At 37.0% G+C, this 57,671-nt stretch carries 58 protein-coding genes (2 of these 58 cut by a window edge); 19 read left to right on the top strand and 39 right to left on the bottom strand.

Annotated elements, in window-relative coordinates:
• The 32 genes from ACFSR6_RS16875 to ACFSR6_RS16720 form a co-directional block, all read right to left on the bottom strand.
• A protein-coding gene (locus tag ACFSR6_RS16875) for an acyltransferase family protein (RefSeq protein ID WP_379080935.1) crosses the window boundary here: on the bottom strand, positions 1-145 show its 5' end (the start). It extends 896 nt beyond the left edge of the window; 145 of the gene's 1,041 nt are visible here — the first part of the coding sequence; the start codon lies at positions 143-145; its stop codon lies off the left edge, out of view.
• Positions 142-666, bottom strand: a complete 525-nt coding sequence (locus ACFSR6_RS16870) for a serine O-acetyltransferase (RefSeq protein WP_379080934.1) — start codon at positions 664-666, stop codon at positions 142-144. The genes ACFSR6_RS16875 and ACFSR6_RS16870 overlap by 4 nt, the downstream gene beginning before the upstream one ends.
• Before the next feature lie 2 nt (positions 667-668).
• Complete coding sequence (locus ACFSR6_RS16865) at positions 669-1,742, bottom strand: glycosyltransferase family 4 protein (protein WP_379080931.1); 1,074 nt, start codon at positions 1,740-1,742, stop codon at positions 669-671.
• The gene (locus tag ACFSR6_RS16860; protein WP_379080929.1) at positions 1,739-3,151 is read right to left on the bottom strand and encodes a hypothetical protein; all 1,413 of its coding nucleotides are present in this window, start codon (positions 3,149-3,151) and stop codon (positions 1,739-1,741) included. The genes ACFSR6_RS16865 and ACFSR6_RS16860 overlap by 4 nt, the downstream gene beginning before the upstream one ends.
• An 8-nt stretch (positions 3,152-3,159) precedes the next feature.
• Positions 3,160-4,326 carry a glycosyltransferase family 4 protein gene (locus ACFSR6_RS16855; RefSeq protein ID WP_379080927.1) on the bottom strand — a complete coding sequence of 389 codons (1,167 nt, stop codon included), beginning with the start codon at positions 4,324-4,326 and terminating at the stop codon, positions 3,160-3,162.
• Positions 4,323-5,216, bottom strand: coding sequence for a hypothetical protein (locus ACFSR6_RS16850; RefSeq protein ID WP_379080925.1), 894 nt, complete (start codon positions 5,214-5,216; stop codon positions 4,323-4,325). Before ACFSR6_RS16850 ends, ACFSR6_RS16855 begins: the two co-directional genes overlap by 4 nt.
• Entirely contained in the window at positions 5,209-6,522 is a 1,314-nt protein-coding gene (locus ACFSR6_RS16845; RefSeq protein ID WP_379080923.1) for a lipopolysaccharide biosynthesis protein, read from the bottom strand. The genes ACFSR6_RS16850 and ACFSR6_RS16845 overlap by 8 nt, the downstream gene beginning before the upstream one ends.
• Before the next feature lie 31 nt (positions 6,523-6,553).
• Positions 6,554-7,282 (bottom strand): glycosyltransferase family 2 protein, encoded by a 729-nt coding sequence (locus ACFSR6_RS16840; RefSeq protein ID WP_379080921.1) that lies wholly within the window; start codon positions 7,280-7,282, stop codon positions 6,554-6,556.
• Positions 7,283-7,621, bottom strand: coding sequence for a cupin domain-containing protein (locus ACFSR6_RS16835; RefSeq protein ID WP_379080919.1), 339 nt, complete (start codon positions 7,619-7,621; stop codon positions 7,283-7,285).
• A complete protein-coding gene (locus ACFSR6_RS16830) occupies positions 7,618-8,352 on the bottom strand; it encodes a glycosyltransferase family 2 protein (RefSeq protein ID WP_379080917.1) in 735 nt (244 codons plus the stop codon). Before ACFSR6_RS16830 ends, ACFSR6_RS16835 begins: the two co-directional genes overlap by 4 nt.
• Positions 8,345-8,974, bottom strand: coding sequence for an HAD family hydrolase (locus ACFSR6_RS16825; protein ID WP_379080915.1), 630 nt, complete (start codon positions 8,972-8,974; stop codon positions 8,345-8,347). The genes ACFSR6_RS16830 and ACFSR6_RS16825 overlap by 8 nt, the downstream gene beginning before the upstream one ends.
• Positions 8,967-9,602 (bottom strand): PI-PLC domain-containing protein, encoded by a 636-nt coding sequence (locus tag ACFSR6_RS16820; protein ID WP_379080913.1) that lies wholly within the window; start codon positions 9,600-9,602, stop codon positions 8,967-8,969. The genes ACFSR6_RS16825 and ACFSR6_RS16820 overlap by 8 nt, the downstream gene beginning before the upstream one ends.
• A 1-nt stretch (position 9,603) precedes the next feature.
• The gene (locus ACFSR6_RS16815; RefSeq protein ID WP_379080911.1) at positions 9,604-11,973 is read right to left on the bottom strand and encodes a GumC family protein; all 2,370 of its coding nucleotides are present in this window, start codon (positions 11,971-11,973) and stop codon (positions 9,604-9,606) included.
• Between the two features lie 17 nt (positions 11,974-11,990).
• The gene (locus ACFSR6_RS16810) at positions 11,991-12,800 is read right to left on the bottom strand and encodes a polysaccharide biosynthesis/export family protein (protein WP_379080909.1); all 810 of its coding nucleotides are present in this window, start codon (positions 12,798-12,800) and stop codon (positions 11,991-11,993) included.
• 134 nt (positions 12,801-12,934) lie between these two features.
• Entirely contained in the window at positions 12,935-13,675 is a 741-nt protein-coding gene (locus ACFSR6_RS16805; RefSeq protein WP_379080907.1) for a tyrosine-protein phosphatase, read from the bottom strand.
• Positions 13,676-13,987: 312 nt separating this feature from the next.
• Positions 13,988-15,124: a GDP-mannose 4,6-dehydratase gene (gene gmd, locus ACFSR6_RS16800; RefSeq protein ID WP_379080905.1), complete on the bottom strand. Its 1,137-nt coding sequence runs from the start codon at positions 15,122-15,124 to the stop codon at positions 13,988-13,990.
• A gap of 323 nt (positions 15,125-15,447) precedes the next feature.
• The gene (locus ACFSR6_RS16795) at positions 15,448-16,731 is read right to left on the bottom strand and encodes a nucleotide sugar dehydrogenase (protein ID WP_379080902.1); all 1,284 of its coding nucleotides are present in this window, start codon (positions 16,729-16,731) and stop codon (positions 15,448-15,450) included.
• Between the two features lie 271 nt (positions 16,732-17,002).
• Positions 17,003-17,863, bottom strand: coding sequence for a glucose-1-phosphate thymidylyltransferase RfbA (rfbA, locus tag ACFSR6_RS16790; protein WP_379080900.1), 861 nt, complete (start codon positions 17,861-17,863; stop codon positions 17,003-17,005).
• 86 nt (positions 17,864-17,949) lie between these two features.
• Positions 17,950-18,810 carry a dTDP-4-dehydrorhamnose reductase gene (gene rfbD / locus ACFSR6_RS16785; protein WP_379080898.1) on the bottom strand — a complete coding sequence of 287 codons (861 nt, stop codon included), beginning with the start codon at positions 18,808-18,810 and terminating at the stop codon, positions 17,950-17,952.
• Positions 18,807-19,355 carry a dTDP-4-dehydrorhamnose 3,5-epimerase gene (gene rfbC, locus ACFSR6_RS16780; RefSeq protein WP_379080895.1) on the bottom strand — a complete coding sequence of 183 codons (549 nt, stop codon included), beginning with the start codon at positions 19,353-19,355 and terminating at the stop codon, positions 18,807-18,809. Before rfbC ends, rfbD begins: the two co-directional genes overlap by 4 nt.
• Positions 19,355-20,407: a dTDP-glucose 4,6-dehydratase gene (gene rfbB, locus ACFSR6_RS16775; RefSeq protein WP_379080892.1), complete on the bottom strand. Its 1,053-nt coding sequence runs from the start codon at positions 20,405-20,407 to the stop codon at positions 19,355-19,357. The genes rfbC and rfbB overlap by 1 nt, the downstream gene beginning before the upstream one ends.
• A 309-nt stretch (positions 20,408-20,716) precedes the next feature.
• A complete protein-coding gene (locus tag ACFSR6_RS16770) occupies positions 20,717-21,280 on the bottom strand; it encodes a DUF3109 family protein (RefSeq protein ID WP_379080972.1) in 564 nt (187 codons plus the stop codon).
• Between the two features lie 2 nt (positions 21,281-21,282).
• The gene (locus tag ACFSR6_RS16765) at positions 21,283-22,056 is read right to left on the bottom strand and encodes a DUF3108 domain-containing protein (protein WP_379080890.1); all 774 of its coding nucleotides are present in this window, start codon (positions 22,054-22,056) and stop codon (positions 21,283-21,285) included.
• 146 nt (positions 22,057-22,202) lie between these two features.
• The gene (locus ACFSR6_RS16760) at positions 22,203-22,718 is read right to left on the bottom strand and encodes a DUF2480 family protein (protein WP_379080888.1); all 516 of its coding nucleotides are present in this window, start codon (positions 22,716-22,718) and stop codon (positions 22,203-22,205) included.
• A gap of 65 nt (positions 22,719-22,783) precedes the next feature.
• Positions 22,784-24,868: a peptidylprolyl isomerase gene (locus ACFSR6_RS16755; RefSeq protein WP_379080886.1), complete on the bottom strand. Its 2,085-nt coding sequence runs from the start codon at positions 24,866-24,868 to the stop codon at positions 22,784-22,786.
• Between the two features lie 236 nt (positions 24,869-25,104).
• Positions 25,105-25,677 (bottom strand): hypothetical protein, encoded by a 573-nt coding sequence (locus tag ACFSR6_RS16750; protein ID WP_379080884.1) that lies wholly within the window; start codon positions 25,675-25,677, stop codon positions 25,105-25,107.
• Positions 25,677-26,990, bottom strand: coding sequence for an OmpP1/FadL family transporter (locus tag ACFSR6_RS16745; RefSeq protein WP_379080881.1), 1,314 nt, complete (start codon positions 26,988-26,990; stop codon positions 25,677-25,679). The genes ACFSR6_RS16750 and ACFSR6_RS16745 overlap by 1 nt, the downstream gene beginning before the upstream one ends.
• Positions 26,971-27,705: a type III pantothenate kinase gene (locus ACFSR6_RS16740; protein WP_379080879.1), complete on the bottom strand. Its 735-nt coding sequence runs from the start codon at positions 27,703-27,705 to the stop codon at positions 26,971-26,973. Before ACFSR6_RS16740 ends, ACFSR6_RS16745 begins: the two co-directional genes overlap by 20 nt.
• 155 nt (positions 27,706-27,860) lie before the next feature.
• A complete protein-coding gene (locus tag ACFSR6_RS16735; RefSeq protein ID WP_379080877.1) occupies positions 27,861-28,841 on the bottom strand; it encodes a DUF6427 family protein in 981 nt (326 codons plus the stop codon).
• 616 nt (positions 28,842-29,457) lie between these two features.
• Positions 29,458-30,459, bottom strand: a complete 1,002-nt coding sequence (locus tag ACFSR6_RS16730; RefSeq protein ID WP_379080875.1) for a glycosyltransferase family protein — start codon at positions 30,457-30,459, stop codon at positions 29,458-29,460.
• Positions 30,460-30,479: 20 nt separating this feature from the next.
• Complete coding sequence (locus ACFSR6_RS16725; RefSeq protein WP_379080873.1) at positions 30,480-31,334, bottom strand: UDP-2,3-diacylglucosamine diphosphatase; 855 nt, start codon at positions 31,332-31,334, stop codon at positions 30,480-30,482.
• A 551-nt stretch (positions 31,335-31,885) separates the two neighbouring features.
• Complete coding sequence (locus ACFSR6_RS16720; protein WP_379080871.1) at positions 31,886-34,381, bottom strand: YfhO family protein; 2,496 nt, start codon at positions 34,379-34,381, stop codon at positions 31,886-31,888.
• A 129-nt stretch (positions 34,382-34,510) separates the two neighbouring features.
• Here ACFSR6_RS16720 and ACFSR6_RS16715 point away from each other — a divergent pair, with 129 nt between their 5' ends.
• The 5 genes from ACFSR6_RS16715 to ACFSR6_RS16695 all read left to right on the top strand — a co-directional run bounded on the left by ACFSR6_RS16715 (position 34,511) and on the right by ACFSR6_RS16695 (position 38,555).
• Positions 34,511-35,593, top strand: a complete 1,083-nt coding sequence (locus ACFSR6_RS16715; protein ID WP_379080869.1) for an alginate lyase family protein — start codon at positions 34,511-34,513, stop codon at positions 35,591-35,593.
• A gap of 66 nt (positions 35,594-35,659) precedes the next feature.
• Positions 35,660-36,166, top strand: a complete 507-nt coding sequence (locus tag ACFSR6_RS16710; protein ID WP_379080867.1) for a GbsR/MarR family transcriptional regulator — start codon at positions 35,660-35,662, stop codon at positions 36,164-36,166.
• Positions 36,167-36,359: 193 nt separating this feature from the next.
• On the top strand, positions 36,360-37,175 hold the full coding sequence (locus ACFSR6_RS16705; RefSeq protein ID WP_379080865.1) for a DUF393 domain-containing protein: 816 nt from the start codon (positions 36,360-36,362) through the stop codon (positions 37,173-37,175).
• A 1-nt stretch (position 37,176) separates the two neighbouring features.
• Positions 37,177-38,097 carry a TIGR01777 family oxidoreductase gene (locus tag ACFSR6_RS16700; RefSeq protein WP_379080863.1) on the top strand — a complete coding sequence of 307 codons (921 nt, stop codon included), beginning with the start codon at positions 37,177-37,179 and terminating at the stop codon, positions 38,095-38,097.
• Between the two features lie 95 nt (positions 38,098-38,192).
• On the top strand, positions 38,193-38,555 hold the full coding sequence (locus tag ACFSR6_RS16695) for an SRPBCC family protein (protein ID WP_379080861.1): 363 nt from the start codon (positions 38,193-38,195) through the stop codon (positions 38,553-38,555).
• A 32-nt stretch (positions 38,556-38,587) separates the two neighbouring features.
• On the opposite strand, the gene ACFSR6_RS16690 is transcribed toward ACFSR6_RS16695, so the two are convergent.
• From ACFSR6_RS16690 to ACFSR6_RS16675, 4 genes are all read right to left on the bottom strand, one after another.
• Positions 38,588-38,836: a DUF4834 family protein gene (locus ACFSR6_RS16690; RefSeq protein WP_379080859.1), complete on the bottom strand. Its 249-nt coding sequence runs from the start codon at positions 38,834-38,836 to the stop codon at positions 38,588-38,590.
• Between the two features lie 105 nt (positions 38,837-38,941).
• Complete coding sequence (locus tag ACFSR6_RS16685; RefSeq protein ID WP_379080857.1) at positions 38,942-39,484, bottom strand: hypothetical protein; 543 nt, start codon at positions 39,482-39,484, stop codon at positions 38,942-38,944.
• Positions 39,484-39,681, bottom strand: a complete 198-nt coding sequence (locus ACFSR6_RS16680; RefSeq protein ID WP_379080854.1) for a YwbE family protein — start codon at positions 39,679-39,681, stop codon at positions 39,484-39,486. Before ACFSR6_RS16680 ends, ACFSR6_RS16685 begins: the two co-directional genes overlap by 1 nt.
• Before the next feature lie 56 nt (positions 39,682-39,737).
• Entirely contained in the window at positions 39,738-41,030 is a 1,293-nt protein-coding gene (locus tag ACFSR6_RS16675) for a DUF3472 domain-containing protein (RefSeq protein ID WP_379080852.1), read from the bottom strand.
• Positions 41,031-41,179: 149 nt separating this feature from the next.
• Here ACFSR6_RS16675 and ACFSR6_RS16670 point away from each other — a divergent pair, with 149 nt between their 5' ends.
• Positions 41,180-42,064, top strand: coding sequence for an RDD family protein (locus ACFSR6_RS16670; RefSeq protein WP_379080850.1), 885 nt, complete (start codon positions 41,180-41,182; stop codon positions 42,062-42,064).
• Positions 42,065-42,068: 4 nt separating this feature from the next.
• On the opposite strand, the gene uvrB is transcribed toward ACFSR6_RS16670, so the two are convergent.
• A complete protein-coding gene (uvrB, locus tag ACFSR6_RS16665) occupies positions 42,069-44,111 on the bottom strand; it encodes an excinuclease ABC subunit UvrB (RefSeq protein WP_379080848.1) in 2,043 nt (680 codons plus the stop codon).
• A 218-nt stretch (positions 44,112-44,329) separates the two neighbouring features.
• Here uvrB and ACFSR6_RS16660 point away from each other — a divergent pair, with 218 nt between their 5' ends.
• Entirely contained in the window at positions 44,330-45,490 is a 1,161-nt protein-coding gene (locus ACFSR6_RS16660) for an ATP-binding protein (RefSeq protein WP_379080844.1), read from the top strand.
• A gap of 32 nt (positions 45,491-45,522) precedes the next feature.
• On the opposite strand, the gene ACFSR6_RS16655 is transcribed toward ACFSR6_RS16660, so the two are convergent.
• Positions 45,523-47,895, bottom strand: coding sequence for a M1 family metallopeptidase (locus ACFSR6_RS16655; protein ID WP_379080842.1), 2,373 nt, complete (start codon positions 47,893-47,895; stop codon positions 45,523-45,525).
• A gap of 7 nt (positions 47,896-47,902) precedes the next feature.
• Entirely contained in the window at positions 47,903-48,490 is a 588-nt protein-coding gene (locus tag ACFSR6_RS16650; protein ID WP_379080840.1) for a HupE/UreJ family protein, read from the bottom strand.
• Positions 48,491-48,681: 191 nt separating this feature from the next.
• Here ACFSR6_RS16650 and ACFSR6_RS16645 point away from each other — a divergent pair, with 191 nt between their 5' ends.
• The 12 genes from ACFSR6_RS16645 to ACFSR6_RS16590 form a co-directional block, all read left to right on the top strand.
• Complete coding sequence (locus ACFSR6_RS16645; RefSeq protein ID WP_379080838.1) at positions 48,682-49,188, top strand: DUF6702 family protein; 507 nt, start codon at positions 48,682-48,684, stop codon at positions 49,186-49,188.
• Positions 49,189-49,320: 132 nt separating this feature from the next.
• Positions 49,321-50,589, top strand: coding sequence for a DUF7033 domain-containing protein (locus ACFSR6_RS16640; protein ID WP_379080836.1), 1,269 nt, complete (start codon positions 49,321-49,323; stop codon positions 50,587-50,589).
• 193 nt (positions 50,590-50,782) lie between these two features.
• Entirely contained in the window at positions 50,783-51,427 is a 645-nt protein-coding gene (gene upp, locus ACFSR6_RS16635) for a uracil phosphoribosyltransferase (RefSeq protein ID WP_379080970.1), read from the top strand.
• A 57-nt stretch (positions 51,428-51,484) separates the two neighbouring features.
• The gene (locus tag ACFSR6_RS16630) at positions 51,485-51,802 is read left to right on the top strand and encodes a low molecular weight protein tyrosine phosphatase family protein (RefSeq protein ID WP_379080834.1); all 318 of its coding nucleotides are present in this window, start codon (positions 51,485-51,487) and stop codon (positions 51,800-51,802) included.
• 111 nt (positions 51,803-51,913) lie between these two features.
• Positions 51,914-52,603 (top strand): YjjG family noncanonical pyrimidine nucleotidase, encoded by a 690-nt coding sequence (locus tag ACFSR6_RS16625; protein WP_379080832.1) that lies wholly within the window; start codon positions 51,914-51,916, stop codon positions 52,601-52,603.
• Positions 52,604-52,679: 76 nt separating this feature from the next.
• Complete coding sequence (locus tag ACFSR6_RS16620; protein ID WP_379080831.1) at positions 52,680-53,384, top strand: DUF4476 domain-containing protein; 705 nt, start codon at positions 52,680-52,682, stop codon at positions 53,382-53,384.
• A 19-nt stretch (positions 53,385-53,403) separates the two neighbouring features.
• Positions 53,404-53,919 carry a DinB family protein gene (locus ACFSR6_RS16615; RefSeq protein WP_379080829.1) on the top strand — a complete coding sequence of 172 codons (516 nt, stop codon included), beginning with the start codon at positions 53,404-53,406 and terminating at the stop codon, positions 53,917-53,919.
• 43 nt (positions 53,920-53,962) lie between these two features.
• Entirely contained in the window at positions 53,963-54,583 is a 621-nt protein-coding gene (locus tag ACFSR6_RS16610; protein WP_379080828.1) for a hypothetical protein, read from the top strand.
• A gap of 75 nt (positions 54,584-54,658) precedes the next feature.
• Positions 54,659-55,978, top strand: a complete 1,320-nt coding sequence (locus ACFSR6_RS16605) for a flippase (RefSeq protein ID WP_379080826.1) — start codon at positions 54,659-54,661, stop codon at positions 55,976-55,978.
• Positions 55,975-56,622 (top strand): class I SAM-dependent methyltransferase, encoded by a 648-nt coding sequence (locus ACFSR6_RS16600; protein ID WP_343522514.1) that lies wholly within the window; start codon positions 55,975-55,977, stop codon positions 56,620-56,622. Before ACFSR6_RS16605 ends, ACFSR6_RS16600 begins: the two co-directional genes overlap by 4 nt.
• A 13-nt stretch (positions 56,623-56,635) precedes the next feature.
• On the top strand, positions 56,636-57,397 hold the full coding sequence (locus ACFSR6_RS16595) for a class I SAM-dependent methyltransferase (protein ID WP_379080824.1): 762 nt from the start codon (positions 56,636-56,638) through the stop codon (positions 57,395-57,397).
• A 62-nt stretch (positions 57,398-57,459) separates the two neighbouring features.
• On the top strand, positions 57,460-57,671 hold the start of the coding sequence (locus tag ACFSR6_RS16590) for a glycosyltransferase family protein (RefSeq protein WP_379080968.1). Its footprint extends 706 nt past the window's final position; the window shows 212 of its 918 coding nt (coding positions 1-212); its start codon is at positions 57,460-57,462; its stop codon lies beyond the right edge, outside the window.

Below are 57,671 nucleotides of genomic sequence, written 5' to 3'. Positions count from 1 at the left end.
CAATTACCAGAAAATTTGTAATCTCTTTAAAAAACGGGTTGTATTGATCTGCATATTTTAAAACAATGATTTCCCAAATATGCATTATCATCACCAATACTGCAGCAATCCCCCTAAGGGAGTCTAACCATTGAACTCTTTTCATTTATATTTATTTAAGATTAATGGGTCAGGGCTTTTGACTAAACTATTTTCTGCAACACTCTTCATCAAAACAACATTTGGTCCTATGATTGAATTTGCGCCCACATTAATTGACCCAACTAGTTTTGCACCTGCTCCGAGTACACAGTTTTCACCAACTACAGGATACCCATCACCTGTGGTAACTTCAATAAGTTGTCTTTTTCGTCCTAAAGTTACGCCATGATAGATAATTGTACCTGTACCAATTTTTCCCCCTTGACCAATAACAATCCCCACACCGTGAATAATGATTATCCCACCTGCAATCTCTGCCTTGAAATCAATGTCGATTGCATAAAAAACTTGTATAATTCTCGTTAAAATTAATGGGATAATTGGAATTTTCCACCGATACAGTTTATTCGAAATTCTGTAAAAAAATAGTGCATGAAATCCCCTATTTGTCAAAATTGCCAAAATTGGATTAACATTAAACCTTGTTTTCAGGAATTTCAGATCCTGTAGTGATTCACTAACCATCGCTAAAAATTTATCTTTAAAATCTCATAAATTGAAACTGCCGAACGTTCCCAACTATACTTATTACTAAGGTTTTGATAAGTTTTTTTCCCTAAAAGAGCTAAATTTTGGGTTGAGTCGCTTGTTAATCTAGCAATAGTAAATCCTATATCATCAATATTTAGTGGATCAAAATAAACAGCAGAATCTCCAGCAATTTCTCTGAATGAAGGTATGTCAGACAGTGCTAAAATACATCCATTATTTGCAGCTTCTATGATCGGCACACCAAAACCTTCGTAAAGTGAACAGTTAATTAATATATCAGATTTTAAATAAATCTCCTTTAAGTCTTGATCTGTGCATGATTGTTCCCACGTAATTCTGGAATCATTTAACTCCTCCGTCCCTGCTGAATTAAATGTATTGGAATTTTTAGATCCTACTATTACTAATTTTATGTCAGGTGATAAGTTTTTTGAAAATGCCTTTAAAAGGCTTATTAAATTTTTTCTTGGTTCAATAGACCCTACAAAGACAATTGTTTTAGTTTGGTAGAGTTTATTAGAAGGAAAAGATTCATTACGAAAAATATCTGCACAGGCATTATAAACAACTTTTATTTTACATTCACTAATACCCAAATATTTAATAATTTCTGATTTTGAAAATTCGCTAACTGTCAAAATTCGCTTTGATGTTTTTGCAATAAGAGGGATTAGAAAGGCATAATAATTTCTAAATTCTTTTGAAAACCATTGGGGGTTTGCCCTATAAGACATGTCGTGAATACATGTTAATTTAGAGGCCCATAAAATAGGCGCAGAATTACAAAGATTCAGTAGAACAGACTTACTCTTTTTTGGATAAAATGGTAGTATTACCTGTTCCCAAATCAGCCCATTTCCTTTACCCCAAAAAATTAAATTAGATAAAAATTCCTGTTTAACTTGTGAAGATAGGGAGGTTGCAAACTCTTTTGGTACAATTATTCTAATTGAATTGTCAATTAGAATAAGTTTTTTCACAATTTCCAGAGCAAACCTCTGCACACCAGTTGTACGCTGCCCCAAAAACCTACCATTTATATATATCATAATGCGACTACGTTAGGTCTAGCCTTTTGTAAATAAATCTTAATATTAAATGTGAGAAAAAGATAAGCCATTCCATAATAAACAGCAACCTGTGGATCTGGATAAGATATTCCTTCGGAAGTTAAGCAGGTTATCGCAATTATAAACATTAAACAAGCTAGATACCAATGAATCTTTATCAACTTAAACCCCCTTCTCATTTGCATAATAAAAAATGCGATCGTTAGAATTCCTCCTATGATGCCAGCTTGCTTTATTTGAAAAAAGAAAGGAACCTGAAAAGCATACTGAAGGTTTGCGAACTTAGTATTTTCAATTTCAATAGCTTTAATTTCACCACCATCTTCAGTAAGGGTCTGCTTCTTAAACAAACCACCTGGTCCAATTCCTATTAATATATTCTGTGGGTTTTTATCAAAAGCTTCAAAAACCCCATCAAGCTGGCCAGCACGTGTTTGCAGGGCTACAGTGTTTGTTGTATTAGGAGCAAATAACTGCATCAAGAAAATTGAAAACCCTATAATAAACAACGGAAATACCAATGCGATTCTTCGAGGTAAAACTGAAAAACCAACAACTGCTGCAAAAACAAAAATAGCTATTGTTAAACCTAGCTGAAGGTATGTTATTTTATAAAAATCTAAAATGAGTAGAATTACAATTAATAAACCAGTAAACTTAAATAGTTTATTATTCCACTTAGAGTTCACAAACAATATAGCTCCATAAATCATTAATAAATATGTATTTACAGAATCAATCATAAAAATACTATGTCCGCCGCGCTCCCAAGTAATACCTCTTAATATCATTGCCGATATAATTTCAGATATAATATTGATAAGTGTTAACACACTTAAGGTATTTAAAAGTTTATACATATCGCTTTCGTCAGTAATATTTGTTATCACCTTTTGAACCGAATATAATACAACCAAACCAGTTAACATTCCCCTGAGCTGTCGGTTAATAACGCTCCACTCCACTTCTCCTCCATATTTTTGATATAATATTGATCCAAGAATTCCAATAATGAAGATTATAATGTCTCTTAGATAAAGCAATGATAAAAAATCATTTTTACGAAACGGATTCCTTTTTTGCTTTAAATATTTGAATAAAATAAATAGAAACGCTCCAAAAATGTAGATATCGTATAAGGATGCGCTTGAAATAATTTTTAAGTAATAAATTACTGTTCTAGGAATAGGAATATTAAAATCTTGTACAGGTTTTATAAAAATATTAAATCCAGAAAAAGTAATAATTAGAAAAAATATTAAATAATATCTTAAATATGATCTATATCTCTTAAAAATTAATATTAGTCCTATTGTAACACCAATAATGTAAATAATGGAATCAATGTATATTTTTGATAAAACCTCATCTTCAAGTCCTTCGAACATATTCTACGTTATTTAATACAGAGACCAGCAATAAAGTTATTATATTTATTCTTCATTGTTAAAATATTAAATTTTTGAGATACTTTAACTTTTGCCTGTTGCTTAATATTTCCTAACTCAGAAAAATTAACAATAATCTGTTCTAGTTGGTTAAATAAAGATTCTTCATTTTCAGGTTCGAATATAAATCCATCCTCACAGTGACTAACAATTTCTTCAGTACCACCCGTACGCGATGCAACGACAACCTTTCCACAAGCCATCGCCTCATAAATACTCGTGCCAAGAGGTTCACTACCTTCTATATTGCTGTTATTTAGAATAATATCACATCCATTATAAAGTTTATTCATTTCATCAACCATACCTATATATCGAATATAATTTACATCTACCAGTTCGTCCCTAACTTTTTGATTGTAATCATGGTCGTCTTCGCCAAATCTTCCAGCAATGAACAGTATAATATTAGAATATTTTACATATAACTTTTTAAAAACGTTTATAAGCAAGAGCTGTCCTTTCCGAGGCCCAATAGCACCTGCTATTAAGAAAACAAGCTGCGAGTTAATAATCGAATGTTCCATCCTAAATATTTCTCTAAGAGGTAAACTTTCTGAAAATGAATTTTCCTCCAATCCATTATAAAGAATTTCAATCTTTCCCGATTTTTTATATTTACTTTTAACAGCATTAGAAACGACAAATGTTATACTATAAAATTTTGCACAAAGTTTTGATAGCTTGTTATCAAGCGCAGAATAATACTTTAAATCGTGATCTGTCCAGATCCAAGTGATCTTTTTACTAAAAATTTTTGAAAAAAAAATTGCAGGCAGTAGGTATGAAGCGGGCACTATCGTATTAGCATGTACAACTTTAATTTTATACCTCATGATATATTTATATACCATATAAGAAATCACAAAATAATTACTGAGCGCCTTTAGATAGAAGCTTAACGCCCCGCTTGAACTCCTATTTAGCTTTTTTAATTGGTCAACTATTGTTATCCTGTAAGGCTTGTTTAACTGCTGTAGATTATGTGCAAAATTACCTGGTGCTATAAAAAGATGGGACTCAACCTCATCTTGATTATTTTTCATCAGCCTTTCAATTACAATTTCAGCACCAGAAGCTTTTTCTCCTCCAAAAACATAAAGCACCCTCTTCATAATAGAATTATATTTTTATTAAGCATCTTATAAATAAAGTACTCTAAATACACCAATGGATTGTACCTGAGAAGCATAAGAAAATAATCAGAAAACGAATTGGCCGATTTGTAAGCAAAACGAATTTCCAAAATCTTCACCTTTAATCCAAGTACATATTTTAGCCTATTTAGCATTTGCTTGCTATACCCAATTTTCTCCAGTTTGGAAATAGCATCCCATTTAACTAGGTTTTCCTCGTAAAGCGACTGTATATCGTATTTGAATTTTTTAAAATATAATCTGCTTTTAGCATCAAACTTTCCTATAGTAAGTGGGCTATAAAAAATTTTCACATTCGCTGATAAATCAACAAACATTTTATAATCTGCCGCCCAGCCCAATTCGCTAAATCTATAAGGACCAAAAAATGCCTTTTTATTTATAAAGTTGCCTAGCACACCACCGTACCAGTTTGCTTGCTCAACAGCAAGAACAAGAGACTCATGGGGTCCTAGCAATCTTGTATGATTTAAGGTTCTGGTAGAAGATATTACATCATCAATAATGTCATATTGAAATATTATGATATTAGCATCTTGAGTATCTGGAATAATATCATAAAAATATTTTGAAGCATTCGGAACGAATGAATCACCTGTAAATAAAAAGCTCATCCATTCGCCTTCAGAAGCTCTAAAATGATCAATACAAAATTGCCAATTGCCAATTCTACCCAAATTATGATGCTGGTTGATCACTTCAACTCCCTTTTTAATTAAGATATTGGCAGAATCATCTGTGGAGCAGTTATTAGAGGCAACATATTTAAAACCCGGATCAAGAATTAATTCTCGACACCAATCCTCAGCATTATAAAGTGGTATATAAATTATCGGCCTGTTATCCATTTGCATATTTAAGTTTATTATTTAAAAAATATACATTATACCATATATTAGTAATTAATAAGGCTATAATAGACGAGACAATTGCGCCATCCAGGCCATAATTTTTTATTAGGATATAACCTAATACGACATTGATTATGCCTTGGAGAATTGATACCATAGCCTGTCTTTTTTGCTCACCAATTGCACCAATAAAAATCGACGGACAGTTATCCCAGATAATAAATGAATTAAAGATTAAAAAGAAAAAGTAGAGCCTACTATCTACATTTTGAAGTTTAGACCAATGCTGGAAAATTAATAAACCCCAATGTTGCAACGGATAAAATATAACCAGTAATAAACCACCTAAGCCTATCCAGATTTTGAAAAAAAGATTGAGTAATTTCACATTTTCACCCTTGTATTTCATTTCAGCAATCTTAGGGAATAATGTCTGAGTTAAGGTTACAAATCCTGTTCTTATAACTTCAAAAAAACGGTTATATACAAAAAATATCCCAACATATTGGATACCAAGCACACTTGAAATTATAAATATATTAGTATTAAAAATCAAAACCACAGAAAAAGAACCAATGAAGTACCATATTCCCTGTTTTAGTAGATTTTTAAACACTACTAAATCCCTGTCCTTTATATTTAGCTTGATCTTGGTGATTTTATGGAATACCGAGTAAAGGTAAGCTAAATGCAAAAATGCCAAACTTAAACTGACGAATAACAGTAAAAAAATATTTGGGTGATAAATAGAAATCAATATAAATCCAGCGCATTCAAGTAAATTTCTAATTGCTTTGATTCTTTTGTTTATATAAATCTTATTAAAGCCTTGTAAAACTGCGTCAAAAATTTGAATGACAAGATTTAGAAAGAAAGTTAATATTACAACAAGAAAGGCATTATAGAAAGTGTTTACAAGTTTAGTATCTTTAATGAGAAATCGCCCGAGATTTCCTAATCTCGGGTCAAGAAGTGCTATACTCAAAAAAAGTATACAAATAAATGTTACAATATAATAAAATATAGTACTGTTAAGTGCAAGTTTTACACCTGTTAAGTCATTTTTAATGACGCCATTTACAGTTTCACGAATAAGAGAAGTGGATAACCCAATATCTGTTAAGTTGAAATATGAATTGAAGGAAAATATTAACGCGTATACGCCATATAATTGTAATCCTAAACCTTTTATTAAAAAAGGAGTGGCTATAAATAAAGTTAAGCCCGCAGCTATTTGTGATAAATAGGAAAAGAATAAATTTCGAAAGTATTCGAGCTTACTTTTACTGATATTCTTTAACATTTGGATATTTAAAATGATTGATCATAAGATCTTATAAAGAACTATTAAGTAAAAATAGACTTAAATCCTCAGGAGTACCTAAACCATGCATTTGATCCATTTCTATATTAAAAATAACTATCTTTTTCCCATCCTTGATATTATAATTATAAACTGGGCAAGTATAGAATTCGTTGTTGACCCTATCATTTTCAATAATCATATCAATTGCACCCTCAACAAAGTAACTACCTTTACTAAAAAAATATATTCCAACAGTAGCATATTCAGATATTGCCTTTTTCTCTTGCACTTCTGTTACATAGCCATGTTCATCTATTTTAGCAAAAGACCATTTTGGGTTAAGTTCAATATCAGAAAAGGTTAAAATTGAACCATCTAATTTTCTATTCAAACAATCATTTATATACTCTTCGATAGAAACATCAACAATTTGATCGGAATTTGCGATTAATAATGGACTATCATTATTAATAAATTTATGTGCATATAAAACCGTGCATGCCGTTCCTTCCGTTAATTTATCAATACCAATAAATACTGCATTATATTTCTGTTCGATTTCATCTACCAGTTGTTGATTGGACTCAATATGTTCTTTTCTGGCAATTAAATAGTATGTTGCTCCTGGATATGTTAAATTTTCTAGAACCCTTGAAATCATAGGCTTTCCATTAACATCGATGAATGGCTTTGGCTTTTCATAACCAACTTTAGCAAATCGGCTGCCTAAACCAGCCATAGGTATTACAATATTCATTTATTTATATTTTATGTATTTATCGTTATTAACCCCTGGGATTTTTACAACTACCGTAGTAACGCTAGTTAAAGCTTTAAAATCCGTTGATATTCCTGGCAATATTTTGATAATATCTCCATCAGAATAAATTGTGTTATTCATTTCAACCGATCCGTTCAAAATTATGGTAAACTCAGTTGCGATTTTATGATAATGGCTAGATTCATAATCCCCAGCATCATACTTTTTTATTCCAACTTCAACATCATTAGTCTGATAAGCGCTTGGTTCAAAATTCCCTATAAACCATCCCTTTATCATGTCAGATAATTTCAGTACTTCGGGTTCCTGTTTCATAACTTATTTTTTAATTCTGCTTCGAAATCATTTATTAATTGTGGTGAATAAAAGGAATGATAATTATTGGCATCTATCTCGAAGTTCAGCACCTTTTCGTTGTCCAGAACATATTCATTCATCACAGGAGATATAAAAAAATTACCATTAAGCTGCACATCCTTTAGGATAATCTGAAAAGCGTTCTTGAAAAAACTTTCGGCACGTTTAAAATAATAGTAACCTGCAATTGCATTATGGCTAATTGGATTCTTTTCTGCAGTCTGCACTATAACCTTATCTTCAATTCTTGCATAAGACCACCTTGGATGAACTGATTTAAAAGTGATCACTCCTGCAGAGGCATCTTCCGCCTTCCAGTAGTTATAAATTTCATTAAAGTCAGCATCAATTATCTGATCCCCATTCAATATGATAATACTATCTTCCTTCTCAATATTATCAATCGCCATCAACACACTACACAGAGCGCCATTTGTCTCATTCTTCAGCCTTAAAATCTGAGCACTTGGCGAAAGCAATTTAAGCGTGTTATCTAAATGATATTTAGTTGCATCTTCTTCTCTAATAATGAAAATGATCTGACTTGGTTCAGGAATAGATATTGTTTTTTCAATCACCCATTGAATCATCAATTTCCCCCCAATTTCTATAATAGGCTTTGGGTAAGTGTATCCAGCTTTTGTAAATAACTCAGACGATCCACCTAATGGAATTATAATTTTAAGCATTTTCTATTTCTTTTATGCGATTAATAATGTTAAAATAATGAACGTCATCTGGGTTTTCAACTTTCAAAAGATGTGCCCCTGAAGCGATTGCAGCCTTGATCCCATTTTCATTATCCTCAACAATTAAACACTCTTCTGGTTTCAATCCCATTCGTTCCATTGCTTTGTTATAAATTTCTGGATCAGGTTTACCTTTAACAACATCCTGATTAGAAAGGAAAAAATCTAAATATTGACTCAGGCTAGCCTTATCCATCATAATCTCAATTGATTTTCGAACCGAATTTGAACAAACGGCCAGCCTGTATCCTTCCGATTTTAATTTCGAAAGAGCATATTGGTGATGAAATACAGGTTTACATTTAGCATATACTATTTCTAAGGTATATTGCTGCTTAAGGTCATTAACAAAACCATGCAATCCATAAGGCAATCCTCCCTCAATGCTTAACATTTCTAATTTCTTTTTTGTAGGAAGACCGTCAAAAGTAACTAGGTGATCGTACCTGCTGATTTCTGTGCCAAATATCTTCAGGGCGGCATTAAGTGAGTCGTAATGCCATTCTCTAGCATCGATCAATACACCGTCCATGTCAAATATAACTGCTTTTATTTTATTCATTTTCGTTGAAAAATTTTTTCGCATGATCTGGAAGGTCAGTACAAAGTATAATATCATTTTTAAAATGAAATCCTTGATCTTTAAGCATTTGCCAAAAAGAAAAATAATCCCTTTTATGAAGCTCTGGGGAAACAAGGGCTACTTTTTTTCCATTGCTTAAATGGCTATTTATTAAATTTGCATCAAACCAAATATTTACAAAAGCATCTAACCAAATTCCCCGACATTCGGTGTAAAATGCTGGGGTAGGTTCGTATTCACTTTGCCTTGAATATATATTAAGCCCGTGTTTGATATAGTTTAATGTATCTGGTATTGACATATCAAAGAAAAAATAGTTTTCTATGCCATGTTTAGTCAATTTATTTTTAATTACTTCTTGTAAACCATCTGCTTTAACATTTAAAGCCAATGTACCCGAGCAAATATTATTTATATAAATTTCGAAAAAGTGATCAATACTTAATGAATTCCCGTTAGCAATATCATGTGAAATGACCAGTTCTCCACAATAGTCTCTTATGTCTGTTTCAGTACCATATTGATTTGAAAATGATCTTGCAAAAGCTAAATCAGTATTCTTTTCTTCAGCATTAATCCAGTAGCCTCTATGGCTTATAATCTCCATATTAAATTTTAATTAATTCTTTAAAAAAAGTGCTAATTTTTTCAAGAAATGTTTTGTGTATCTGCTCACCATAGGTTCCATATCCATATCCATATCCATAATACTTACTGAGAATGTCATTTACAACAATTCCAATGTTTTTAATTTTTCCGTTAAGGTATAAATCGTTTACTATCTTTAGTTGACTTTTCTGTGTCACTTTTTGCCTAACTAAATAAATAGTAACGTCTGCATAGACAGAAAGCAATTGGGCATCAGTAATAATCCCGATTGGAGGGGCATCCATAATGATATAATCAAACTGTTTCTTTAACTCATTTATTAGAATAGGTGTGTGCTCACTTAAAATAGTTTCAGCTGGGTTTGGCGGGAGTGGCCCAGAAGATATAATAAATAAGTTTTTATTAATATTTAAGGGTTTGATAATATCCATTATATGGATATCCGGACTTATTGTATAATTACTAAAACCAATATCATTATTTACTGACAATTTAGCAGATAATCCCGGTTTTCTTAAATCTAGCTCCATCAATAGCACTTTTTTTCCTGCCAAAGCCAATATATTGCCCAAATTAATAGCTGTAAATGATTTTCCCTCACCACTCATACTGGATGTCAGCAGTATAATCTTCTCGTCTGCTTTTTTAAGATAAAATGTAAGATTTGTTCTTAACGCTCTGAATTGTTCAGATATTGCTGAACGACCCTGATTTGCAACAACTAAATTATCTTGGCTTGAGTTATGACTAATCTCACCTATTACTGGAACTTGTGTTAAACTTGTAATATCATCTTTTGTTGAAATACTCGTATTCATTAAATCCTTACCGAAGATAACAGCAACAGGTATTACAAAGCCTATTAATATTCCAAATAAATATATTACATTTTTTTTAGGGCTAACTGGAGTAACACCTGATTTTGGAGGGTCAATTGTTTTGGCTACCGAAATATTAGAAGTTTTTGAAATTGCAGTCTCTTCGGCCTTTTGCATTAGGAAGATATATAATTCTTGCTTAATTTTCTGATTTCTAGCTAGTTTTAAATAGTTTTTTTCAATCTGCGGGACTCCACTAATTTGTCCTTCTGCTTTACCTAATTGAGATTTTAACTTCTTACTAGTAACAAGAAATATATTTTTAGTACTTTGAATATTGGCTAAAATACCTTTGCGCATTTGACTAATTTGATCATCCAAATTCTGAATAAATGGACTACTTTCTGTTACACTAAGCAGTTGCTTGTCTCTTTCTATTAGCAACGCATTATATTGATTCATTAAACCTGAAAAAACCATATCCTGCGGTAAAAGAGATGTGGGGAAAACCCTTTTGTTTTTAGACTCATCTTTCAAGTAATTTTCCAGATCTGTTAATATTGTAACCTGTGTTTCTGCCTTTGCTAACTCAGAAGAAAATTGCCCAGAATTTTGAACTAATAGCTTCCCTTGTTCACTCATATCGGAAAGCTTATTTTGCTGTTTAAAACTTTCAACTTCATTCTCAACATCGCCTAATTCAACTGCGATCTTAGTTAATCTTTCCTTTATAAATTTGTATGTACTATCAGCAATGGCATTCTTATCTTCAAGATTAGCAGTAGTGTACTTTTTAATCAACTCATTTAAAATATCTTCACCTTTTCGTGGAATAGGATAAGATAATCCTAAATCGATTATGGTTACAAGCTTATTAGAAACCCCAACGGTCAGTCCTTTAAGTAATTGTGCTACCCTTTCATCTACTGAATTGATTTCAATAACGTAATTATCATCTGTCATCTTTGCAATCGGATTAGTTGATATCCTTAACAGCCCAATTCCATCAACATTAAAAATCTGATCCCATTTTATTTCCTTTTGTATATCCTTATAGCTTAACAATAGACTTTCTGTACCTAATCTTTTTATATTTAATTTATTAGCTTGAATTGTATCTACACCCTTAATAATATTTACAGTAAAAGGGGCATTGTATAATTCTCTTGAATTAAAGTTGTTCTTAACAGAATAAACAATATTTAATTGCATTTGCCTAACAACTTGCTCCATCAAAAATCTAGTACGCAGAATTTCAGCTTCATTATCAACAGAGTTTTTTGCTCCTAACAAGCCGCCTAAATCCATTAGGGAGCCAGCTTGTTTACCTAACCCACCTCCTTTTTCATCATCGTTAACTAAAACTCTTGCTGTTATTTGATAAGAAGGTGGAGTATATTTTGCATAAAAAAAAGATACCAAAAAACATAACACAATACTTATAATAACCCATGGCCATTTATCAGCTAGTTTACCAAGAATATTTAATAAATCAATACTGTCATCTTCTTCAATTTTATCAGTCAATTTGATTTTTTGTAGATTATTCATTTAAGTATATATAGTAGTTATTTAAAATTACTGATTGCAATAACAATTACAGAAAGGACTGAGGCAATGACACCAATAGTTTGGATTTGTGCTGAATTAGAGGCTGAAACCTTACGTTTGTTAGGTTCTACATAAACAACATCATTTTGTTTAAGATAATAATATGGGCTACTAAATATATCAGAAGAGTTTAGATCAAGACGCGCAAATTCTTTTTTCCCATTGTTGTCTCGTATAATTAACACATTTTCACGACGGCCATAAATGGTTAAATCACCTGCCAAACTTAAGGCATCTAATATCGTTACCTTTTCGTTAGGTAAGGTATAAGCTGAAGGCGCATTTACCTCTCCCAGAACACTTACTTTAAAGTTTGCAAAACGAAGTTGAACATTTGGTTCTTTATAAAATAAAGATGCTTTTTCTCTAATCAGCTCACGAGCTTGATAGGTAGTTAAACCTATCACTTTAACCTTTCCGATTAAAGAAAGTTCCACATCACCATTACGATCTACAAGAAATCCATTTACCTGCTGTGCTGCAACAGCCGTATTAGCACTGCCACCTAATATGGTATTAGCAGCCGCTTGATTTACGATTACACCGCTCTGTGGATTTAAAGTAAAAACATTAATACTTAAAATATCATCTGGCTGAATAACAGGTTCAGTGAAAGCAACTGCATTTTCTAATTTCGCTTGGTTGACACTTTGAATGTCTTGGAAATAAGCAATTTTTTTATTACTAACACAGGAGGAAGATAGAGTAATAGTTGTTAAAATTAAAGCTAACCTAAAGCTCTTTTTGAGATTATTTTTTTTATTCATAGGATATATCCATTCAAAATGAAATTGACCATTTTAAATAGCTTGCAAACTTAATCATTTAATTGTAATATCTAAAAATGTTTAATTCAGATAAGTAATTTGCCCAGCTAAGATGTGTTAAGCATTACGATCAATTAAACATAAATAGAATTAAATATTTCTTGATTCTTAAAATCATAGTTTCCTATCAAGTCGTGTAACTTTCCAGAATGTATGGCATCAGTTAAAGTGTCTAGATGTTTATCGTGATGTAGATCAGTACCTGCCAAATCATACATTTTTTCTTTTAGCAAAATCTCAGCTGATTGCTTAACATCACGGCCATAATATCCTAAAACAGATAATAAATTTAATTGTAAAAGACAGCCCTTTTCTTTAAATCTCCTCAATCGGCTTTTATCTTTAAAATAGAAAGTATAACGTTCGGGATGTGCTAAAACCGGGCGATACCCTTTAATTTCTACATCAAATATGGTTTGGCTTATACCAGGACTTTCAGACAAATAAGACATCTCAATTAATAAGTGTTTATGATCTAACGTACATAAATGCCCCTCCAAGGTAAAATCCTGATCGACCATATATTCTGCCCCGGCACTCAATTTAATTGATATATTTTCATTGTCCAATGCCATTTGCAACGACGCTTTTGCAGAAGAAATCGTCTCTGGTGTATTTGGATAAAGCTCCTTATAAATATGCGGTGTACAGATCAATTGATTAAAACCGAGCTCTTGAAGACTTTTTACAAAATGTACAGAGGTTGCCACATCTGGTGATCCATCATCTATACCTGGTAAGATATGGGAATGCATATCAACTCCTAACCAGGAAATATCGGTGACCTTATTTTTTTTGCTAAAAAAACTAAACATATCTTGATGGAAAATGGGGGATAGATATCATTAAGTACATTAATTTAATTCTAATTTTTAAGCAGCATAGTGAATTTTCAATAAAACCAAGAATTATTATCATATAAAACAATAAAAAAACTAATTTATTATACAATATGCCGCAATAAATCTAAAACAAAAATAAAGATAGCAATAATAGATCTAAAAGTAGATTATTACAGACAAAATGTAGACATTTTGCTTAATATTTAATATTGATTTAATAATATAAGACTCATATTATTTATCAATTGCTTTTCCGTATTGATTTTAACTTTATCAACGAGCATGCTATTCGAAATAATTTAATGTTTTAAATCCACCCTTTTTCAGGTATTCATCCTTTTTCATTAAATGAAGATCAGAAATGACCATATCTTTGACCAATGCACTCAGGTCATATTTAGGTTCCCATCCCAATTGCGTTTTCGCTTTGGCTGGATCTCCTAATAATAAATCAACTTCTGTTGGCCTGAAATATTTAGGGTCTACCTGAACAATAGTGCTTCCTAAAAACAGTTTATCACTATTTAATCCATGCTGAATCAATAATTCTTCATTAAGACCAATTATTACACCTTTTTCGTTTTCATCTTTACCAGAAAATTCAACGTCAATACCCAATTCCGCAAAACTCATCCGAACAAAATCTCGAACAGTGGTGGTAATACCTGTAGCTATAACGAAATCTTCTGGCTTGTCTTGCTGTAGGATTAACCACATGGCTTCGATATAATCTTTAGCATGTCCCCAATCCCGTTGCGCAGATAGATTACCAAGATATAGGCATTTTTGCAGGCCTAGCGCTATTTTTGCTGCAGCCCTGGTTATTTTGCGTGTCACAAAAGTTTCGCCCCTTAACGGACTTTCGTGGTTAAATAAAATACCATTACAGGCAAACATATGATATGCTTCACGGTAATTTACCGTGATCCAGTAAGCATACATCTTTGCCACTGCATAAGGAGAGCGCGGATAAAAAGGTGTGGTTTCGCTCTGTGGAACTGCTTGTACCAATCCATATAATTCAGAGGTGCTGGCTTGATAAACCCTGGTCTTTTGGGTAAGGCCTAAAATACGTACGGCTTCTAATAAGCGTAAGGTACCAATACCGTCTGCATTAGCAGTGTACTCAGGCATCTCAAAGCTTACATGTACATGGCTCATCGCCGCTAAGTTGTAAATTTCATCTGGCTGTATTTCCTGGATAATCCGGATAAGATTGGTCGAATCGGTTAAATCGCCATAATGTAATTTAAACCTCACATTTTGCTCATGCTGGTCCTGATAAAGGTGATCGATACGATCGGTATTAAATGATGATGAGCGCCGCTTTAAACCGTGTACAAAATAACCCTTTTTCAGCAAAAACTCTGCTAAATAGGCTCCATCCTGTCCTGTAACACCTGTAATTAAAGCAACTTTCATATTAATCCATTTTGTTGGCCACAAACATACAGAATAATTTGTTTGGTTGATAAGCCATTTTAAAATGATGATTAGCCTGATTACGCTTTCCGAACAGAATGCTATTATATTACCTATTCTACTTACCAAGCTCATACTAGCCAGGGCTTTCATTATCTTATTACTTACCTTTCGATCACCATTTTTATACTATTTATTTACCCTCCAGGTAATAAATGGGTAACACCAGGGTAAAGAAAAGGTAAGGGATTGGTAAGCCAGGGGTTAACTTGGTATAGAGAAAGGGTAAACAAAAGGTACAGAAAGGGTAAACGAATCGAATATTATAATCTTGCATCAGCCAAATCTCTGCGAATAAATGATTTGGTATCGAAAATAATTGATCCTTTTGCTTTAAAACCAGCGTAATCGATATGCAAGAATTGCTGGTGGGCGACTGCTAAGATAATTACATCATAATGTCCAAAATCATCATTTTGAATCATTTGGATATTATATTCAGCTTTTACATCAACTGCATTGGCCCAGGGATCGTATACATCTACATGCATACCAAAAGATTTCAGTTCTTTATAAATATCGATCACTCTTGTATTTCTGGTATCAGGGCAATTTTCTTTAAAAGCAAACCCCAAAATCAAGGCTTTGGCTCCATTAATTACTTTATTCTTTGCTACCAGCATTTTAACCACTTTATTGGCTACAAACAGCCCCATATTATCATTTACCCGTCGGCCTGACAGGATTACCTCAGGCTTATAACCTAAAGCTTCAGATTTATGGGCAAGATAATACGGATCTACGCCAATGCAGTGCCCTCCAACTAAGCCAGGTTTATAGTTAAGGAAATTCCACTTGGTTGCTGCAGCCGCAAGCACATCTGCTGTATCGATGCCCATGCGGTCAAAAATTAGGGCCAATTCATTCACAAAAGAGATATTTACATCCCTTTGTGCATTTTCGATAGCTTTTGAAGCTTCTGCCACTTTGATACTTGGTGCTAGATGGGTACCTGCTGTGATAATAGATGCATAAAGCTGGTCTATTTCTAAGGCTACTGCCGGATTGGAACCGGAGGTTACTTTCTTGATTTTAGTGAGAGTCTTGATTTTATCACCAGGATTGATCCGCTCAGGTGAATAACCACAGAAAAAATCTACATTATATTTTAAGCCTGAAATTTTCTCCAAAACAGGTACACAATCTTCTTCGGTACAACCAGGATAAACGGTCGACTCATATATTACGATATCACCTGCTTTAAGCACAATGCCCAACATTTTGCTGGCCGCCAGCAAAGGCGTGAGATCAGGACGTTTGAGATGGTCGATAGGAGTAGGAACCGTGACAATATAAACTGTGCAAGCCGCCAGATCAGGCAAGCTCGAACTCAAGGTTAATCCTCTATCCTGATCTGCTGAAGAATAAACGGATTTGAGGTCATCCAGCTTAGCTTCATGGGTGCGGTCTTCTATTCGTTTTAGTTCTTCTACACGGCTCTCGTTGGTATCGAAACCGATTACTTTATATTTCTTTGCAAATTCGATAGCCAATGGCAGCCCAACATAACCTAAACCTATAATCGCAATTTGCTTTTTCGTATTCATTTCTCTTTCGGTAATTGGCCAAAGATAAGATAAATCAGGAAAGCTTTAATTGTACCTGATTCAATGTTGGCTTTTAACAACAGAGTTCATAGAGAAAAACACGAATTACACAGCGTTGAGAGCAATTAGTGTTTATATAACAAAAATTGCATTTGTGTTTTAAAGATCCTTCGCTGCGCTCAGGATGACATGTCACAAAAGAAAATCACCAATCAATGTCATGGTATTGATTGGTGATTTATTATTATGAGTATACTAATAGTAGAACCTACTATTTAATCTGCTTCAACAGGTAACTGCCATAACCACTTTTAACTAAAGGCGTGGCAATAGCCTTTAACTGTTCCGCATTGATAAATCCCATTCGATAGGCGATTTCCTCAATACATCCAATTTTGAGTCCCTGTCTTTCTTCAATAATCTGCACAAACTGCCCCGCTTGCATTAAGGATGTAAAAGTTCCGGTATCTAACCAGGCCGTACCGCGGCTCAATACGCCAACCTTTAACTTACCACGTTCTAAATAAATGCGGTTTACATCGGTAATTTCGTACTCTCCTCGGGGAGAAGGTTTGATGTTTTTGGCAATTTCTACCACATCATTATCATAAAAATATAATCCCGGCACAGCATAATCTGATTTTGGATTTGTTGGTTTTTCTTCAATAGAAATGGCTTTTTTATTTTCATCAAATTCAACTACACCATAACGTTCCGGATCTGCAACCTGATAAGCAAATACCACACCGCCATCCGGATCGGAACTGGACTGTAATAATTTCGCCATACCATCACCATAAAAAATATTATCGCCCAATACCAAGGCAACTTTATCTTTGCCAATAAATTCTTCACCTATTACGAAAGCCTGTGCCAAGCCATTGGGTTCTGCCTGTACGGCATAGCTAAATTTACAGCCTAAAGTAAATCCATCTCCTAATAACTTCTCGAAATTAGGAAGATCGTGTGGGGTAGAGATAATCAGGATTTCTTTTATCCCTGCCAACATCAATGTAGACAAAGGGTAATAAATCATTGGTTTATCGTAAACCGGCATCATTTGCTTACTACAGGCAAGGGTTAAGGGATGTAAACGAGTTCCGCTACCACCAGCTAAGATTATACCTTTCATATTTTAGTCATTAGTTCATTGGTCATTGGTTCATTGGGTCATTAATCATTGATAGTGACAGACCTAAATGAAATAATAATTCCTATTTATTGCATTTTAATTTGTTTTATACACTCTACCAAACTATTTCTCCAGTAAGGGATTTCAATATTAAATGTTCTTTTTATTTTAGACTTATCCATTACCGAAAATGCCGGACGGGTAGCTTTGGTTGGATAAGCAGATCCAGGAATTGGATTTGCCTTCACCCTTGTTTCACTGATATCAAAAATGGCTTTTGCGAAATCGAACCAGGAGGTTACGCCTTCGTTACTGTAATGATAAATACCATACGCACCTGATGAAGAAGCGATGATATCAAAAATGGCATTAGCCAAATCAATAGCATAAGTTGGTGTCCCAACCTGATCGGCAATAATATTCAGTTCATCACGCTCAGCACCTAATTTCAACATCGTTTTCACGAAATTATTGGCATACTCCGAATATAACCAACTGGTACGGATGATAAAATGAGCTGGTAGTATTGAAGCAACCGCTTTTTCGCCGTCCAGTTTAGTTACACCGTAAATATTGATGGGATTGGCTTTATCATCTTCTTTAAGCAATTTCACCTCATTCCCTTCGAAAACGAAGTCGGTAGATATATGAATTAAAGTCGCGTCATTTGCCAAACAAGCCGAAGCCAGGTTAGCTGCCCCTGTTTCATTAACAGCTTTGGCCAGATCAACCTCATCTTCTGCTTTATCAACAGCTGTGTATGCTGCACAGTTGATCACATAAGCAGGCTTTTCTTTGGCTAAAAGTTCATTTAAACCACTTTCGTCCAAAATGTTGGCATCTTGCTCTGCAGGAAAAATTATTTCAGTAATTCCTCTTCGCTCTGCAACGACTTTTAAACACTGGCCTAACTGCCCTCCGGCACCAATTACTAATAATTTACTCATATATGCTTTAGTTCGGCAAATGGTTTTAATAAGAGATCTTTATCTGAGATGGACTCCATTCCTTCAGGAATTAACCAATCAATATTTAAATCCGGATCATTATAGATTACCCCTGTTTCGGAGGCTTTGTTATAAAAATTATCGCATTTATATAAAAATTCTACTGTTTCACTCAATACCGAAAAACCATGTACAAAACCTCGTGGGATATAAAGCTGTAATTTATTTTCGGCACTTAAACGTACAGCAACATGCTTACCATAGGTTGGCGAACTTGGCCTTACATCTACTGCAACATCCAGAACTTCTCCTTTGGTAACACGCACCAGTTTGGCCTGAGCAAACTCACCCGTTTGGGCATGTAAGCCACGGATTACCCCATAAGATGAATAGGATTGGTTATCCTGAACGAACCTTCCTGATAAGCCAGTCTTCTCCTCAAAAGTATTTTGATTAAAACTTTCGAAGAAATAGCCTCTTGGATCTTCAAATACCCTCGGTTTAATAATCAAGCAGTCCTTTAATCCTGTTTGTTCAATTTCCATTATTTATGGCTGTACTGTTGTTCATAATAAGATTGATAATTACCCGAGGTTACATTATTTAACCAATCTTCATTTTGCAGGTACCAATCAACCGTTTTGGCTAAACCCTCCTCAAATTGCAGACTAGGAACCCAGTTTAATTCTTTTTGCAGTTTGGTAGAATCAATGGCATAACGTAAATCATGTCCAGCGCGATCAGTAACATAGGTAATCAGTTTAGCTGATTCTCCAGCTTCGCGACCCAATTTTTGATCCATAATGGTACAAAGCAAATTGATCAAATCAATATTTTTCCACTCGTTATGGCCACCAATGTTATAGGTGTCGCCCGTTTTTGCGTTATGGAAAATCACATCAATGGCACGGGCATGGTCTTCAACCCATAACCAGTCGCGTACATTTTCGCCTTTACCATAAACAGGTACAGGCTTGTTATTTTTAATATTATTAATGGCCAGCGGAATCAGTTTCTCAGGAAAATGGTGGGAGCCATAGTTGTTTGAACAGTTAGAAATCACGCAATCTAAGCCATAAGTATCATGATAAGCCCTTACAAAATGATCAGAACTGGCCTTTGAGGCTGAGTATGGGCTATGAGGATCATAAGCGGTAGTTTCGGTAAACATACCTTCTTCACCTAACGCGCCATAAACCTCATCGGTACTTACATGGTAAAAACGTTTCTGATCGTAATTCCCTTTCCAGTAAGTTCTAGCTGCATTTAATAAATTTACCGTGCCAATTACATTTGTCATGACAAAAGCAGTTGGATCAGAAATAGAACGGTCTACATGGCTTTCCGCTGCCAGGTGTATTACTGCATCAAAATTTTCGGTTTTGAAAAGCTCATCAATTGCTGTTGCGTCAGTAATGTCTTCTCTTACAAATCTATAATTTGGTTTATTTTCAATATCAGTTAAATTAGCCAGGTTACCTGCATAAGTAAGTTTATCTAAATTAACAATCTCATATTGAGGATAGTGATTAACAAAACGACGGACTACATGAGAGCCGATAAAACCAGCTCCTCCGGTTATTAAAATTTTTTTCACAGCATGATAGATTTATAGAATGCTAAAATAGTTTAGATAAACTAAAAAACATTCTTTTTTGAACTAAAAAAACAAAAATGAACAGACTAGTCCAAATTATCACTACTTCATATCTCAAAAACAACTATTTATGTCTCTAAGGTTATATAATTATTATAAAATTAAGGTAATTTTAAAAAAAAGGTCACAACTAAACAATGGTTTAAACCGATTTCATTATTTTGCACACATTGATACAGCTTAATTTAAATTCGAAACTAAAACTGAATAAAATAATCAGCTAAAAAACCCAATAAAATCGAATATAAATTACATCACCGCTACAGTACTTTCCAATTCTTTGTACCACTCTTCTCCATATTTACGGATCAGCGGCCCTTTTAAAAAGCTGTATACCGGAACTTTAAGTTCGCGGCCAAAGGTACAGGCATCATGGCAGATATGCCAGCGGTCGTAATTGAGTACATCAAATTCGGGGTATTTGGTAATCCGGATAGGGTAGAGGTGGCACGAAATCGGTTTTTGCCAATCGATTATACCCTGTTCATAAGCTTTTTCGATAGCGCATTTAGTAATACCACCTTCGAACAATACATAAGCACATTCTTTATTTTTATCGACACAAGGGGTAGTCAGGTCTCCATCCTCATCAACTACATAAACCCCCTGTTCTTCAATCGCTTTAATCCCTTTTTCGTTTAACAGGTGTTTGATTTTCGGGTAAATTTCTTCCAGAATACCTTTTTCCTCGTTATCCAAAGGCGCTCCTGAATCACCTTCAACACAACAGATCCCTTTACATTTGCTTAAATTACAAACAAAGTTCTCTTTCAATACGTCTTCGTGCACCAGCACCTGTTCTACTTCTATCATCATTATTCTTTTGCTAAAGCATATTTCAGTCCATCGGCAGATTTTAATTCCATCGTTACCGCACCAACCAATATTTCTACCTGTGCCTTTACCGGCACCCGATTTCCATCGTCGGTTACCCAAAGATATAACCTACTGTCTTTTTTAAAAATCCTTCCCGGTTTAATAGACGGACTAAATTTTAAACAACGGATATTACCCAGTTTACTTTTAATAGTTTCTTTTCCAATATATTCTACTTCTAACGCAGATATTTCATCCCCAAGAAAGTAATTCAGCTTAAATTTATCACCTACTTTAATTTTGGAGATATCGAGGCTCCTGGCAAAATAATAAGCCGAAACCAGATCAAAAGTCTGATTGGTCGGTGTTGTAAAAGTTCCCTTGTTCGAAACTACTTTTTTTGCATCCTGGGTAAAACGTGCCTTATCCTGTCTTCTGTAACTTGCTTCGCGTATATTCTCCTGGTAGAAATAGGGCAAAAGGTCATCTTTATCGATATAGGAATCGTAATGATCCCTTATTTTATAAAAAATATCAAAAGTACCCGAGGTTTGCGCATCTACTGTAAGTTTATAGGTAGGCTTGTTATCAAACTTTAAATCAGAATTGGTTACCTTAATGGTAGCTTCTGCCGCTGTAATAAACCCATACCTCAGTTTATACTGTAAAACTTCACCATCCTGAAAAACAGCTTCTTTCTTCAGGGGAAGCTCCTGAGCCATTGTGAAGAGACTGCATAAAACAGCCGTAAGGGTGATCATTATTTTTTTCATCGCTTTTGTATTCATTTGTGTGTGTTACCGGTATAATTGATCCTGAACTAAATTCAGGATAAAGGACCGATTTAGAAAAGTAATTTTCTTTTAAAATAAATCAAATACTTTTCCTCCATGAAGATATACAAAAAGCAAACCAAAATTTAATCTTTTCTCTTATATACAGGTACGGTAGAACAAGGTTCGCCGAACATGATGCTTTTTACCACCGGAGTAAGCAAATTGGTAATCTCTACATAAGCAGAAACAGGCACCTCAATATCGCCACATCCTTTTACCACCACACGTTCATTGGCATAATCCTGCGGATTAACTTTAGACAGGGCTTTGGTAAACAATACGGCTTCTAAAGTATCTAAGCCACCAAATACCACCTCATTGGCATAAGGCTGCAGTTTATTTGCCAGTAACATGTAAGCCCAGGTAGGAACAATCGCATCAGCAGAGCAGGTAATGGCAACATTCTTATCCTGATACTGTGCCCAATCGTGGTCTTTGATAAAGGCCCTGAAATCTTTTTCCCTCAGCATCAAGCCACGAAAAAGATTATCAGCAATATCATACACTACTCTCTCGCCTTTGTGATAAAAGTCTTCCAGGTTTAAGGTGATTAACCCGCTGCTGGCAACTTTATTAACGATGTTCTCTTGAATTTCCATAGCCTAAAATAAAAAAACCGTTCTGATGATAAATCAGAACGGTTACAAAATTACGTATTTTCTAATTAATAGAATTTCACACGATTGTCTTTTATCTTGGCATTTTCCTGTAAAGCCTGGAAAGCTGCTCCTAATGAACGCTGACCTAAACTTAACAACATGCTTTCCTTTTGTTTAAACATGTTGGCAATAGGAGCAGGGTTAGTAAATCCATCAACGGTAAATACATACACACCACGCTCGCCCTGAACAGGAGCAGATACCTTACCTGGCTGTGAACCAAATACACTACCTACTAAAGCATTTTCTTGTGCAACACCTGGAATTACCGGATTAGCAAATACAACATTCTGAACAGGATTAACCGGGCGGGCCACTTTAGCTGCAACCTGATCGATACTTCCCTTACCAGCACCAGCTAATTTTTCTTTCAGCTGTTTTGCTTTAACTGCATTGAGTACCATCGGTTCAATTTCTTTTTTCACATCAGCCAATGATAAAATACCTTTAGGACTGATGTTCGTTAAACGTGCAACTACGTAAGCATTGCTCATGGTATAAATTTCGGGTAAAACATCACCTTTATCTGCTGCATAAGCATCCTGGATCAGTTTACGTGGATTATCCAAACCTGCTGCGAATCCTTGCGTCGCGGCTACCTTATCGGCCACGCTAACTTTCAATCCTTTTTGGGTAGCAAGTTTACTGAAATCGTTACCTTTTACATCCGCCAGGAAATTACTTGCTGCTTTGTAAGCTGCTGCCTGGGTTTTGCTACTTGCAGCTAATGCTTTTTCTACATAAGCCAATTTAGCTACCTTAGAAGAACCGATTTGTTTTTCAATTTTAATTACATGGTAACCAAACTGCGATTTTACCACTTTAATATCTCCGGTTTTACCATCAAAAGCAGCATTTTCAAATTCAGGAACCATTGCACCACGCGCAAAAGTACCTAACTCACCACCTTTATCTTTCGAGCCATCTACACTGTAGTTTTTAGCCAGTTCGGCGAAATTGCCACCTTTTAAAATTAAGGCTTTTAACGAATCTGCTAATTTCACAGCTTTATCTTCGCCACCTACTTTAGCAGGATCGATCAGGATGTGACTTGCTTTTACCGAATCAGGAGAGAAACGGGTAGCAACCACTTTTACAATTTTATATGAGTTACCGCTTAATTTCGGACCATAGAAACTGCCCGCAGGTAAAGCAAATACCGCCGAATCAACAGCAGGATCCAGCTTACCTTTGGTCAGGTAAGTAAATGGAACTTTAACATCAGAATTGATCGCCGCGAAAAGCGAATCGTTTTTTGCTACCTGGAAATCAGCAGCAATTTTATCTACCTGCGCTTTAATTGCTAAAGAATCTGCCTTGGTTGGGCTGATATTAAAAGTAACATATTCAAAAGCGCGTGTTTCTTGCGGATTATTGAAACGTGCTTTGTTCTGGTCGTAATATTCTGAATAATCTGCATCAGTTAATTTAACCGATTTATCAGGAACAGATGCATAATCTAAACTTACATATTTAAAGTTAGCCAGTTTGTTACGGTTGTTATATTCATCTGTAGCTTCTAATGAAGTTACATAAACTGAGTTACGGATTAAGTTAGAATATTTGGTTTGTAAAGCCTGTTTTATAATCTCTTCCTGTAGCAGGCCTGATTGCTGTAAAGCCTGAGGTTCTTTCGATTTTAAAAAGTTCATCAGGGTTACACGGTCTAACTGTCCGGTTTGAGGATTAGAGAAATATTGTTTGATTAATGGGCTAGGGTTTTGACCTTGTAACAAATCTACCAACTCGTCTTCAGATACGGTTAAACCTAAACGGTCATATTCTTTGTTTAACAATACATTGGCCAATTCTGCATTCCATGCCTGATCTACTGCCATAGCAGTCATTTGTGCATTAGCGCTACCACCATATTGTTGTTTCATCTGGTTTACACCCTGATCTACTTTTGGTCCGAACTCATCAATATTGATGTCCTTACCATCAATAGAACCTACCACTTTTTGGTTTGCCGACCAAAAAGGTTTACCCACGTTAATTGCATCACCTACTAAAAATGCAACAATTGCAAAACCGATTGCGAAGACCAGAATGTAGCCCGCACGGTTACGCAAAAATGTCATTAATCCCATATTGTAATTATAAATTTATTTAGTTCTTTTTTAAGAGGGCGCAAGATACAAATTTGCCTTAAAAAAGAAAACACAAAATTTTATTTATCAAGCGCCTAATTATTAAGGGGATGTAAGGGTTAATACGGTTAATGAAAGACCATAGATTTACCGGAAAAATTTAGCTTTAAAGCTGCAGATATTTCAATAAATTGTTAAATACATTATCCATCCCACATCGTCCGTTTTACATCATGCTAAGGTGCCACACCTTCTTTCATGTTCAACTCCCCATTGCCACTATCCATTTCATAGGTGCTAAAATCCTCAGGAGCTTTAAAATTGATGCCTTCTCCGATACTGCCATCAGCACCTTTTACATAAACACGCTGGTTGGAATAGAAATATTTTTTTGATTCGTCCCAGATCAGTTCCTGAGAGGAGAACGTATCTCCCTTGCTGTTTTTTACCACTACATTTTTCCTGAACTCGGTTTTAAGCTCAGCGTCTTTCCTAATGGCATAATCGCAAACCAGGTTTCCGTCAATGGTTCCGTTGGGGTTATAAAAGTCGATGTTTACACCTTTAACCATTTCCTGGTATGCGCTCCCGTTTGCGGGGGTCACTTTATCCAATATTGGTGCAAGTCCTCTGGCTTTAACCCTTGCCGAATCGCTATAGGTAATATCAACACCTATAGTTCTATCGCGCGATAAAATTGTTTTATTTATGGAAACCGAACTTGCATTTTTTAGATCGTCGTCTCCACATGAAGCCAAAAATAAAGGCAACCCCAAAAACAGACCATATAAAAATGCTTTAAGTTTCATTAGTCAACCCTGTACTTGCGGAACCAGGTATCGTTCAAAGTAAAGCCTAGGTGGAAGTTAATGTACTGTTCTTTTACAAGACCATTGTTTAAAGTCCCCCTTTGTCCCAACTCAGTTGTAAAGTTGATTTTATAAAATGCTGTACCACCGTTAGCTGTAGGCAATGGGAAGCCAAAACCTAACGATGCACCCATTTGTTTTATATCCTGGTTGTTGATTTTGATATAGGTTTTATCGTAACTTACACCCAAACGGTAATCGATACGTTTTAAATAGCTGTTATAAGAATAGGCGTCTGGTGTCCACTGACCACCCAATGATGCTCCCCAACTATCCTGCAGGCCCTGGCTTACACCATTGATTGTGGTTTTAGACCATTTGCTCATTCTAAAATCGGCGCCGATCATCCATTTGTCGTTCTGTTGGATAGCAATACCAAAATTGTGCGTTAATGGCAGGGTAAGATTAGACTTTCCATTATTGATTGAACTTAAGGTATCAATTGCTGTATTTTCATTACCATCCTGATCTCTTGTATATCTTGTGGCAAAAAACGTTTGTGTTGAGTTTATTTTGCCCGAAGTGCTACCCGAATAACCTAAAGTGATCAATGTTTTCTTACCTACATTAAAATCGTACTGGATTCCGTAAGAGTAGTTCAATCCTGCAACACTGTTTTTATTCTGTAATTTTGCATTTAAAGCGCCTAAAGATTGGAATTCACTCGCCCTTGTAGTCTGAAGGTTACCAAAAATATATTCCAGGTTACCACCAATTCTTAAGTGATCGCCAAAACGGTAACCATAACCCAAATAAGCTTTTGATAAGCCACCTTCGCCTTCATAAAGCTGATTTACCGTTGTAGTATCAACTTTGGTAGTGTTTTTATAAGAATAACCCAGGTCTGAATAAGGCAGAATACCAAAACTTAGTGCCGATCTTCTTCCAACCGGCGCTGCAAATGCCAGGTGGCTAAAAGTAGAATTGAAACTAGATTCGCTTAAACTGTTGCGTTTCAGATTAATTACGCTTGCACTCATGCCAATATCGATCGTGGTTAACGAAATACCTGCGTAAGAGGCAGGATTTTGCACATTGATGTTATTGAAACCGGTAACCTTACTTACAGCAGTAGAAATTCCGCCCATTGCCCTAAACTGGGGCAATAAAGATCCTTTTATATTTCCAAGCCCATATCTTGAATATGGCGATGATGTGGTAACCTGTGCCTGCGCACCAAAACCACAAACTAGAACGAGTATGGCTGCAATATAATTTATTCTTCTGTACATTTTAATCTGCAATAGCTTCATTTAATCCTTTTAATACCAGGTAAGGATCTTTTATAATTTGAGGCGCAAAGATGCTGTTTTGTAATTGCTTATACAAAAAATTAGCATCGCCACCCGTTAAAATCACCCTCAAGGCACTTTCTTTTTTATTATTAAGGGCAATAAAGCCTTCAATTTCATTTATTATTCCCTGTAAAACACCGTTCTTGATTGCCGATAAGGTGTCGGTTCCTTCGGTTATATCCTCACTTTCGTCCCATTCTACCAAAGGTAAACGCCCGGTATATTCATGTACCGCCTTAAAACGCATTTTTATACCCGGACTTATGCTTCCTCCAAAATATTCTTTTGACCGGTTCAATATATCGTATGTAATACAGGTTCCTGCATCCACTACCAAACTTGCGCTTCCCGGATATAATCCGTTTGCACCTAAAACAGCTGCCCATCTGTCTAATCCCAGCGTAAGTGGCGTTTTATATCTATTTTGCACACCATTGGTCAATAGGGTCGAAAAACGCGTATACTCCGTATGCTTTTTTAAAAATATTTCCAGCTGACCAATTTCCTGGTTTACACTGCTGATGATGGATTTTACCGGCGAAAATTTTTCGATCAACTGCGCCAAATCAATTATGCCCAGTTTATTGAAACGTTGATGGTGAACAATTTCCCTGTTCGCAAAAACTGCAACCTTGGCAGAAGAATTTCCAATATCAATGCTCAGCCGGCGCATTTAAAATCTCCCTCTGCAAATAATATGTTTTTTAGAAATTCCAATGACTCCATTTTTTATCCGTCTGATTAAAACCTAACAAGCTTTTAACCTAAAATCATGCACAAAGCTATTAATCTTTGTCAAGTTTCGTTCTAGTTATTTGTTAAAAAAGGTTAAACAAACAGAAAGTACTGTATCGAAAGCACAAATAAAAGGAACAAAGTTTCATAAAACCAGCGTTTTTTGGCATTGCTGAAATAGTAGGCCAATAGCACTGCTCCAGGCGGTACACAGAGTAAAAAATGCCATGTCCTAAAATCGGGCTTAAGGTAAAAACTAGCTGCTGAAATAATAAACATAAAAAACAACAGCTGAAAGCCTTTCCGCGTACTGATAAAACTCCTGAAGAAATTTTCGCGGAGCTGCAGTGATGCCAGTATGATAATCACTGCAACCGGGATAAGTACCAGGTAGTCGTTATAGTTGATCTTAAATACCGAAGGAAACTTATTACCCAATGGCTTCCATATCTGGTAAAATGAACTCAAATTATCATTCCAGTAATAAAATACAGCAAGGAAAAAGAATACGGTAATAAACCCGACCAGTCCGCCTACCCATTCGCGCCAGTTGAACGACCTGAAAAGCAAGAGTGCCAAAAAGATCATCAGCAACATGGCCATAAACGGAAAATAAATTAATGCTCCTACCGCAATAATCATCCCGATATCGAACACATTGGTTATTGTGTTGGCACTTTTACCGAGTTTTAAAAATTTATCGATAATCCAGATCAACAAAAAATTGCAGATCAGTGCTGGCGAAAGGATCATGAAGGGCATAAATAAACTTGTTCCGGTAATAAACATCAAACCCGGTAAAAAACTCGGCTTACCCAATAAATTATGATTATTTACAATCCGGTTAAAAATTAAGGCCTGTATATAGACCAGAACCGACGCGATAAAAATATTGGTGTAAGGTGTAAAAGCATTATCCAAATCAATATTGATCAGCAATCGGGCAAAGGGTTCCAAAAAATCGAAATTCAGCTTATCATGGGTTTCATGAAAAATGGCAATACGCAAGAAAAACGTATATGCCAACAGAAATACGAGGTTAATTGGACTTAGCTTTCTAAACTGATTAATCATGCCTTTTTAAAGAGTAGGCAAAGTAAAGAAAATAATTTAAGAGTGCGTAAGACTAAAGCGGAAAGACTAATGCTTAAAGCGGAAAGACCGAAGAGAGGATTATATCACGATTACCCTATTAAAGATATTCATAGATTTTGTCAGTCTGAGCGGAGTCGAAGATCATCAAAAGCAGAATGCTAAAACGATTCTCTTATTTTCTCGGAAAGCAGGGTTCTGTTCTTTTTGGTTCCAGTAGTCCTGCCATCCGCTTTACCTCACTGCGTTCGCTGCCCGCTCCTGTCAGGTTTAGGTTACTCAGTACTGTGCCATGGACTTGGCTTAAGTAGTCTAAGATAACCAAATGTTCGTCAGTCTGAGCGGAGTCGAAGACCATCAAAAGCAAAACGCTAAAAAGATTCTCTTATTTTTTCGGAAAGCAGGGTTCTGTTCTTTTTGGTTCCGGTAGTCCTGCCATCCGCTTTACCTCACTGCGTTCGCTGCCCGCTCCTGTCTGGTTTAGATTACGCGCAGTACCTTGCATTAATTGAAATAACCCTTGCGAGCTAAAACACCGGGATCTTTCGACTAAGCTCAGGATGACAAAATCAAGGAGCATTGACTTTGGACTGAGAACTCAAGACTTCGGACCAACCCTCGCGTATTTCTTCACCATATCATCAATAATCTGTGCGGTTTCATCCGGAAAATCGAATTCGTGTTTCTGAGGATTTTCCACCCAGTTTTTAACAATAGGCAACCAGTTGCGCGTACTTCCCCAGATTACCGGTAAACCAAACTGCTTTAAGGCATAAGCGTTACACTGCTGTTCAAACTGAAAACGCATAGGGGCTACAAGCAGCTTTTTCTTTAAATAAAGTGCCTCAGCCGGCCCTTCAAAGCCACCGCCGGTAAAAAGGCCTTCGCAAGTAGCTAAGCTTTTATTGAATTTTTCATTGTTCACCGGCTCAACAAATACATTATGCTCCTGATAAGCAACTTTGCTGTGTTTAGAGAAAACCTGCCAGGTAACATTCGGTAATTGGGTAAAAAGCTTCACCAAACGTTTATCATCAATGGCAGGAAGGTATACGGTATAATGTCCTAAATTTTCACTTTTCAGGTTTCTGATCTCTGCCCTGATTACCGGAGTATGAATAAAAGTATCGTAACGGTCAAAATGGAAACCAATGTGGTATTTAGTGGGCGCATAACGGCTTAAAATAAGCTTTCCCCAATCTAAAGTTCTCGGACGTGGTACTTTCTTCGATTTAAACGCCGCCTGATGGCTTAAGGATACACATTCGATACCCTGTAGTTTACAGGCCCAGGCACTTACAGGTTCAAAATCGTTAACAATTAAATCGTATTCTTTAAGCGGTAGTTTTTTCATGTCTTTCCTGAAACGGAAAAGATTCATGTTTAACCAGGTTTTATAGTGATCTACACCCCCTTTTTTACCAAAAATGAAGCTGAAACCATGTAATTGATATTTAACAGGCTGGCTTAATTTTACATCGGCCTGTGTTCCGCTAACCAAAATATCCAATTCGCCATATTTTTGAAGCAAAGGAATAATTTCCCTAGCTCTGCTGATATGGCCGTTTCCAGTGCCCTGTATTGCGTAAAGTATCTTCATTTATGCCCGAATATCTAAAATTATTGGGCAATTTCATATTTTATATTCTGTAAAAGAATATTTATATCCAGTTTGCTTTTCAAATCCTCAGCATCAGAAAGAATTCCTTCATCCAGTTCGTCCTTCGTAAAATGCTGGTACTCATACTTAAATACCGTCCAATTTTTATCCTGGTACTCTAAAGCTGTTAAACTCTCTACCCAATCGCCACTGTTCAGGTAAGTTACTTTTCCTTGTTCGGTTGCAATTTCACGCTGTTCTGCTTGATGGATATGCCCACAAACCACATATTCATAGCCTTTTTCTATCGCCAGCTCAGCTGCTGTCTGCTCGAAACTGTTGATGAATTTAACGGCATCTTTAAATTTTGCCTTAATTTTTTTTGAAAAGCTCATTTTTTCGCGTCCAAATGCCGTAAGCACCCAGTTTACAAAACTGTTAATGAGGATCAGCGTATCATAACCGACAGCGCCCAGTTTGGCCAGCCATTTAGAATGCTGCATGGTTACGTCAAAAACATCGCCATGAAAAAACCATGCTTTTTTACCATCAAGCTCTAAAATGAGTTTATTTTGTAGGTGGAAAGTCCCCATCTCCATGCCGTCGAATTTGCGGAGCATCTCATCATGGTTGCCTGTAAGGTAATGTACCTGAACGCCTTCTGAAACAAATTTCATCAGTTTGCGGATTATTTTCATGTGCGATTCGGGCCAGTAACTTTTGCTAAATTGCCAGATATCAATGATATCGCCGTTTAAAATCAATGTTTTGGGTTTAATACTTTTAAGGTATTTTAAAAGTTCTTTAGCATGGCAGCCATAGGTGCCCAAGTGCACATCGGAAATTACGACTACATCAACATTTCTTTTATTCATAAACGGGAAATTTTAGGGGGGAAGAATCTCATTACCGCTTGGTTTAAGCAGTTCCGGCATAAAATAAATGTGCTACCATTCCTCTTCCTCATCGAGTTTTACCTCAAAGGGGCTAAAGAAATAAAGTACAACAATCAACAAACACACGGCAAAAAATGATTCTAACATGTCATCTGATTTACAACACAAAGGTAAGACGCTGTTTATCAACCAAATGTTACGACATTGTTAAATTTTATTACACTAAAGTTCAATGGCTCATTGCCATTGGTGTATTGATAACTTCAAAATACAAATTGAAAACCGGGGTTGGTTAATTTCGACAGATTTCTCAGCTTCATTTCATTACGTTCGAAGTTACGGTTGAAGGGAAAGTGCTTTGGAATAAAATGGATTGTGGTTAATTCAAATTATTGCCTGCAGATCCTTCGACTTCGCTCAGGATGACGAACCATTGGAGAGTGATCAATTTGGAACTAATAGCTTGACGCTAAAAAACAAAACCCCGTAAGATTAAATCCTACGGGGCATAAGTCTATTTAAAGAAACGACTAAGCTTTAACCGCTTTCTTTTTCTTCTTTTCTTCGCTGTAAAAACCGAACCCTAAGCCTGCCAATAATAAGATCGACCCTGCTAAAGAGATTTTTTCTCCCGTGTAATACGATGTTGGGTGAAAAATAAACTCAAGTTTATGGTTACCTGCCTCTAGCTGGGCTGCACGTAAAACGTAATCAGCCCTGAAATACGGTTTTTCTACACCATCGATATACATTTTCCAACCCTTATCATAATAAATCTCTGAAAATACAGCAATTGCATCTTTAGCGGTAGAGTATTCGTAGGTTAAATGATCAGGCTTATAGTTGGTTAATTTGATAAAACCTTCCTGACCGGTTCCTAAGCGCTTAGTATCGATCAAATTTTTGAAACTTTCATCAACAATGGCTTCTTTTTTCGCATCAAAACTGCTGATCGCTTTCATTTCCTCATCGGCATTTTTAGCAAACTGCACACTCTGTACAAACCAGGCATTACCAGCCGCAGTTGCATTACGCTGCATTTTATACGATCCGTTTTGAGGATCCTGTGTAATGATGTACTTGGTATTTAACATATCAAGAACGTCCTGGTTGATGCTTTTCGTCATCTGGTTATCTACCAGTTCCTGGAAACGTTTTAACCTTGCCGAATGGAAGCCACCAACGGTTTTGTGGAAATAAGAAGTTTCAGCACTTTTAAACGGATCGCCCAACGATAGATCGAAAACCCTGAAGTTTGGATCTTTATCTGCCGAAATAAAATTATCAACATCCCTTGGCTGGTAGTGGTTATCCAAATCAGATTTACTTACAAAATTCTGGTTGTTCAAATAACGGCGGTCTACCTGCCATAAATCAATCAGTGTAAATAAAGCCAGTAAACCAAAAGCCAGTTGCATATTCATCTTTTTGGTAATGAAAGCCCAGGTAATACCAAAACCTACCGCAATAAATAATAACGAACGTAAAGCATCGGCACGGGCCAAAGCGACGCGATCAGCAACAATACCATTTAAAATATCCATCGCCGCAGCGCGGTTATTTTGTAATGTTTGTGTTAAAGCGTCTAAAACCTGTGCCTGGTTAGCCTGTGTAAAGCTGAAAAACGCGGTTGGGATTACGGCAATGATCAATGCAAAACCGCCTGTTATACCTGCTGACCATGTTAAACGCTTTACTAAATATTTTTGATCATATTTTCCATCCTGAGCCTCCTTAATGGCTAATATTGCCAATAAAGGAACCAAGAGCCCTACAACTGCCAATATTGACTCAACAGCCCTGAATTTATTGTAGCCCGGAAGATAATCAAAAAAGATGTCAGAAATAAATGGCAGGTTTTGTCCGAATGATAAGAACAATAACAAAATACTGGTACCTAAAATCCACCATTTCCAACGGTGTTTCACAATAAACAATCCGAATATAAATAAGAAACAGATAATCGCCCCAAAGTAATACGGCCCAGAGGTACCGGGTTTATTGCCCCAATACTGGTTAGTACCCAAATTTTGTGCAACATAACCAATGGCCTGACGTGGATCTACACCTTGAAGATTTTTCTCTACCGCTTTATAAGTATTGCTTTCAGGTTTAATCATTTCATCAATACTGCTTGCACCACCATAGATATTCGGGATCAGGAACGAGAAACTCTCGCCAACACCCTGGCTCCACTGGTAAGCATACGCTTTATCCAAACCATTTGCAGGTTCGGCTTTATCGGTTGTTAAGTTAGATTTACCACGAATGGTCTCCTTACCATACTCGTAGGTAGTCCACAAGGTGCCTGCATTCACTAAAACAGATAATAAAATACCTGAAACAATGTAAGCGATTGATTTACCAAAGGCCGGAAGCTGCTTTGCTTTAAACGCATGATAAAACTCTATACAGGCCAGGATAAACAACGCAATAAATAAATAATAGGTCATTTGGATATGGTTAGAGCGGATCTCTAAAGCCATAAAAAGTGCCAGTAAACTTCCGCCAATCAGATAACGGCCCCTTAGGGTAATGATAATGGCTGCCAAAATAGGAGCAAAAAAGCCAATGGCTAAAGCCTTATTGCTATGTCCGGCCGCTATTATAATAAAATTATAGGACGTAAATGCAAAAGCGATCGCTCCCGCAGCAGCAAGCCATGGATTAATTTTTAATACACAGAATAACAGGTACGCGCCTAAAAGATATAATAAGACTGTTCCAACAGGATCGGGGAATATGCCCTTAATTACATCTATACCATAGGTAGTAATATTGAGCGGATACTGTACCCAGATCTGGTAAGCTGGCATACCACCGAACATCTGGTTGGTCCAAAGTGGGCCTTTGCCATCTTTCTCCTTAATATCCATAATTTCTTTTTGCATGGCTTTGGCCTGCAAAACATCGCCCTGTTGTGGTGCTTTACCCTGCAGAACAGGACTGAAGTAGGCAAATGTAATGACTACAAAAAATGCAATAATGGCTAAGTGAATGCCATTTTTATTAAACCAGTTATTCATCAAGGTTTGTTTAAGTTTAAACGAACGTCAAAAATAAAAATTTGGCTGGTATAAAAAAGGAATAAATTAAATGCATGCTGAATAAAAAATTAGATTTGTAACAGGGAATAAAAATTCAATCCATTTACTATGAGAAAGTTTGTTATTACAATCGCACTCGCTTCACTATCTTTTGTTGCTTTAGGGCAGGTTGTAAGTTTAACCAGCACCGAAACCGCAAGGCTGAAAAGCAGGATTAAAAACGATGAAGAAACCAAAAAACTATATCAAGGCTTCGAAAAATCGGCTTTAACCTACCTGAGCGAACAGCCCAACCCTCTCGATACCATCAGAACAGAAGGCTTACTGAAAGGAAATCCGAAGAAAGTAAGAACCCAGGTGGCCCTTGCCGATATGAGCAAAATGTTTGCATTGGCCTTGCAATACCGGATTACCCATGATCAGAAATATTTGAACAAATGTGTAGAATTTCTTTCAGCATGGGCCAAAACCAACAAACCCAATGGCGATCCCATCGATGATACCAACCTCGATCCGGCGGTTGAGGCTTACGACCTGATCAAACAAGACATTCCAAGTGATCATAAAAAACAGATTGAACAATGGCTGAGTGAAACAGCCTGGACCGAAATCAATAGCAAGCGGATGAAAGCCGGAAGGGCCACTGCCATTAACAACTGGAATGCACACCGTTTAAAAGTGGTTGGCGAAATCGGTTATGCACTCAATAACCAGGAATTGATCAACTGGACCATCGAAAACCTGAAAAGTCACATTAATATAAATCTAAATCCTGATGGCACCAGCTTGGATTTTAAGGAGCGCGATGCCATGCATTACCACATTTACGATCTGGAACCGATGTTAAAGCTGGCCATTATAATCGACAGGGCAAAGGGACCTGATTTTTATACCTACGAATCGTCCAAGGGTTCGTCGATTAAAAAATCTGTAGAATGGCTGTTCCCTTATATCAGAGGCGAAAAACAGCATGAAGAATATGTAAATACCACTGTTAAATTCGATCGCGACCGGGCGAAGAACAATGAACCCGGTTTTGCTCCCGGAACGATGTTTAAACCTGCTCTTGCATTGCCTGTGTTGAGGTTATCGGTTTATTTTGATCCGGCGCAAAGTGAGCTGTTAAAAAGTGTAAGCGGAAATTCGGGTAGCTGGCAAAAAGTGATCGAGGAATTAAAGCACAAACAATAAAATATTTTCAAACTAAATAAATTTTCAATAATTTTTGAAAGTTTAATAAAAAGCTTATATTTGTATATGGAATTGGCAGCAGCAAAATTAAAATTTATAGAAGCCTGGGGTAAACTGGGTTCAGAATGGGGCATTAACCGCACCATGGCGCAGGTGCATGCCTTGTTGTTAATTTCAGCTGAAGCACTAACTACCGAAGAAATTATGGAAAGCCTGAGCATTTCGAGAGGAAATGCCAACATGACCCTCCGCGATTTAATCGGCTGGGGATTAATTGAAAAGCAACACAAAGCTGGCGAACGCAAAGAATACTTTTTTGCGGATAAAGATGTGTGGAATATTGCGCGACGGGTAGCTAAAGAAAGAAAGAAAAGAGAGCTGGAACCAGTTTTAAAAGTTTTAAATGAACTCTCTAACGTTTCAGGTGATGAAAAGGATCCTGAGTTTAAAACTTTCAAAAAATCGATTACCGATATAAACAAACTGGCCGGTAATGTTGACAAAACCCTGGAGACCATGCTTAAAGCAGAAGAGAATTGGTTCTGGGGATCGGTGTTGAAAGTATTTAAGTAGAGATTAAAGGGAAGATGTGAGATTTGAGAAAGAGCTATTGAGTGGTAGTTATCAAGAACCAAGACATATTCGCCCTAAACGTTAAACATTAAACACCAAGTGCCTAACCATTAAAACGCCTTACCCTTAGGTTTGGCTTTATTTTTTAATTTAAACTTTCAATTTTTATTGAAAATACTAAAATTTAAAGAAGATGAAAACGCTTAAAAACCACGTGATTTTATTCGATAATGAGTGCCCCATGTGTTATGCTTATACCAAAACTTTTGTAAAGACAGGCATGCTGGCTCAAGACGGCCGTAAGGCCTACCAGGAGATGCCACAAAACATTTGTCCCTTGGTAGACCAACAGCGAGCAGCTAATGAAATTGCACTCGTTAATACTGAAACCGGCGAAGTAACCTATGGTATCCAGAGTTTATTTAAAATTATTGCTTACGCCATACCTTTCTTTAAGCCCCTGTTTTTGTTTGGTCCATTTGTTTATCTGATGCGTAAATTTTATGCATTCATTTCTTACAACCGTAAAGTGATTATTCCGGTTATAGCTAAAGAAAATACGATACAACCAACTTTTAACATTCATTACCGCATTGCCTACCTGCTCTTAACCTGGATTATTACCGCTTATACATTAAACAATTACGCACACCTGCTTACTGATTTTATACCATTAGGCAGTAACTACCGCGAATATTTGATCTGTGGCGGGCAAATGCTTTTTCAGGGAATCATTATCCTGTTTTACAGGAAAGGCAAACTTTGGGATTACCTGGGCAATATGATGACCATTTCTTTTGCCGGTTCACTTTTGCTTTTACCAGCACTGGTTGTTTCGCACCATCTTCAAGTCAACCCCGTACTATTTATGCTCTACTTTTTAACCGTTGCCGGATTGATGTTTGTAGAACACCTGCGCCGGAGCAAAATTTTAAGCCTGGGCTATACCATGAGTATTACCTGGGTGCTTTACCGTTTAATTGTTTTGGGATTAATCTTATTATTTTAAAATGATGAAATACAAAAAAATTGTTCTCGCTGGTGGCAATGGTTATTTAGGTCATGTACTGGCCAAACATTTTAGTTCGATAACTGATGAAATTGTAATCCTTTCCCGGAAAGCTCAACCTGCACAAGGCAATATTAAAACAATGGTTTGGGATGGAAAAACAACAGGCGACTGGACCAGTGCGCTCAAAAATGCCGATTTGCTTGTAAACCTTTGTGGCAAAAATGTAAACTGCAGGTACACCGAAAAAAACAAGAAAGAAATTTTTGATTCAAGATTGATCCCGACCGGTTTACTGGGCAAAGCGATCGAAGGGATAAAAGATCAGCCAAAACTTTGGATCAATATTACCTCTGCCACGATATATCGCCATGCAGAAGACCATTACCAGGATGAATTTACTGGCGAAATCGGCGAAGGTTTCTCAATTGAAGTTTGCAAAGCCTGGGAAAATAGCTTTTTTGAAATCAACACACCCAATACCCGAAAAATAGCACTTAGAATGGGCATTGTACTGGGTAAAACAGATGGTGCCTTTCCACGTTTGCTCAACCTGGTAAAAGCGGGCATGGGTGGTAAACAGGGTAATGGCCAGCAGTATGTAAGTTGGGTACACGAACAGGATGTAGCTTTAAGTATAGAATGGTTACTGCAGCAGGATAAAATTGCCGGAATTATTAATTGTACAGCGCCAGAGCCGGTTAAAAATGATGTTTTAATGTCGGCAATCCGGAAAACTTATGGAATAAATTTTGGCTTACCTACGCCTGCCTGGTTATTGGCAGTAGGCGCAAAAATAATAGGCACCGAAACGGAACTGATTTTAAAAAGCAGGTGGGTTAAGCCAACAATCCTGTTAAATAGCGGCTTTGCATTTAAATACCCAACCATTGAGCGTGCTGTTGAAGATATTTTAAAATAGACATGATGCCAACCTTAATATTAAAAACAAAAATTCATGCATCGATAGAAAAGTGCTTCGATTTATCCAGAAGTTTAGATTTACATATAGCATCGATGAAAAGTCATAAAGAAAAGGCTGTTGGAGGAAAGCTAACAGGCTTAATTGGCCTTGGAGAACAGGTTACATGGCAGGCCAGGCATTTGGGGTTAAGTTTTAAGATGACAAACAAAATTACAGCAATGAAAAATCCATTTTATTTTGTTGATGAAATGTTAAACGGTCCTTTTAAAATACTGCATCATCAACATCATTTCACCTTTACAGGCGGATATACCGAAATGACTGATATTTTTACATTCAAATCGCCCATGGGCTTAATTGGCCGGATCGTAGATTTCTTGTTTTTGAAAAGCTACCTGCACAAATTATTAGCTGTCAGAAATCAAGCTATAAAATCAGTAGCAGAACAACTTTAAACAAAAAACCCTGAACAAGTTCAGGGTTAGTGTTATTTAATCTCTTCGTAATCGACAAAATCGCCGAGTTTATCTGTTTTACTTTGATCGGGCCTTGGAGGCATATAATCGATTGAAATAGAACCTTCAGGTCTTGGCCTTCTTTGTTGCTGCTGTCCGGTAGCCTGACTCTGCATTTTACTTGCCAGGTTATTAAACAGCATCGGGAGTATTAACCTGATCAACATTCTGATCACCCAAAGGACCAATATTGCGATGAAAATGAATCTTAATAATGCCATGCTATTAATTTACTGTTAATACAAATATAGACGACGCAAAATTTATTTTGTTACTTTTTGAGCCTTTAATTGCAATTTGATTACAAATATAATACGTATAAAAGGCTATAAAGGTTTTAACGCAACTTGAATTACCTTGTTTTGGCCTGACGGTTGATTTCTACCTGTTACCACTTTTACACTTTCTACAATATCTTTAACAATAAAGAAATCGTCACGGTTAACTAATTCTTTTTTATCAATAAATACAGGCAAATCCCGGTTCTTCTTACTAATACCGAAGTTTTTAAGCATTTCGTTCAGGTTCAAAAGCTGCAGGTCCTTTTTTAATTTAATGATAACCACTCCGTTTTGCCCGCTGGTTCCATATAACGCTATGGAAGATGCATCTTTCCGCACATCAATCGACTCGATGCTGGCAGGACGGATATAATTGCTTACTATATCCCATTTCATTAATACATCATTTACAACCCACAATGGGGGATTGGCTATTATACCGGTTCTTGACGGCACGCAAATCCTGATCGTTTTTGGATCAATTGCCTGGTTATGTATACCAGGGGCCTTGTTCACTACATCAGTCTCCTGGGCAGATGCAGTGGCTGCAAATGCAAAAATTAAAAAGGAAAAATAAAGTTGTTTCATCAGTCTCCTACAATTTCAGCTACGCGGCCTACCTGGCCATCTTCGAGCCGAACTTTTATCCCTCTGGAGTGGAATGCGGATGAAGTAAGCAGATCTTTCACTATACCGTAAGTAATGTTCCCTGATCTTTGATCTTTCTTCAAAATAATCCCGACTTCTAATCCCGGATAAATATCTTTTCTGTTCTGCCCGTCCATTGTGCTGTATTGTAATGATGAATGAAACACCAAAATTCCATAATAATTTTGAAAATCTAGGGTAATTTATTGAAATCAATTTCTGGTTGCTTACCAGCAGTGGTTCTGTTCAGTACTTTTCTCGGCGGAGTATAATCGTTAAAAAAGCCACCGTTCTTCAGGTAAAAAGCACCTTTGTCTACCCCTCCCTGGTAATCCATCCGGTAACCTTTCATACCGGTATTGTCTGTAGTAAACCTGGCCGATTTTAATTCCGTCCAAACACCTTTATCATCGCAAATCCACTGGTTATTAAACAAAACTTTTCTGGATAAATCGCCCTGTACCGGAGAGAAATTTTCTAAAAAAGAGTGGAAACGTTTTAGGTAGGTTTTCGTTTTTGGCCGGGTAAAGCTGGCAATTAACTGCCATTTATTGGCTTCAGGAGCAAAAAAATAGGCCGTATAAGTGGTCGTACTATCTTTACCTGGGGCACCATGCAATAAAAATTTATAGGTATTTCCCGCTTTCCACATGTAATTTAAATAACTCTGTCCGCCCGAACCCTCATTACCAAACTCACCTGTATGTACATTTTCGCCTTTCTTTAACATTTTAATTTTGTGCGAATCGGGAATACTTTTAGGATCATCGGTATTGAAAGGGCTCCAAACTGAAAACAGGATGTGGCGTTCTGTAGGACTGTTTACCTGCATACCGAAATACCCCTCACCAAAACCATTGACCATAAAATAAGAACCCAGAATATCTTCACCCTTTGGCACCGTAACTTCGTTGTAGTACCACTCGGCATTTACGTTTTCGGGCTGCAGGTAGTTTAAGTGAACGGAAGGTCCACGACGCCCCCAGTGAAAGAAGTTACCATCATTATTTTTAACATAGACTGTTTTGCCTTCAATAGCCGACCCTCCGATGATTAGACTTGTAATGGAAGGGAATTTTGCTCCACTTTTGCTTAAACCTTTAATGGTTATGGCCACATAACCGGTATCTTTAACTGTCCATTCGCCAATTTCGCCCTCAAAAGCCTGACTTTGATCAAAGTTTATTTTTTTAGGCTGGTTATGGATAGAAAATTCTATTGTTGCCTTACCTTCTACAACGGGCTTATCGCCAATGGAAACATTTACTGTACCTGGTTTCGAAACCCTGAAATAGGCTGTAAAATATTCTTCGGGATTTGACCAGTTTACAATTCCCCTGTTGGATAAAGTTCTTTCTGAGTCCTGGTGTAATGAACTGTAGGCATTGCCTCCAAGTGGAAGTGTAATGTTTTCCTGGCTTTGGGCATAACCCTCCAGCCAGATAGCGCCGAGTACGATCAGCGTTACTAGTTTTAAAGATTTCATTTAATAATTTTTAGATAACTTATTGAGCCACAATTCTAATTTAAATTATCTAAAATTTGTCCATTAAAACCAAAACGTTACCAAATAAATATTTTATTAAGATTAATAAAGTTTAAAAACATATCTTGGTCCTACTCAAAATCGCTCAAATGAAAAAAAATCTAATTATCGCTGTTGTTCTCAGTTTAACGTTCGCTTTTTACAGTTTCCAGTATATCAGATATCTGATTGAACTTTATTCAGTCATCAAAAGGAGTGATGGTACAATAGATTTTAGTTGGGCAGAGTATGTTACTCCGATTCTGCTTATCTTGAATCTGGCAGGCCTTATGCAGTTTGTGCTAAGCAAATATGAACGTTCGGGTATATTAAGGGCATTTTTACAGTTTAATATTCTTTTAGCGCTTATTTTTCACATTTTTAACGCCTATAGGAAGATATTTCCTAATCTTGAACCGTTGGAACATACAAATAGCCCACTAGGAGTCTTAGATTTTATTGGCTATGCCTATCTGATTTTTGAAATTTATGTCTTAATCACACTTCAAAATAACTTAATCCCTGTTTTACGGTTACAAGAAGATGGCAGTTTTACATTTGATGATGTAAACAAACCTAATCGTTTTCTTCATAGGCTATTCGATCTTTTATCAATTATAATGATTTATTATTTCTATCTTAAAATTGGGTCTTATTATAGGATCCGTTTTGATGAGAATAGAAATTATCTTGTTTTTTTTGAAACTAAAGCTTATTTCCCATTAACATTATTTGGTTTTCTTTATTACTTGATCTTTGAAGGTGTTTTTAACACATCAATTGGAAAAACCATTATGGGTAACATGGTTGTTAATAATGTTGCAGAAAAGCCGTCCATCATACAAAGAATCGGCCGGACTTTCGCCCGGATAATTCCTTTTGATGCACTTTCTTATTTATTTGGAGAAAGAGGATGGCACGATCGCATTGCAAATACTTATGTGGTAAAGGTTATGAAAAAATCACCGAACAATCCCCCTAAAGAATTAGGTTAATCTATTACTTGCCGAATTTTTCATTGAACATTTTCTCCAGTGCAAACATTTCATCACGCAGTTTTGCAGCTTGTAAAAAGTCCATCTCTTTAGCAGCTTTCTGCATATCTTTACGGGTATTATCAATGGCGCGCTGCAGCTCTGCCTTGCCCATATACTGTACAATCGGATCGGCAGCAATACTGATTTCGGCATTTTCGATGTATGCCCTGGCTTTATTATCACTGGCCTTTTGCGAGAAATCGAGTACTGAGGTCTGTTCTAAGATGGCTTCACGCGATTTGCCCACGGTTTTTGGTGTGATACCGTTCTCAAGGTTATAAGCAATCTGTTTTTCGCGGCGGCGATTGGTTTCATCTATCGTTTTCTCCATGCTTTCGGTCATGCCGTCGGCATACATAATCACCCTGCCTCTATCGTTACGGGCCGCACGACCTATAGTCTGGATCAGCGATTTTTCTGAACGCAAAAAACCTTCTTTGTCGGCATCCAAAATGGCAACAAGTGTTACCTCGGGCAAATCCAATCCTTCACGTAAAAGGTTAATACCCACCAATACATCAAATTCACCCAAGCGCAAACCACGAAGGATTTCAACCCGTTCCAAGGTCTTGATTTCAGAGTGGATATAACGCGTTTTAATGTTTAAACGATCCAGGTATTTGGTTAGCTCCTCTGCCATACGTTTGGTTAAGGTTGTAACCAGTACACGGCCGCCATCTTTTATGGTCAGGTCAATCTCGTCAAGCAGATCATCAACCTGGTTAATAGCAGGCCTGATTTCAATTACAGGATCCAATAAACCTGTTGGCCTGATTACCTGTTCAACTACTACCCCTTCTGATTTTTCGAGTTCATACTCAGCAGGAGTTGCACTTACGTAAATGGTTTGTGGCGCAAGAGCTTCAAATTCGTTAAAGTTTAGGGGCCTGTTATCCAGTGCTGCCGGTAAACGGAAACCATATTCAACTAACGAAAGCTTGCGCGACCTGTCGCCACCATACATGGCCCTGATCTGTGGCACAGTAACATGGCTTTCATCGATCACCATTAAATAATCATCCGGGAAATAATCCAGCAAACAGAAGGGACGCATACCCGGTTGCCGGCCATCGAAGAAACGGGAGTAATTCTCAATACCTGAACAATAGCCCAGCTCTTTCATCATTTCGATATCGAAATTAGTCCTTTCTTCTAAACGCTTGGCTTCCAGTAAATGTCTGTCGGCAATTAACTGGTTTTTTCGAACTTCCAATTCTTCCTGGATACCCCAGATAGAAGCATTGAAACGATCTTTGGGGGTAACAAAAAGGTTGGCCGGATAAATGGCCATGTCTTCTAATTTTTCGATGGTTTTGCCTGATACCGGATCGATGGTTGAAAGTTCTTCAATGTCATCGCCAAAAAATGAAATGCGATAAGCGTGATCGAGGTAAGCCGGAAAAACATCAACCGTATCCCCTTTAACCCTGAATGTTCCGCGTTTAAAATCTGTTGTGGTGCGCGAGTATAAAATTTCTACCAGGCTATGTAAAAAAGCATTGCGTGAAATCCTCAGTCCGACGCCAAAACGGAAAACCATTTTGGAGAAATCTTCGGGGTTACCCATACCATAAATACAGGAAATAGACGATACTACGATAATATCACGTCGGCCACTCATTAAAGATGATGTGGTGCGCAGTCGTAATTTTTCGATTTCCTCATTAATACTCAGGTCTTTTTCAATATAGGTATTACTGGACGCTATAAAAGCTTCAGGCTGATAATAATCGTAATAAGAAACGAAGTAATTAACAGAATTTTCGGGGAAGAAATTCTTAAACTCGCCATAAAGCTGTGCAGCCAGTGTTTTATTATGGCTTAAAATTAATGTTGGCCGCTGGGTCTGCTCAATTACATTGGCTATGGTAAAGGTTTTTCCTGATCCAGTAACCCCCAATAAGGTTTGATAATGTTCGTTGGCGTTAACCCCGTCAACCAATTGCTTAATGGCATTTGGCTGATCTCCGGTAGGTTTATATTCTGAGGTGATTTTAAATTTCATCGGTACCCAAATTTACTGAAATTTTTATAATGCTAAATGATTTAGCATGCTTTATTCAACCATCGAAAAGTAATTTTGTGTGGATGAATTGAAAAATTGCATGAGATAGGGCCTTAAAAAAATTATCCATTTTCTTAAATATACATCCACGCCACTTAAACAGCACACAATCTAGTAAATCGAAAGTTTAACTTTTGATTTACTAGGTTAATTTGTATATGTTAATTACCAGAACCCTAGCTACACAGCTGCGAAGCCGGCTAAAAAAATCGCCGGCAATAGCCATATTGGGCCCCAGGCAAGTTGGCAAAACTACGCTAGGCAAGCAACTTGAAAGTCATTACATTTATCTGGACATGGAAAACCCCAGGGATCTGGCCAAATTACAGGATGCTTATACTTTTTTAGAAAATCTACAGGATCAAATTGTAATTATTGACGAAGTACAATTACTGCCAGAATTATTTTCTTTACTAAGGCCTTTAATTGATGCAAAAAGAACGCCAGGAAGATTTATACTCCTTGGCTCGGCATCGCCAGAATTGGTTAAGGGAGTTTCTGAAACACTAGCTGGCAGAATTTCATACAACGAACTATGTCCTATTGGGCTAACTGAGCTACCAAAAGAGATAGCAGATGATCAACATTGGTTTCGGGGAGGCTTTCCAGAAGCACTTTTATCTGAAACTGATACCTTAAGCAAAGAATGGACAGATGACTTTATTGTGAGTTATGTAGAAAGGGATTTAGCTAAAATGTTTGGCATAGAATTAGCCCCAATTTTACTAAAGAATTTTTGGAGTATGCTTGCACATTTAAATGGAAATTTATTTAATGGCGAATCGTTTGCGAGATCGTTAGGGGTTAGCGCTCCCACTGTGAATAGATATCTGGACTTTTTGGAAGGTGGATATTTGATCAGGCGTTTACCTCCTTGGTTTGTGAATGCAAAAAAAAGATTAATTAAATCTCCTAAAACTTACATTCGCGATACAGGGATCTTACATCGTTTGCTAAATATTCCAAACTATAATGATTTATTTGGTCATCCAGCGATAGGCGCCTCATGGGAAGGATATGTAATTGAGCAGATTTATCAGCTTAAAACAAAACAAACAGAACTGTTCTTTTATCGTACTCAAACTGGTGCAGAATATGATTTGCTATTGGTTCAGGGCATTACACCAATTGCCTGTATTGAGATTAAGCTATCAAATGCACCAACTGTTTCAAAAGGTTTCATCAATTGCACGCAGGATCTTGAACCTAAGTATAAATATATAATTACCCCAAAGAGTGAAACATACCATACTTCAAACAATATTGTAGTCACGAATCTTAGGCATTTTCTATTAAATATCCTTCCAGAAATTCAATAAAAAATCCCCGTTGAAATTCAACGGGGATTTTTTTATTTACCTGCAGCCTGCTGCATTGGGTTTTTGCCTACCGACTGGCCCCTAACTGCACCACCGGCTTTTGCTTTGTAAGCTCTAAATTTACTTTCTTTAGCTTTACCACCCCAGCTATTGTTGCTGGTATCAATATCGGCTGTTTCGCGTAACGGATCAATCATAATAGAGGCTATTTCTTTATCCTTTACATAAAACTTAGACGTTTTCAATTCATTATGTCTCCAAATCTGCGCCGGGATGCGGTCGATTTCTTTGGTACCATCTTTATAGGTAAACTCTACAATGATTGGCATTACCAAACCACCCTTATTGCTGAAACTTAACTCATAAAGGAATTTATTTTTATATTTATCCTGCTCATCAGAAGGAACTACTTCTATGGGCAAACTACCCTCTACTTTGGTGGCTACAGTAGTATCAATGCTCACCATTCCCCTGTCGTATTTATAATAAAAATCCTGTGCTGCAGTATTCTTATCTACATAAAAGTTGATTTTTTTATCCTCGCGGTTTCTGATTTTTGAAATATCCTCAAAAGCATTTACGGCAGGCTTATCAATCTTAACCATGCGCGATCTTGCTGCAGGAACTTCTTTAGGAAAATCTACCTTAGCAAATTCTACACTATCCAATGAGATATCACACGGATCTGTTCCATAAAACCAGCCTCTCCAAAACCAATCTAAATCCTCGCCACTGGCATCTTCCATCGTACGGAAAAGATCTGCAGGTTCAGGATGTTTAAAGGCCCATCTTCTGGCATATTCTTTAAATGCATAATCGAAAAGTTCTCTGCCCATAATGGTTTCACGGAGGATATTTAGGCCAGTAGCCGGTTTCGAATAGGCATTAGGACCAAAACGCGCAATGTTTTCAGAGTTGGTCATAATTGGTTCCAGCTCATCTTTTGGCAGTTTCATGTAATCTACAATGGTGTAAGCCGGCCCTTTTTTGCTTGGGAATTTATTGTCCCAAAGTTCTTCGGTTAAATATTCAACAAAAGAGTTTAAACCCTCATCCATCCAGGTCCACTGACGCTCGTCGCTGTTTACGATCATCGGGAAAAAGTTGTGTCCAACCTCGTGAATAATTACCCCCAACATTCCATTTTTAGTGCTTTCGCTGTATGTACCATCAGTATCTGTACGGCCGTAGTTAAAGCAGATCATCGGATATTCCATTCCATTGGCCGCCTCAATACTCTGGGCAACCGGATATGGATAAGGGATGGTAAAATCTGAATAGGTTTTAATGGTATGCGCTACTGCACGGGTAGAAAATTTGCTATAAAGATTATAGGCTTCTTTTCCATAAAAGCTCATACACATTACCGTATTGTTATTGGCCTGTATTTTTTGCGGCATTGCATCCCAGATAAACTTGCGCGAAGAAGTCCAGGCGAAATCGCGCACATTATTAGCATTAAAAACCCAGGTCTTTTTAGCTGTCGATTTTTTAGTTTCCGCCGTTTTAGCTTCAGCTAAAGTCTGGATTTCAACAGGGGCCGAAGCCGTTTTGGCCGCATTATAGCGGCTTAACTGGGTTGGATTTAAAACGGCACTGTAGTTAATACACTCACCGGTTGCACCTACAAGATGGTCGGCCGGAACCGTCATCTGCACTTTAAAATCGCCAAAGGTTAAGGCAAACTCGCCTCTTCCTGTAAACTGATGGTTCTGCCATCCCTGAAAATCGCTGTATACACATAAGCGAGGGTACCATTGGGTCATGGTAAACAAATAGTTCCCATCTGCCGGGAAATATTCGTAGCCTCCACGGCCTCCAACCGACATCCGGTCTGTAATTTTATAGTTCCAATCAATGTTGAAGATCAATTTCTGGCCTGTTCTTAGTGCAACGGGTAAATCAACCCTCATCATGGTTTTATTAATCGTGTACTTTAGATTTTTACCTGTTGCATCCGTTAATTTGACAATGTTGACTCCATTGCCATTGTTTGCTGTTGTGCTTAACTGATCGAGGGTTTTGGTTGTGGCAGAAATAGGCATTCTAGTAGCATCCTGATAGTTTGCGTTCTTATCTGTACTATGCTCGTTTTCATCAAGCTGCAACCAGATATAGGTTAACGGATCAGGAGAATTATTGGTATAGGTAATGGTTTCAGATCCGGTGAGCAAGAGGTTCTTCTCATCCAGTTCGCACTTAATATTATAATCGGCACGCTGTTGCCAATATTTAACACCAGGTGCGCCACTGGCCGTACGTTGTTCGTTAGGTGTTGGTAAAATAGTACCCAACTGCTCGAATTTATTCCCGTGGTTGCTACCGGGGTTATTCTGAATATTTTGGGCAAAAGCTAAGCTACCTGAAAAAAGTAGTAAGCCGGTTAAAGTAAAGAGTTTATTCATTATGATGTTAGTTAAAAGGGATTCGTTCTAAAGCCATTTTTAAAGCCAGGCTAAACACGGCTGCAGATATAAATAAAACCCAGCTCAGGCGTTTGATGCGGGTATAGTTAAAAATGAAAAAAGTAATCAATAAAATGATCATTACCATAAAAACCTGTCCGGCCTCAAGCCCTACATTAAAGCCGAATAATCCCCAGCCAATGTTTTGGTCTTTTGCCAGCATAATCCGTATTGAATTGGCGAAACCCATACCATGAATCAATCCAAAGCCCAATGCCAAAAAGTAATTGATCTTAATTGATTTTAAGGAGAAATTCTTTCTAAAAAAATTGCTGATGGCCGTAATTACAATGGTGCAGGGAATGAGGAATTCTATCCATTTACTATCGAACCGAATAATATCCAATACACTTAAAAGCAAGGTAAGTGAGTGGCCGATGGTAAAAGCAGTAACCAATATGAGCACCTGTTTTAAATTGACATAACTGTAAATAGCCACCAATGCCAAAATAAAAAGTTGATGATCCAAAGCATCAAGGCTTATAATATGCTCCCAACCTAATTTAAAATAAAAGATAAAATCTTGCAATGGCATGAAATAATAAGCTAACTATTGAAGTTAAAATAGTTTAAAACGCTTAAAATTATGTTTTTAATTGCAAAAAGTCCAAATATCTTTCAATCAAAACAATAAATACCAAATTTGTTACTATTTTTTCCATTATTTGAAACGATTGTTTGCTTTAAACTTTAAATCATAACTTTGTTTACAACACCTTAATACTAATGTATAGTTTAAAATATATCATTTTGCTATTGTGCTTCGCCTGCTATTCTGTTAAGGCCGGCATAAAGCACCCTTTGCATGTAAGCACCACCGAAATAAATTTTAATGCCAAGGACAAAACCCTGGAAGTAAGCTGCCGGATTTTTTCGGATGATTTTGAAACCATTTTGGCTAAACTGTATAAGCAAAAAATCGATTTAAACAGTGCGAATATGAAAACCGAGATGGATGGGCTGATTAAAAAGTACCTGCTCTCCCATTTGCAGTTAAAAGCCAATGGAAAAGGCACTGTCTTAAATTATATCGGTTTCGAAATTGATCGTGAAGCGACCAATATCTACCTCGAAGTTGAAAGAATACCTGCTATAAAGTCAGTTGAGGTTAACGATACTATTTTATACGACCTGTTCGATGATCAGATGAGTATTGTGCACGTTGTAAAGGGCAGCACCCGAAAAAGCACCAAAATACTATACCCTGAAAAGAAGTTTGTAGCAAACTTTTAATTGTAATTTTTGTATTAATTAATCGTTCAATGTTAAATTACAGTTAATTTTAAAAAGGCTATATTAGGTTAATATAAGCTGAGAAATATTTCTTGTCATCTTTTTTTAAATTCCGTGTTGTTAAAATAAGTTATGCATCTAATCATCTTCTCCGATATATTAACACCCAGGATAAAGTATATCTTTAATTTTATTTTTAAGGATATCCTTAAAGCAGAAATAGAATTTACAGGTAATAGTCAGTATTTTTTGCAAAGCGAACAGGCTAAGATCAGTTATGGCAATAACCAATTAGGCGATGAGCTTTTTTTTAAAAGTGCAGCTTTGCTCTTTTCCAATAAGCTGGAAGAATTTAAGCCAAAAACCATTTCATTCGGCGGGTACCTCGTTCCTTTTCCGGTAGAGCAATCTGCTTTGCCTTTTGATGTTTTTGCAGCTTCCTTTTTTATGCTGAGCCGTTATGAGGAATACCTGCATCAAAAAAATACAGAAGAAGAATTTAAGCCTTCAAAAAGCTTTCAGCATAAATGGAAGGTTTTGGATAAACCTGTTATTGATGAGTGGGCATTGATGATTAAAAGCATTATCAAGAAGAAATATCCAAACTTTAAGTTTAATGAAAAGAAATTCAACCATCAACCTACCATTCACTTTAACATTTTACCGGGTTTACCAAAAGGATTTTTAAACCGGACTAAATTTATTTTCAGTGCACTTTTTAAGAAAGAGAATAATTACCTGAGTTCAAAGTTCGATAGGCTAACCGGAATTGGGTTGAATAATGAACAGGTACTGGAAAAAGTAAATAAAATGGTCGCTACTAAGAAAATTAAGCCCCTTTATTTTATCGATTTTCCGAATGTGCCGATGGATTATATAAAAATTAATGGTGTTTCCAGGCATTTTAAAGATCATTCTATTGGCTTGTTGAGGCCTTGTGCCAGCAACAGGCAAAAAATAAACGAAATTAAAGAAGGACTGATCAAACTCAAAAAAAGCCATCCGGTTGCAATTCCCTTAACCAGTCAGCAATTGGAAACATTAAAATTTCCGATCTGTTATTTGAATATTCTCAATTCAGGTATTACCGTCGATTATTCCATGGGCTACAGTAAGGTACCGGGCTTCAGGGCCGGAACCTGTACACCATTTGCCTGGTACGATCTGCAGCTCGAAAAAGTAACACCTTTAGTGGTAAATTCTTATTGTTTAACTGATGATGTTTTTCAATACTTAACAAAAGACTCAGCAGTGAAAATCCTGCACCAGTATATAGATGCAGTTAAGGTGGTAAATGGAACATTTTATAGCTGTTGGGATTTAAAAAGCTTATCCGATCAGCCTAAATATAAAAAACTGAGCTTGCTCTTTGTCCAAATGCTCAGTTATTCAGGAAATTGATTTATTATAAATAAAGCGGGCGGTTATATTTATGGCACTTTTGCCAAACTGATCATTGATGGCCTTATGATCACACCATTGAAAATCTATATAAAACGGAACCGATTTTTTAAATTATCCGCCTTAAAATTGTTAATTTTAACCATTAAACCCACACAGGACTAAATTTACAAGCCCTGAAACCTAAAGAATGATGATTTTTGATTTAAGCAAAACAAAATCTATTGCCAATACTTTTATCACAGAGTTACGGGATGAAAACATCCAGAAAGATTCAATGCGTTTCCGTAAAAACCTGGAAAGGCTTGGTGGTTTTTTTGCTTATGAAATCAGTAAATCACTAAAATATACGACTAAAGATATCACTACTCCTTTAGGGGTATCGGCTTGCGAAGTTTTAGCGCAACAACCCGTTCTGGCTACTATACTACGAGCGGGATTACCATTGCAGCAGGGTTTGCTCAATATTTTCGACAGGGCTGAATGTTGTTTTATTTCCGCTTACAGAAAGGTAGAAAAAGGCGGCGATTTCGTGATCCAGATGGATTATATTTCTACACCCGATTTGGATGGTAAGGTGCTGATTATGGCCGATCCTATGCTGGCAACAGGGCAGAGCATGGTGATGTGCTGCAAAGAATTGATTAACCGCTATAAAATTGAAGAACTCCATATCGTTGCTGCAATAGCCAGTACAGAAGGGGTTGCCCATGTACGAGCCAATCTGCCTAAAGCCAAACTTTGGCTAGGCGCCATTGATGAAGAAATGACCAGCAAATCTTACATCGTTCCGGGACTTGGCGATGCAGGCGACCTGGCTTATGGAGAGAAGGTTTAAATTAGTCTTCAGTCTGTAGTCTATTGTCCAGAGTTGTTAACCCTCATGAAATAAAAATTGAATATCCTCTTTGTTTGCAGTAGGAATAAATGGCGTAGTGCTACTGCCGAAACCATTTATAAGAATCATGCCGAACATCAGGTACGCTCAGCCGGTACAGAACCAGCGGCAAGGATTAAAATCACCGCCAAGCTGATCATTTGGGCTGATCTGATCTTTGTGATGGAGAAAAAACATAAACAAAGAATTATGGAGCGTTTCCCTGAAGAGAGCTATGGAAAGGATATGATTACACTCGATATCCCAGACGATTATCAGTATATGGATGAGGAGCTTATCGAGGAGATTAACGCAAAGACAGGAGAATATTTATAGCAGATTCGTACTACAAATAAATGAACTGTATAATGGAACAGTTTAAATTCAAACCTTTCAAAGAATTTATAATCAACGATCATTAAGTTACCTTTGTGAAAAACATCACAAATGAAAAAACATATCTTCTTCGATCTCGATCATACCATCTGGGATTTTGACCGCAATGCTGAAGAAACATTACACGAGCTTTATCATATCTATAAACTGGACGAACTTGGCCTTAAATCCTGTAGTGATTTTATCAATACCTATACCCGGAACAATCATCAATTATGGGCCGACTACCACTTGGGAAAAATTACCAAAGACTTTTTAAGATCGGAGCGTTTTAGCAAAACGTTTATTCAGTTGGGTGTACATCCTGATGCCGTTCCACATCAGTTTGAGGATGATTATGTAAACATTTCGCCTACTAAAACCAACCTGTTCGAAGGGGCAGAAAATGTGCTCGCTTATTTGCAACAAAAATATACCCTGCATATTATCTCTAATGGTTTTAAGGAAACTACCTTGACCAAAATGCACCTATCAAACCTGAACCCCTATTTCAAAAATGTAATTATTTCGGAAGATGTGGGCGTAAACAAGCCCAATCCCATCATTTTTGAATATGCATTAGATAAAGCAAAGGCTTTAAAAGAAGAAAGCATCATGATTGGCGACAGCTTGGAAGCTGATATTTATGGTGCCTTAAATTTTGGTATGGAGGCCATTTTTTTTAATCCTTTGCAAAAAGAAAAACCCCAGGATGTAAAACAGCAGATCGTTCATTTAGAAGAATTACTGAAACTTTTTTAATCCTACTCCTTTTTTATTTGATTTTGGCATTTGTTTGGCATTAATTGAATACACACAAAATGAAACCATAATTAAAATGAAAACAACCATCTTTTTAGGACTGGCAATGTTATTTGCTACCCTGACTTTCGCTCAAAATAACTACAGATCTGCCGAAGTTTTCCTGGAAATCGTTAATCCGGGCAAGTACAACGTGTATCTGGACGAAGAACTTGTTTCATCAGCCAAGGGTAGGTTCCGTTTTTACGATGTCTACAATTCTACACCAGTACTCTCTATTTTTCAGGGCAATACAGAAATCTTAAAACAAAGGATCAGCGTGATCCCGGAGCAAAGGCTTGTTTTAAGCTTAGAGGGTAAGGAATTAACTACGGTGAAACAGCTGAACATCTTTCGGAACAGGCAGTACACGCTCGACGATTTTGATGGATACACCGGAGATTACAATACGGGAATTGTTCCACCCGTGCTGCCGCAACCAGATCTGACTTACCGATTATTATCGCCTGAGGCTTTTCAGGAATTTTATGCCAATTACAAGAAAACGAGCTTTGATATTGATAGGGTGAGGTTAATCAATGCTGTAAATAAGAAAGCTTCATTTTCCAGCAGTCAATGTAAACTTATTCTCAAACCGTTTATTTTCGATGCTGAACGTTTAAAAATTGCTAAAATCCTTTATCAAACCGTTGTTGACCCGCAAAATTATTTTACCCTCGCTGAAACTTTCGAATTTTTAAATTATAAAGATGAATTTTTAAAATTCTTGGAGAACCAGTAATTCAGCTTATCTTTATAATATGAGGGCTGCAAAAATAAAGGCATCGATACATAGGATTGTTGATGCCTATAAATCGAAACTATCTGCTTATGCTGATGATGTTTTTCAGCAGCAACCACCTATAGCCGGCTGGAGTTACAGCGAAGTATATTCGCACATTTTCGATTCGAGCCTGCTATCGCTCAGGGCTGTAGATCATGCTGCAAAAGGCAAGGGGGAGGATAAGCCAACGGCTTTGGCCGTGAGGCTCATTTTGTTATTAGGTATATTGCCACCCGGGCAATTTAAAGTACCTAAAAAACTGGCCGACCGGGTAAAAAAAATCAGCCAAACAGAAGCCCTTGACCTTATTTTAGCATTTGAAGAGGCTTTAGACGAGAACTATCCCTCAGTGGCCTCTGCAACTGCCCATTCTAAAATCAAACATCCACGGCTAGGCTATCTGAATGCCAAACAATGGTTAAGGTTTATTGAAATCCATTTAGAACACCACCTCAAACAACTAGAAAGAATAGAAAAGAGTTTTCGAGCGTAAATTAATTTCGCCATATTTGAGTAGTACTTAACACTCAATTCTCATGAAAAACGCTTTTTACCTTCTGGCTATAGCTTTGTGCTTCGCCTGCCAGGGCGAAAAAAAACAACCCGCCCAGGTGATGATCCCAACGCCAGCAGGAATGCAGGGACTGCAAAAAGGTAATACAACGGCGGCAGCAACACCGGCTGTTACTACAAAAAGTAACCTTATTTTCAATCCGCCCCATGGGGAGGCCGGGCATACCTGTGCATTGGCTGTTGGCGCTCCATTAAACCCCACTGCCAGAGTGCAGCCCCAACCAAATGCAAATCCGCAGCCAACACCTAAACCAACGACAGCTGTTGTAAATACTTCAGGGAAAAAGCTGAACCCTAAGCATGGCGAGCCTGGCCACAGATGTGATATAGCCGTTGGCGCACCTTTGGATAGTAAACCAACGCAAGTGGTTACCACTACCCAACCGGCGGTTACGCAGGTATCAGGCGTAAAAGTAGGTAAAGGTTTAAATCCACCCCACGGCCAGCCTAACCACAGGTGCGATCTTGCCGTAGGTGCACCACTGAACAGCAAGCCTGCACCAATTGCAAACCCAGCGCCAACTCCAATACCTGAAGCTAAAACTACCGAAACAAAAGTGCTTGAAACAAAAAGTGAGCGCTAATGGCGAAATAAGCAACAAAAATATTTGAATTTAGAGTACCCAACTTAACGCACATTTTTTTACATCTTTGCGTTAATGAAATTACCCGCCATAAAAGGTTTTGATGAGGAAGCATTTAACAAGTATTTAAAAAATACGGGATGGTTGATGTTCGGGAAGATACTGAGCATGATTGTGGGCTTTGTGGTTGCCCGGTTCCTGGGGCCAATTTCTTTCGGAGATTTAAGCTTTGCTGATGCCTTTACCGCAATTGCAGCAGCCATTGGCGCATTAGGTCTGGATACTTTTATCATTAGGGAAATACTAAACGATCCGACAAAAAAGGATGAAATCTTAGGAACATCTTTATTGCTGAGGCTGGGTGTTAATCTTCTACTGATCCCTATTTCAGTAGTCTTATATTATATATTTCATAAATTATCCAACAATCCTGGCGAACCGTTAACTTATGTAGTTGCGTTACTATCTTTCGCTGCATTTTTTAAATCATTTAACGTAATCGATTCCTACTTCCAATCGCAAGTACAATCTAAATATGTAGTCCATATTCAAAATATCTGTGTAATTCTTTCAGCACTAGTTAAAATATTGCTTGTTATTTTAAACATGCCGGTTATATGGTTTGCCTGGGCATTGGTTTTCGATGGTTTTATTCTTGCCTTAGGCCTGGTTTTGCTCTACCAGAGCAAAGGCTTTAACCTGTTCGACTGGCATTTTAAGCGGGCGCGTGCAAAATCACTTTTGAAACAGTCGGCTCCCTTAATATTATCGGCGGTAATGGTATCGATCTACATGAAGATAGATCAGGTTATGTTAAAAACCGAAGGAAGTAGCGCCGTTGGCATTTACAGTGCCGTGGCTAAAATTAGCGAAGCCTGGTATTTTATTCCGGTAGCCATTGTTACCTCTGTTTTCCCGGCTTTAATAAATGCACGAAAAACTGATCATGAACGTTATATTAAACGATTACAAAACCTATACGACCTATTGGTGGCAATAAGTTTACCCGTTGCAGTCATTATTACTTTTGCCTCAACATTTATTATTCACATTATTTACGATAACCGCTTTGGAGGTGCAGAACACATGCTGCCCATCCACATTTGGTCTGGTGTTTTTGTATTCTTAGGAAGTGCCAGCTCCCAGTATTTATTGGCCGAGGGATTTACTAAGATTTCCTTTTACCGCACTGCTTTCGGAGCACTGATCAATATTTTGCTAAACCTCTGGTTAATACCTTTATACGCGGGTATCGGTGCCTCAATTGCCACCCTTATTGCCTGTGCCAGTTCGGCATTTTATCTTTTATTAATTCCTAAAACCCGTCAACAGGGTATAATGATGTTAAAATCATTACTTTTGGTTACGGCATTTCAAAAAATATTTAAACGTTGAGTACTCTTAAAGCATTAACAACACTAATTGCTAAGCCAAACAGGCTTAAAGCATTATTATCATACGGACATAAAGGATATTTAAGCAGCATTGGCTGGTTTACAGCCTTTGACAAAAAACAGGCCGTAGATGGAAACGGGAAGGCATTGCCCTGGGTAACTTATTCTTTCATCGATTTTATTAAAGAACGTATCAACAAAACACAACATATTTTCGAATATGGATCGGGCAGCTCTACACTATTTTATGCAGAGCGGGCAGCTTCAGTTACCTCGGTAGAGCATGATAAAGGCTGGTATGATAAGGTGAAAAACACCAGCCCAGCAAATGCCGAAATGATATTTTGCCAACTGGAAAAGGATGGAGAATACGCTAAAAAAGCAACTTTGCTTAACCGCAAATTCGACATTATTATTGTAGATGGCCGCGACCGCGTAAACTGTTGTAAATATAGTGTTGAAGCACTTTCCTCAAATGGCGTGCTGGTATTGGATGACAGTGAGCGCGAAGTGTATCATCCGGCGCGCGTGCTGTTAAAAGAGCAGGGATTTAAAGAAATCAGTTTTAGCGGAATTTCACCCGGACTTTTTTACGAAAAAGCAACTTCGGTTTTTTATAAACAGGATAATTGTTTAGGTATTTAATACAGTTGGAGGCATGTTAAGCGAAGAAGTAAAAACAGCATACGATAATTTTTATACCAACAGCGATGTGGCCTGGCGAATGCTTGGTGCCAAATATAAGGCCCAGAATATTGTTGAGGTATGCAAAGGCCTGAAACCCAAAAAAGTGCTTGAGGTTGGCGCAGGCGATGGCAGTATTTTGCATTTTTTAAACGAATGGCATTTTGCACCAGAGCTTTATGCTTTAGAAATTGCACAAAGTGGTGTCGAAATTATTAAAGAACGTAACCTGGCAAGCTTAAAAGAGGTTCAGACTTTTGACGGCTATAAAATTCCTTATGGAGATGATACTTTCGACCTGATCATCCTTGCACATGTTTTAGAACATGTAGAACACGAAAGAATCCTGATCCGTGAACTAAAGAGGGTTGCGAAATACATTGTGGTTGAGGTGCCAAAGGATTACCGGTACGGCGTGGACCAACGGATGAAACACTTTTTGGATTATGGCCATATCAACATGTATACGCCAACATCTTTAAGGTTCTTGCTACAGAGTGAAGGATTGGAAATTCTGGAAGATAAAATTTCGATAACTGCTCCTGAAACGGTAAAATTTAACGAATTTATCAATAGAAAGGCACCAAAAACATTTACCAAGAACCTAAAAATTGAGCTAGAATACCGCATTAAGAGAACTTTGGGTAACCTGTTCGGAAGAAAAAAACAGGAACAATTTGCTAATGCCTATACGGTATTAACCAAAAAATCAGATCATAACCTGCAGATATTTTAGGTTTATATGGCAAATAATATAAGGTACTTAAACCTAATCTTCCTTTAATGGTAAAAACTAACATGCAAAACCTTGCGCCCATAGCACTTTTCGTATATAACCGCCCTCAACATACCGAGCGCACGTTAAAATTCCTGCAACAGAACGAACTGGCTGCCGAAAGCCATTTGTACATCTTTTCTGACGGAGCAAAAACCATTCGTGATGAAGAAAATGTGGCTGAGGTAAGGAAAATTATCAATAAAACAAAGGGTTTTAAATCAGTTAAAGTAAT

This window comes from Pedobacter vanadiisoli (genome assembly GCF_042684385.1).
In the GTDB taxonomy this organism is placed as follows: Bacteria; Bacteroidota; Bacteroidia; order Sphingobacteriales; family Sphingobacteriaceae; genus Pedobacter; species Pedobacter vanadiisoli.
Note: the sequence above shows the minus strand (reverse complement) of the source record. Positions and strands in the feature narration are given on the sequence as shown.

What these genes read in the sequence shown, in the direction of transcription:
- ACFSR6_RS16655 (WP_379080842.1), bottom strand. Translation starts at nt 47,895, where the DNA reads ATGAATAAACTCTTTACTTTAACCGGCTTACTACTTTTTTCAGGTAGC.
- upp (WP_379080970.1), top strand. Translation starts at nt 50,783, where the DNA reads ATGATTTTTGATTTAAGCAAAACAAAATCTATTGCCAATACTTTTATC.
- ACFSR6_RS16660 (WP_379080844.1), top strand. Translation starts at nt 44,330, where the DNA reads ATGTTAATTACCAGAACCCTAGCTACACAGCTGCGAAGCCGGCTAAAA.
- ACFSR6_RS16680 (WP_379080854.1), bottom strand. Translation starts at nt 39,681, where the DNA reads ATGGACGGGCAGAACAGAAAAGATATTTATCCGGGATTAGAAGTCGGG.
- ACFSR6_RS16620 (WP_379080831.1), top strand. Translation starts at nt 52,680, where the DNA reads ATGAAAACAACCATCTTTTTAGGACTGGCAATGTTATTTGCTACCCTG.
- ACFSR6_RS16870 (WP_379080934.1), bottom strand. Translation starts at nt 666, where the DNA reads ATGGTTAGTGAATCACTACAGGATCTGAAATTCCTGAAAACAAGGTTT.
- ACFSR6_RS16805 (WP_379080907.1), bottom strand. Translation starts at nt 13,675, where the DNA reads ATGTTTAGTTTTTTTAGCAAAAAAAATAAGGTCACCGATATTTCCTGG.
- ACFSR6_RS16715 (WP_379080869.1), top strand. Translation starts at nt 34,511, where the DNA reads ATGAGAAAGTTTGTTATTACAATCGCACTCGCTTCACTATCTTTTGTT.
- uvrB (WP_379080848.1), bottom strand. Translation starts at nt 44,111, where the DNA reads ATGAAATTTAAAATCACCTCAGAATATAAACCTACCGGAGATCAGCCA.
- ACFSR6_RS16595 (WP_379080824.1), top strand. Translation starts at nt 56,636, where the DNA reads ATGTTAAGCGAAGAAGTAAAAACAGCATACGATAATTTTTATACCAAC.
- ACFSR6_RS16865 (WP_379080931.1), bottom strand. Translation starts at nt 1,742, where the DNA reads ATGATATATATAAATGGTAGGTTTTTGGGGCAGCGTACAACTGGTGTG.
- ACFSR6_RS16840 (WP_379080921.1), bottom strand. Translation starts at nt 7,282, where the DNA reads ATGAATATTGTAATACCTATGGCTGGTTTAGGCAGCCGATTTGCTAAA.
- ACFSR6_RS16705 (WP_379080865.1), top strand. Translation starts at nt 36,360, where the DNA reads ATGAAAACGCTTAAAAACCACGTGATTTTATTCGATAATGAGTGCCCC.
- ACFSR6_RS16830 (WP_379080917.1), bottom strand. Translation starts at nt 8,352, where the DNA reads ATGCTTAAAATTATAATTCCATTAGGTGGATCGTCTGAGTTATTTACA.
- ACFSR6_RS16690 (WP_379080859.1), bottom strand. Translation starts at nt 38,836, where the DNA reads ATGGCATTATTAAGATTCATTTTCATCGCAATATTGGTCCTTTGGGTG.
- ACFSR6_RS16730 (WP_379080875.1), bottom strand. Translation starts at nt 30,459, where the DNA reads ATGAAGATACTTTACGCAATACAGGGCACTGGAAACGGCCATATCAGC.
- ACFSR6_RS16770 (WP_379080972.1), bottom strand. Translation starts at nt 21,280, where the DNA reads ATGATAGAAGTAGAACAGGTGCTGGTGCACGAAGACGTATTGAAAGAG.
- ACFSR6_RS16795 (WP_379080902.1), bottom strand. Translation starts at nt 16,731, where the DNA reads ATGAATACGAAAAAGCAAATTGCGATTATAGGTTTAGGTTATGTTGGG.
- ACFSR6_RS16725 (WP_379080873.1), bottom strand. Translation starts at nt 31,334, where the DNA reads ATGAATAAAAGAAATGTTGATGTAGTCGTAATTTCCGATGTGCACTTG.
- ACFSR6_RS16685 (WP_379080857.1), bottom strand. Translation starts at nt 39,484, where the DNA reads ATGAAACAACTTTATTTTTCCTTTTTAATTTTTGCATTTGCAGCCACT.
- ACFSR6_RS16765 (WP_379080890.1), bottom strand. Translation starts at nt 22,056, where the DNA reads ATGAAAAAAATAATGATCACCCTTACGGCTGTTTTATGCAGTCTCTTC.
- ACFSR6_RS16640 (WP_379080836.1), top strand. Translation starts at nt 49,321, where the DNA reads ATGCATCTAATCATCTTCTCCGATATATTAACACCCAGGATAAAGTAT.
- ACFSR6_RS16670 (WP_379080850.1), top strand. Translation starts at nt 41,180, where the DNA reads ATGAAAAAAAATCTAATTATCGCTGTTGTTCTCAGTTTAACGTTCGCT.
- ACFSR6_RS16845 (WP_379080923.1), bottom strand. Translation starts at nt 6,522, where the DNA reads ATGTTAAAGAATATCAGTAAAAGTAAGCTCGAATACTTTCGAAATTTA.
- ACFSR6_RS16860 (WP_379080929.1), bottom strand. Translation starts at nt 3,151, where the DNA reads ATGTTCGAAGGACTTGAAGATGAGGTTTTATCAAAAATATACATTGAT.
- ACFSR6_RS16675 (WP_379080852.1), bottom strand. Translation starts at nt 41,030, where the DNA reads ATGAAATCTTTAAAACTAGTAACGCTGATCGTACTCGGCGCTATCTGG.
- gmd (WP_379080905.1), bottom strand. Translation starts at nt 15,124, where the DNA reads ATGAAAGTTGCTTTAATTACAGGTGTTACAGGACAGGATGGAGCCTAT.
- ACFSR6_RS16850 (WP_379080925.1), bottom strand. Translation starts at nt 5,216, where the DNA reads ATGGATAACAGGCCGATAATTTATATACCACTTTATAATGCTGAGGAT.
- rfbD (WP_379080898.1), bottom strand. Translation starts at nt 18,810, where the DNA reads ATGAGTAAATTATTAGTAATTGGTGCCGGAGGGCAGTTAGGCCAGTGT.
- ACFSR6_RS16825 (WP_379080915.1), bottom strand. Translation starts at nt 8,974, where the DNA reads ATGAATAAAATAAAAGCAGTTATATTTGACATGGACGGTGTATTGATC.
- ACFSR6_RS16855 (WP_379080927.1), bottom strand. Translation starts at nt 4,326, where the DNA reads ATGAAGAGGGTGCTTTATGTTTTTGGAGGAGAAAAAGCTTCTGGTGCT.
- ACFSR6_RS16645 (WP_379080838.1), top strand. Translation starts at nt 48,682, where the DNA reads ATGTATAGTTTAAAATATATCATTTTGCTATTGTGCTTCGCCTGCTAT.
- ACFSR6_RS16820 (WP_379080913.1), bottom strand. Translation starts at nt 9,602, where the DNA reads ATGGAGATTATAAGCCATAGAGGCTACTGGATTAATGCTGAAGAAAAG.
- ACFSR6_RS16815 (WP_379080911.1), bottom strand. Translation starts at nt 11,973, where the DNA reads ATGAATAATCTACAAAAAATCAAATTGACTGATAAAATTGAAGAAGAT.
- ACFSR6_RS16710 (WP_379080867.1), top strand. Translation starts at nt 35,660, where the DNA reads ATGGAATTGGCAGCAGCAAAATTAAAATTTATAGAAGCCTGGGGTAAA.
- ACFSR6_RS16835 (WP_379080919.1), bottom strand. Translation starts at nt 7,621, where the DNA reads ATGAAACAGGAACCCGAAGTACTGAAATTATCTGACATGATAAAGGGA.
- ACFSR6_RS16650 (WP_379080840.1), bottom strand. Translation starts at nt 48,490, where the DNA reads ATGCCATTGCAAGATTTTATCTTTTATTTTAAATTAGGTTGGGAGCAT.
- ACFSR6_RS16745 (WP_379080881.1), bottom strand. Translation starts at nt 26,990, where the DNA reads ATGAAGCTATTGCAGATTAAAATGTACAGAAGAATAAATTATATTGCA.
- ACFSR6_RS16720 (WP_379080871.1), bottom strand. Translation starts at nt 34,381, where the DNA reads ATGAATAACTGGTTTAATAAAAATGGCATTCACTTAGCCATTATTGCA.
- ACFSR6_RS16750 (WP_379080884.1), bottom strand. Translation starts at nt 25,677, where the DNA reads ATGAAACTTAAAGCATTTTTATATGGTCTGTTTTTGGGGTTGCCTTTA.
- ACFSR6_RS16615 (WP_379080829.1), top strand. Translation starts at nt 53,404, where the DNA reads ATGAGGGCTGCAAAAATAAAGGCATCGATACATAGGATTGTTGATGCC.
- ACFSR6_RS16695 (WP_379080861.1), top strand. Translation starts at nt 38,193, where the DNA reads ATGAAAAGTCATAAAGAAAAGGCTGTTGGAGGAAAGCTAACAGGCTTA.
- ACFSR6_RS16605 (WP_379080826.1), top strand. Translation starts at nt 54,659, where the DNA reads ATGAAATTACCCGCCATAAAAGGTTTTGATGAGGAAGCATTTAACAAG.
- ACFSR6_RS16625 (WP_379080832.1), top strand. Translation starts at nt 51,914, where the DNA reads ATGAAAAAACATATCTTCTTCGATCTCGATCATACCATCTGGGATTTT.
- ACFSR6_RS16735 (WP_379080877.1), bottom strand. Translation starts at nt 28,841, where the DNA reads ATGATTAATCAGTTTAGAAAGCTAAGTCCAATTAACCTCGTATTTCTG.
- ACFSR6_RS16700 (WP_379080863.1), top strand. Translation starts at nt 37,177, where the DNA reads ATGATGAAATACAAAAAAATTGTTCTCGCTGGTGGCAATGGTTATTTA.
- ACFSR6_RS16810 (WP_379080909.1), bottom strand. Translation starts at nt 12,800, where the DNA reads ATGAATAAAAAAAATAATCTCAAAAAGAGCTTTAGGTTAGCTTTAATT.
- ACFSR6_RS16610 (WP_379080828.1), top strand. Translation starts at nt 53,963, where the DNA reads ATGAAAAACGCTTTTTACCTTCTGGCTATAGCTTTGTGCTTCGCCTGC.
- ACFSR6_RS16740 (WP_379080879.1), bottom strand. Translation starts at nt 27,705, where the DNA reads ATGCGCCGGCTGAGCATTGATATTGGAAATTCTTCTGCCAAGGTTGCA.
- rfbA (WP_379080900.1), bottom strand. Translation starts at nt 17,863, where the DNA reads ATGAAAGGTATAATCTTAGCTGGTGGTAGCGGAACTCGTTTACATCCC.
- ACFSR6_RS16760 (WP_379080888.1), bottom strand. Translation starts at nt 22,718, where the DNA reads ATGGAAATTCAAGAGAACATCGTTAATAAAGTTGCCAGCAGCGGGTTA.
- rfbC (WP_379080895.1), bottom strand. Translation starts at nt 19,355, where the DNA reads ATGGAAATTGAACAAACAGGATTAAAGGACTGCTTGATTATTAAACCG.
- ACFSR6_RS16755 (WP_379080886.1), bottom strand. Translation starts at nt 24,868, where the DNA reads ATGGGATTAATGACATTTTTGCGTAACCGTGCGGGCTACATTCTGGTC.